This is a genomic window from Acidihalobacter yilgarnensis (assembly GCF_001753245.1).
GTDB lineage: Bacteria > Pseudomonadota > Gammaproteobacteria > DSM-5130 > Acidihalobacteraceae > Acidihalobacter > Acidihalobacter yilgarnensis.
In genome coordinates, this window is record NZ_CP017415.1 from 679747 (window position 1) to 735969 (window position 56223).

At 62.3% G+C, this 56223-nt stretch carries 57 protein-coding genes, 1 pseudogene and 1 riboswitch (2 of these 59 cut by a window edge); of the genes and pseudogenes, 33 read left to right on the forward strand and 25 right to left on the reverse strand.

Annotated elements, in window-relative coordinates; all coding sequences use genetic code 11:
• The 10 genes from BI364_RS03260 to BI364_RS03305 form a co-directional block, all read left to right on the forward strand.
• Window positions 1-1607: the 3' portion of a GGDEF domain-containing protein gene (locus BI364_RS03260; RefSeq protein WP_070077539.1), read on the forward strand. It extends 7 nt beyond the left edge of the window; only the last 1607 of its 1614 coding nucleotides appear in the window; the start codon falls outside the window, past its left edge; it ends in the stop codon at window positions 1605-1607.
• A gap of 100 nt (window positions 1608-1707) precedes the next feature.
• Window positions 1708-4038 carry a serine/threonine protein kinase gene (locus BI364_RS03265; protein ID WP_197495833.1) on the forward strand — a complete coding sequence of 777 codons (2331 nt, stop codon included), beginning with the start codon at window positions 1708-1710 and terminating at the stop codon, window positions 4036-4038.
• 370 nt (window positions 4039-4408) lie between these two features.
• Window positions 4409-5701 carry a S41 family peptidase gene (locus BI364_RS03270; RefSeq protein WP_156782604.1) on the forward strand — a complete coding sequence of 431 codons (1293 nt, stop codon included), beginning with the start codon at window positions 4409-4411 and terminating at the stop codon, window positions 5699-5701.
• Window positions 5702-5763: 62 nt separating this feature from the next.
• Window positions 5764-5854, forward strand: a riboswitch (glycine riboswitch).
• Between the two features lie 148 nt (window positions 5855-6002).
• Window positions 6003-7088, forward strand: a complete 1086-nt coding sequence (gene gcvT / locus BI364_RS03275) for a glycine cleavage system aminomethyltransferase GcvT (RefSeq protein ID WP_070079854.1) — start codon at window positions 6003-6005, stop codon at window positions 7086-7088.
• 62 nt (window positions 7089-7150) lie between these two features.
• Window positions 7151-7543 (forward strand): glycine cleavage system protein GcvH, encoded by a 393-nt coding sequence (gcvH, locus tag BI364_RS03280; RefSeq protein ID WP_070077541.1) that lies wholly within the window; start codon window positions 7151-7153, stop codon window positions 7541-7543.
• A gap of 24 nt (window positions 7544-7567) precedes the next feature.
• Window positions 7568-8929 carry an aminomethyl-transferring glycine dehydrogenase subunit GcvPA gene (gcvPA, locus tag BI364_RS03285; RefSeq protein ID WP_070077542.1) on the forward strand — a complete coding sequence of 454 codons (1362 nt, stop codon included), beginning with the start codon at window positions 7568-7570 and terminating at the stop codon, window positions 8927-8929.
• Window positions 8930-8950: 21 nt separating this feature from the next.
• Window positions 8951-9451, forward strand: a complete 501-nt coding sequence (tpx, locus tag BI364_RS03290; RefSeq protein WP_070077543.1) for a thiol peroxidase — start codon at window positions 8951-8953, stop codon at window positions 9449-9451.
• Between the two features lie 70 nt (window positions 9452-9521).
• A complete protein-coding gene (gene gcvPB, locus BI364_RS03295; RefSeq protein ID WP_070077544.1) occupies window positions 9522-10973 on the forward strand; it encodes an aminomethyl-transferring glycine dehydrogenase subunit GcvPB in 1452 nt (483 codons plus the stop codon).
• Window positions 10974-11059: 86 nt separating this feature from the next.
• Window positions 11060-11419 carry a diacylglycerol kinase gene (locus BI364_RS03300; protein WP_070079855.1) on the forward strand — a complete coding sequence of 120 codons (360 nt, stop codon included), beginning with the start codon at window positions 11060-11062 and terminating at the stop codon, window positions 11417-11419.
• Between the two features lie 97 nt (window positions 11420-11516).
• On the forward strand, window positions 11517-12359 hold the full coding sequence (locus BI364_RS03305; protein ID WP_070077545.1) for a UDP-2,3-diacylglucosamine diphosphatase: 843 nt from the start codon (window positions 11517-11519) through the stop codon (window positions 12357-12359).
• Here BI364_RS03305 and BI364_RS03310 read toward each other — a convergent pair.
• Window positions 12332-13297 (reverse strand): zinc ABC transporter substrate-binding protein, encoded by a 966-nt coding sequence (locus tag BI364_RS03310; protein ID WP_070077546.1) that lies wholly within the window; start codon window positions 13295-13297, stop codon window positions 12332-12334. The two genes, BI364_RS03305 and BI364_RS03310, sit on opposite strands and share 28 nt — an antisense overlap.
• A gap of 71 nt (window positions 13298-13368) precedes the next feature.
• On the opposite strand from BI364_RS03310, the gene BI364_RS03315 reads away from it, so the two are divergent.
• The 7 genes from BI364_RS03315 to BI364_RS19050 all read left to right on the forward strand — a co-directional run bounded on the left by BI364_RS03315 (window position 13369) and on the right by BI364_RS19050 (window position 18627).
• Window positions 13369-13833, forward strand: coding sequence for a Fur family transcriptional regulator (locus BI364_RS03315; RefSeq protein WP_070077547.1), 465 nt, complete (start codon window positions 13369-13371; stop codon window positions 13831-13833).
• Window positions 13830-14606, forward strand: a complete 777-nt coding sequence (locus tag BI364_RS03320; protein WP_070077548.1) for an ATP-binding cassette domain-containing protein — start codon at window positions 13830-13832, stop codon at window positions 14604-14606. Before BI364_RS03315 ends, BI364_RS03320 begins: the two co-directional genes overlap by 4 nt.
• Window positions 14607-14634: 28 nt before the next feature.
• Window positions 14635-15414: a metal ABC transporter permease gene (locus BI364_RS03325; RefSeq protein ID WP_233279606.1), complete on the forward strand. Its 780-nt coding sequence runs from the start codon at window positions 14635-14637 to the stop codon at window positions 15412-15414.
• Window positions 15415-15496: 82 nt separating this feature from the next.
• Window positions 15497-15775, forward strand: coding sequence for a FeoA family protein (locus BI364_RS03330; protein WP_070077550.1), 279 nt, complete (start codon window positions 15497-15499; stop codon window positions 15773-15775).
• A gap of 16 nt (window positions 15776-15791) precedes the next feature.
• On the forward strand, window positions 15792-16019 hold the full coding sequence (locus BI364_RS03335; RefSeq protein ID WP_070077551.1) for a FeoA family protein: 228 nt from the start codon (window positions 15792-15794) through the stop codon (window positions 16017-16019).
• A 65-nt stretch (window positions 16020-16084) separates the two neighbouring features.
• Window positions 16085-18421, forward strand: a complete 2337-nt coding sequence (gene feoB / locus BI364_RS03340) for a Fe(2+) transporter permease subunit FeoB (protein ID WP_070077552.1) — start codon at window positions 16085-16087, stop codon at window positions 18419-18421.
• Window positions 18421-18627: a FeoC-like transcriptional regulator gene (locus tag BI364_RS19050; RefSeq protein ID WP_070077553.1), complete on the forward strand. Its 207-nt coding sequence runs from the start codon at window positions 18421-18423 to the stop codon at window positions 18625-18627. The genes feoB and BI364_RS19050 overlap by 1 nt, the downstream gene beginning before the upstream one ends.
• 89 nt (window positions 18628-18716) lie before the next feature.
• Here BI364_RS19050 and BI364_RS03350 read toward each other — a convergent pair whose 3' ends face one another.
• From BI364_RS03350 to BI364_RS03370, 5 genes are all read right to left on the reverse strand, one after another.
• Window positions 18717-19256, reverse strand: coding sequence for a phosphatase PAP2 family protein (locus tag BI364_RS03350; protein ID WP_156782605.1), 540 nt, complete (start codon window positions 19254-19256; stop codon window positions 18717-18719).
• Window positions 19243-20493 carry a glycosyltransferase family 4 protein gene (locus BI364_RS03355; RefSeq protein WP_083251129.1) on the reverse strand — a complete coding sequence of 417 codons (1251 nt, stop codon included), beginning with the start codon at window positions 20491-20493 and terminating at the stop codon, window positions 19243-19245. The genes BI364_RS03350 and BI364_RS03355 overlap by 14 nt, the downstream gene beginning before the upstream one ends.
• A complete protein-coding gene (locus tag BI364_RS03360; protein ID WP_070077554.1) occupies window positions 20490-21290 on the reverse strand; it encodes a lysophospholipid acyltransferase family protein in 801 nt (266 codons plus the stop codon). Before BI364_RS03360 ends, BI364_RS03355 begins: the two co-directional genes overlap by 4 nt.
• On the reverse strand, window positions 21265-22098 hold the full coding sequence (locus BI364_RS03365; protein WP_070077555.1) for a GNAT family N-acetyltransferase: 834 nt from the start codon (window positions 22096-22098) through the stop codon (window positions 21265-21267). The genes BI364_RS03360 and BI364_RS03365 overlap by 26 nt, the downstream gene beginning before the upstream one ends.
• Before the next feature lie 95 nt (window positions 22099-22193).
• Window positions 22194-22604 carry a rhodanese-like domain-containing protein gene (locus tag BI364_RS03370; protein WP_070077556.1) on the reverse strand — a complete coding sequence of 137 codons (411 nt, stop codon included), beginning with the start codon at window positions 22602-22604 and terminating at the stop codon, window positions 22194-22196.
• 102 nt (window positions 22605-22706) lie between these two features.
• Between BI364_RS03370 and BI364_RS03375 the strand changes: the two genes are divergently transcribed.
• Window positions 22707-23477, forward strand: a complete 771-nt coding sequence (locus BI364_RS03375; protein ID WP_070079858.1) for an oxygen-binding di-iron domain-containing protein — start codon at window positions 22707-22709, stop codon at window positions 23475-23477.
• 117 nt (window positions 23478-23594) lie between these two features.
• Complete coding sequence (locus BI364_RS03380; RefSeq protein ID WP_070077557.1) at window positions 23595-25193, forward strand: phospholipase C; 1599 nt, start codon at window positions 23595-23597, stop codon at window positions 25191-25193.
• A 34-nt stretch (window positions 25194-25227) separates the two neighbouring features.
• Here the strand turns inward: BI364_RS03380 and BI364_RS03385 are convergent, their stop codons facing one another.
• A complete protein-coding gene (locus BI364_RS03385; RefSeq protein WP_070077558.1) occupies window positions 25228-27327 on the reverse strand; it encodes a thioredoxin domain-containing protein in 2100 nt (699 codons plus the stop codon).
• 126 nt (window positions 27328-27453) lie between these two features.
• Here BI364_RS03385 and BI364_RS03390 point away from each other — a divergent pair, with 126 nt between their 5' ends.
• Genes BI364_RS03390 through folA form a run of 5 tightly spaced genes read left to right on the forward strand, consistent with a single transcriptional unit; the run spans window position 27454 to window position 31551 of the window.
• Window positions 27454-28191, forward strand: a complete 738-nt coding sequence (locus tag BI364_RS03390) for a phage protein NinX family protein (RefSeq protein WP_070077559.1) — start codon at window positions 27454-27456, stop codon at window positions 28189-28191.
• Between the two features lie 52 nt (window positions 28192-28243).
• Window positions 28244-29443 carry a class I SAM-dependent rRNA methyltransferase gene (locus BI364_RS03395; protein ID WP_456049110.1) on the forward strand — a complete coding sequence of 400 codons (1200 nt, stop codon included), beginning with the start codon at window positions 28244-28246 and terminating at the stop codon, window positions 29441-29443.
• A 28-nt stretch (window positions 29444-29471) separates the two neighbouring features.
• Complete coding sequence (lgt, locus tag BI364_RS03400; RefSeq protein WP_070077560.1) at window positions 29472-30269, forward strand: prolipoprotein diacylglyceryl transferase; 798 nt, start codon at window positions 29472-29474, stop codon at window positions 30267-30269.
• Window positions 30266-31060: a thymidylate synthase gene (locus tag BI364_RS03405; protein WP_070077561.1), complete on the forward strand. Its 795-nt coding sequence runs from the start codon at window positions 30266-30268 to the stop codon at window positions 31058-31060. The genes lgt and BI364_RS03405 overlap by 4 nt, the downstream gene beginning before the upstream one ends.
• Window positions 31057-31551, forward strand: a complete 495-nt coding sequence (folA, locus tag BI364_RS03410) for a type 3 dihydrofolate reductase (protein WP_070077562.1) — start codon at window positions 31057-31059, stop codon at window positions 31549-31551. Before BI364_RS03405 ends, folA begins: the two co-directional genes overlap by 4 nt.
• Before the next feature lie 337 nt (window positions 31552-31888).
• On the opposite strand, the gene BI364_RS19055 is transcribed toward folA, so the two are convergent.
• The 10 genes and pseudogenes from BI364_RS19055 to BI364_RS03455 form a co-directional block, all read right to left on the reverse strand.
• Window positions 31889-32383 carry a CZB domain-containing protein gene (locus tag BI364_RS19055; protein ID WP_407639344.1) on the reverse strand — a complete coding sequence of 165 codons (495 nt, stop codon included), beginning with the start codon at window positions 32381-32383 and terminating at the stop codon, window positions 31889-31891.
• Window positions 32357-33358: pseudogene (locus BI364_RS19295) on the reverse strand (methyl-accepting chemotaxis protein); the annotation flags it as partial. The pseudogene BI364_RS19295 and the gene BI364_RS19055, both read right to left, overlap by 27 nt.
• Window positions 33333-33851, reverse strand: a complete 519-nt coding sequence (locus BI364_RS03420) for a PAS domain-containing protein (protein ID WP_070077564.1) — start codon at window positions 33849-33851, stop codon at window positions 33333-33335. The gene BI364_RS03420 and the pseudogene BI364_RS19295, both read right to left, overlap by 26 nt.
• Before the next feature lie 539 nt (window positions 33852-34390).
• Entirely contained in the window at window positions 34391-35662 is a 1272-nt protein-coding gene (locus BI364_RS03425; RefSeq protein ID WP_070077565.1) for an EAL and HDOD domain-containing protein, read from the reverse strand.
• Between the two features lie 101 nt (window positions 35663-35763).
• On the reverse strand, window positions 35764-36027 hold the full coding sequence (locus BI364_RS03430; RefSeq protein ID WP_070077566.1) for a glutaredoxin family protein: 264 nt from the start codon (window positions 36025-36027) through the stop codon (window positions 35764-35766).
• Window positions 36028-36031: 4 nt separating this feature from the next.
• A complete protein-coding gene (locus BI364_RS03435; RefSeq protein ID WP_070077567.1) occupies window positions 36032-36235 on the reverse strand; it encodes a CopZ family metallochaperone in 204 nt (67 codons plus the stop codon).
• Between the two features lie 59 nt (window positions 36236-36294).
• A complete protein-coding gene (locus tag BI364_RS03440) occupies window positions 36295-38793 on the reverse strand; it encodes a heavy metal translocating P-type ATPase (protein WP_070077568.1) in 2499 nt (832 codons plus the stop codon).
• A 28-nt stretch (window positions 38794-38821) separates the two neighbouring features.
• Window positions 38822-39232, reverse strand: a complete 411-nt coding sequence (locus tag BI364_RS03445; RefSeq protein ID WP_070077569.1) for a heavy metal-responsive transcriptional regulator — start codon at window positions 39230-39232, stop codon at window positions 38822-38824.
• Between the two features lie 103 nt (window positions 39233-39335).
• On the reverse strand, window positions 39336-39698 hold the full coding sequence (locus tag BI364_RS03450) for a hypothetical protein (RefSeq protein WP_083251130.1): 363 nt from the start codon (window positions 39696-39698) through the stop codon (window positions 39336-39338).
• Window positions 39695-40510: a hypothetical protein gene (locus BI364_RS03455; RefSeq protein ID WP_197495837.1), complete on the reverse strand. Its 816-nt coding sequence runs from the start codon at window positions 40508-40510 to the stop codon at window positions 39695-39697. The genes BI364_RS03450 and BI364_RS03455 overlap by 4 nt, the downstream gene beginning before the upstream one ends.
• On the opposite strand from BI364_RS03455, the gene BI364_RS03460 reads away from it, so the two are divergent.
• From BI364_RS03460 to BI364_RS03480, 5 genes are all read left to right on the forward strand, one after another.
• Window positions 40509-40850 carry a thioredoxin family protein gene (locus BI364_RS03460; protein WP_070077571.1) on the forward strand — a complete coding sequence of 114 codons (342 nt, stop codon included), beginning with the start codon at window positions 40509-40511 and terminating at the stop codon, window positions 40848-40850. The two genes, BI364_RS03455 and BI364_RS03460, sit on opposite strands and share 2 nt — an antisense overlap.
• 11 nt (window positions 40851-40861) lie before the next feature.
• On the forward strand, window positions 40862-41416 hold the full coding sequence (ampD, locus tag BI364_RS03465) for a 1,6-anhydro-N-acetylmuramyl-L-alanine amidase AmpD (RefSeq protein WP_197495996.1): 555 nt from the start codon (window positions 40862-40864) through the stop codon (window positions 41414-41416).
• A 51-nt stretch (window positions 41417-41467) separates the two neighbouring features.
• Window positions 41468-42307, forward strand: a complete 840-nt coding sequence (gene ampE, locus BI364_RS03470) for a regulatory signaling modulator protein AmpE (protein WP_083251131.1) — start codon at window positions 41468-41470, stop codon at window positions 42305-42307.
• Window positions 42308-42392: 85 nt separating this feature from the next.
• On the forward strand, window positions 42393-43133 hold the full coding sequence (locus BI364_RS03475; RefSeq protein WP_070077573.1) for a histidine phosphatase family protein: 741 nt from the start codon (window positions 42393-42395) through the stop codon (window positions 43131-43133).
• Window positions 43070-44434 carry an HD-GYP domain-containing protein gene (locus tag BI364_RS03480; protein WP_070077574.1) on the forward strand — a complete coding sequence of 455 codons (1365 nt, stop codon included), beginning with the start codon at window positions 43070-43072 and terminating at the stop codon, window positions 44432-44434. Before BI364_RS03475 ends, BI364_RS03480 begins: the two co-directional genes overlap by 64 nt.
• An 18-nt stretch (window positions 44435-44452) precedes the next feature.
• Here BI364_RS03480 and BI364_RS03485 read toward each other — a convergent pair whose 3' ends face one another.
• Entirely contained in the window at window positions 44453-45223 is a 771-nt protein-coding gene (locus BI364_RS03485; protein ID WP_070077575.1) for a hypothetical protein, read from the reverse strand.
• 191 nt (window positions 45224-45414) lie between these two features.
• Here BI364_RS03485 and BI364_RS03490 point away from each other — a divergent pair, with 191 nt between their 5' ends.
• Window positions 45415-47664 carry an EAL domain-containing protein gene (locus BI364_RS03490; protein WP_197495839.1) on the forward strand — a complete coding sequence of 750 codons (2250 nt, stop codon included), beginning with the start codon at window positions 45415-45417 and terminating at the stop codon, window positions 47662-47664.
• A 12-nt stretch (window positions 47665-47676) separates the two neighbouring features.
• Here BI364_RS03490 and BI364_RS03495 read toward each other — a convergent pair whose 3' ends face one another.
• The 5 genes from BI364_RS03495 to BI364_RS03515 form a co-directional block, all read right to left on the reverse strand.
• Window positions 47677-48876, reverse strand: a complete 1200-nt coding sequence (locus BI364_RS03495) for an ABC transporter permease (RefSeq protein ID WP_070077577.1) — start codon at window positions 48874-48876, stop codon at window positions 47677-47679.
• A 7-nt stretch (window positions 48877-48883) separates the two neighbouring features.
• Entirely contained in the window at window positions 48884-50110 is a 1227-nt protein-coding gene (locus tag BI364_RS03500) for an ABC transporter permease (protein ID WP_070077578.1), read from the reverse strand.
• Window positions 50107-50853, reverse strand: coding sequence for an ABC transporter ATP-binding protein (locus BI364_RS03505; protein ID WP_083251132.1), 747 nt, complete (start codon window positions 50851-50853; stop codon window positions 50107-50109). Before BI364_RS03505 ends, BI364_RS03500 begins: the two co-directional genes overlap by 4 nt.
• Window positions 50843-52000 carry an efflux RND transporter periplasmic adaptor subunit gene (locus tag BI364_RS03510; protein WP_070077579.1) on the reverse strand — a complete coding sequence of 386 codons (1158 nt, stop codon included), beginning with the start codon at window positions 51998-52000 and terminating at the stop codon, window positions 50843-50845. Before BI364_RS03510 ends, BI364_RS03505 begins: the two co-directional genes overlap by 11 nt.
• A gap of 72 nt (window positions 52001-52072) precedes the next feature.
• A complete protein-coding gene (locus BI364_RS03515) occupies window positions 52073-52402 on the reverse strand; it encodes a DUF2322 family protein (protein WP_070077580.1) in 330 nt (109 codons plus the stop codon).
• 114 nt (window positions 52403-52516) lie between these two features.
• Between BI364_RS03515 and BI364_RS03520 the strand changes: the two genes are divergently transcribed.
• Window positions 52517-53290, forward strand: coding sequence for an inositol monophosphatase family protein (locus BI364_RS03520; RefSeq protein WP_070077581.1), 774 nt, complete (start codon window positions 52517-52519; stop codon window positions 53288-53290).
• Between the two features lie 235 nt (window positions 53291-53525).
• On the opposite strand, the gene BI364_RS03525 is transcribed toward BI364_RS03520, so the two are convergent.
• Together BI364_RS03525 and BI364_RS03530 are read right to left on the reverse strand one after the other, a co-directional pair.
• Window positions 53526-54161 carry a histidine phosphatase family protein gene (locus tag BI364_RS03525; RefSeq protein WP_070077582.1) on the reverse strand — a complete coding sequence of 212 codons (636 nt, stop codon included), beginning with the start codon at window positions 54159-54161 and terminating at the stop codon, window positions 53526-53528.
• A 63-nt stretch (window positions 54162-54224) separates the two neighbouring features.
• On the reverse strand, window positions 54225-54941 hold the full coding sequence (locus BI364_RS03530; protein ID WP_070077583.1) for an arginyltransferase: 717 nt from the start codon (window positions 54939-54941) through the stop codon (window positions 54225-54227).
• 234 nt (window positions 54942-55175) lie between these two features.
• Here BI364_RS03530 and wrbA point away from each other — a divergent pair, with 234 nt between their 5' ends.
• Together wrbA and metH are read left to right on the forward strand one after the other, a co-directional pair.
• Window positions 55176-55796, forward strand: a complete 621-nt coding sequence (gene wrbA, locus BI364_RS03535; protein ID WP_070077584.1) for an NAD(P)H:quinone oxidoreductase — start codon at window positions 55176-55178, stop codon at window positions 55794-55796.
• 88 nt (window positions 55797-55884) lie between these two features.
• Window positions 55885-56223, forward strand: partial view of a methionine synthase gene (metH, locus tag BI364_RS03540; protein ID WP_070077585.1) — the 5' portion only. 3357 nt of this gene lie beyond the right edge of the window; 339 of the gene's 3696 nt are visible here — the first part of the coding sequence; it begins with the start codon at window positions 55885-55887; the stop codon falls past the right edge of the window.

Genomic DNA, 56223 nt, shown 5'->3' on the forward strand with positions numbered 1-56223 from the left:
GGCAGGTCACGGGACATCCACCGGATAGAGATCGCTGTGCATCCGAGGCGAACTCGGTCTATACCCTGATCGGCGGTTTCGCCGATGCCCATCTAGAGGCGGACTTCAGGCGCACCCATCTCGGGTGGTTTAACGGTCGCCTGATCACGGCCGGCTTGCTGGGCGGGATTCTTTACTGCGTCGCGCTGTCCTACGACCACGCGGTGCTGGGCAACTCGCGGGCTTTTCAGTTCTTGCTGGCCGATCGCCTGACAGTGCTGATCTCGGGCCTTTGGCTCGCGCTCCATGCGTACCGGAACGGCAGGCGTCAGCTCAGTTTGCCGGTCTTCAGCATGCTCGTTTTTGAGCTGATCCTGGCATCGGGTTTTCTGGGCGTGGTGTTTCTGCACGGTGGTAGCATCGTCTTCCACACGATGAGCATGTTGGCGATCGTCACCGTGTTCTATATTTTCCTGCCCAACCTATCCACGGGTCAGCTTCTCATCCCTTGGTTGTTTAGCCTGGCCTTCCTGGTCATTTTCCGACTCGTATTCGAAGCAACCTCGATTGAATTGACTATCCCGGCCCTGCTATTGCTGCTGAGCAATCTGTTGGGCACCTTCTTTGTCCGTCTGATCAATCGCGGGCAGCGCAGCGAATATGCAACTGTGCAGGCATTGCAGTTGCTCAATGCGGAATTGCGGCAGGAAATCGCTGATCGCAAGCTCATTGAGGATCGTTTGCGAGCGAGCGAGGACAATCTGCAGCATTTGTTCGATGTCGCGCCGGTGCCGCTGGTGCTGACCCGAGATCGAGACGGTGCGATTCTGCGCCTTAACCGCGCGGCTTCCTTGCTGCTGCGTGTCGAGGCCGGTCAGGCCGCGAATCTACGCACGCCGGATTTTTACGTCGATCTGCGCGAGCGTGAGGACGTTATTACCCGGCTGCGTACACAGGGACTGGTCGAGGGCGCGGACGTGCATCTACGCACGAACGACGGCAAGCCGATTGAAACCTTGTTGACGGCGGTGCGTACCGAATTCGATGGCGAAACTGTGTATTTCGTCGGGTTGGTGGATATCAGCGAGCGCAAGCGTATCGAGCGCGAATTGCAGCGACTCGCCAGTACGGATGCGTTGACGGGTCTGCATAACCGTCGCAGTTTCTTTGAGCTGGCCGAACGTGAAATCAGGCGGGCTCGGCGTAAGCACGCGCCACTGTGTCTGTTGTTGCTGGATGTCGACGAATTCAAACAGATCAACGACCGTTTCGGTCACGCGGTGGGCGATAACGCGCTAAACTCGGTCGTTCGCGCGATCAGCGCTTGCCTGCGCGAATATGATATCCCGGCGCGTATCGGTGGCGAGGAGTTCGCCATCCTGCTGCCTGAAGTGGCGCTCGAGGCTGGGATCGAGGCTGCAGAACGCCTGCGTGAGGCCGTAGCCGCCGCATCGGTAGTAACGCCAGGGGGACCGATTACTCTGACCGTGAGCATCGGCGTAGCAGTCGTTGATGGGGATGCCGGGACCATTGATCGTGCCCTCAGTCAGGCAGACGGGGCGCTTTACGAGGCCAAGCGCGCTGGGCGTAACCGCGTGGCTCAGGCCGGCGACGAGAGGCTGAATTAGGCGCATAACCAAGTGAATGCGTCATCGGATGGGGTAGGCAGCCCCTCGGCTCGAAACAATCCCGATGATGGTGTATCAGGGCAGGAATCGTGTGGGATCGGTGAAGCAACCTTCCAATATTGATCGGTTCGAGGTGCGGGGGATCCTGGGCAAAGGTGCGCAAGGCGCCGTCTACCAGGCTTATGATCCGCGCCTCGAACGGCTGGTCGCCATCAAGACCGTGCTCTCCAATGCACTGGGCGATGCTCGCGCAGGCGAATGGCTGATGCGCGAGGCCCGTATCGTGGGGGGCCTCAAGCACCCGAACATCGTGCCGCTGTTCGAGGCGGGGGTGTACCCGGAAGGTGTATTCCTGATCTTCGAGTATGTCGAGGGTGCTTCTCTCGCCGAGCGTCTGCGCAGCGGCCCGTCGTGTGCCGATGAGGCGCCCGGCTTCATGCTCGATGTGCTTGCCGGGGTGGAAGCGGCCCATGCTGCAGAGATACTTCACCGCGACATCAAGCCTTCCAATGTGCTGATCGGTGGCGATGGTCGGGCACGCGTCACCGATTTTGGTATCGCGATGGCAGCGACTGCGGTCACCGATACCAATCTGCAATGGGGTTCTGTGCCTTATCTCTCGCCGGAGCAGGTTACGGGCGGCACGGTGGATACGCGCTCGGATGTGTTCGCGCTCGGGGTTTTGTTTTACGAGTTGTTGACTGGCAAGCGCGCCTTTACCGGCGATTCGCCCGAGGCGATCCGCCGCAACATCGTACAGCGTCGTCTCGATCCACCCTCTCGGGTTGCCGGTCAGGGGGATCCCAGGCTTGACCAGTTGGTGCTGCGCGCCACCGCACGGACACCCGAGGACCGCTACACGGACGCGGGTGAATTTCGTCTGGCGCTTGCCGCGTTGAGTGACGTGAGCCATGAGGCCGGGCGCGGTAGCGGTCTGGATTTCATGCTCCGACGCATCAAGCGCAAACCCGATTTTCCCGGATTTTCGCGTGCGATCCAGGAAATTAACCGCCTGTCTGCCGAGGCGAGCAACCGCAGCGTGGGACAGCTCGCGAATGTCGTCCTGCAGGATTACGCGACCACACAAAAGCTGCTGCGACTGGCCAATTCGTCCTATTACGGTCAATTTGGCGGCAATATTCGTACAATCAGCCGGGCGATCATGATCCTAGGCTTCGAGCAGGTGCGTATGGCCGCGCTTAGCCTGATCCTGTTCGAGAATCTCAAGGATTCCGGTACTGACAGGCATCTGGTCGAGGGTTTGATCGCAGCCTTGCACAGCGCTGTGATCGCCAAGGCCGTGGCCGAGCAGCACACCAATTTGGAACCGGAGCAGGTCTTCATCTGCGCGCTGATGTACACCGTAGGCCGGTTGCTGGTGATTTATTATTTTCCCGAAGAGTATGCGGATATCCGCCTGACGGCGGAGCGCCGCCGAGTGCCGGAATCGAGTGCTGCACGCGAGGTGTTGGGTGTTGATTACGCGCGTATCGGTAAGGCGGTGCTCAAGGAATGGAATTTCCCCGCCCCGATGATCCAGACGCTCACGCCGGTACCCGAGGGGACGGTCTCCAAGCCTGGCGCCGAGGATGAGCGCCTGCGTGTGGTGTGCGCATTTGCCAACGAACTCAGTGGCGAGGTGTCGACCAAGAGCGCGGATGCCAGTCGTCGGTTGGATCGCCTGGCGACCCGTTTTCAGCCGGCACTGGGCCTCAAGCGTCGTCAGCTCGACGAGTTGATCGAATCCTCGCGCAGCAGCCTTCGCGCCTTCGTGGCCGGCACCGGTATCAGCCTACCCGATTGGGCGCTCTCGAAGATGCATGTGCCATCGACCGGCAGCGCTGGAGCTGCCGATGCAGGAGAGGCGGGCGCGATGACCGATTTCGACGCGCCTACGGCGTTGCAGATGAGCGATGAGCAACGTTTGGGCATGCTGATGGCTGGGGTCAATGACGTGACCGCCAGCCTGATGGATAAATTCAATCTGGCCGAGTTGCTCCAGGGCGTGCTGGAGATCATGTATCGCGGGGCGGGCGCCGAGCATGCGGTGTTGTTCCTGCTCGATGCGGCAGGTGGGCACGTGACCGCGCGCCTCGTGCTGGGAGATCGTGCCGAGGCTTTGTTTGGTCTGCGCCTACCGAGCGGTGCCGAACGGCGTGACGTGATAGCCCTTGGATTGTCGGTGGACAAGGATATCGTGGTGCAGGAGGTCGCAGCGGTGGAGCGGCCTGCACAGCGTTATCTGCCGAGCGAACTCGATGGCTTGTTGCGTGGCGAGCGCTTCCTCGTGTTGCCGCTGGTTGCGGCTGGTCGCCGGCTCGGTTTGTTCTATCTGGATCTTCCGCCGGGATTGATACTGGGAGACACGGTGCTGGCAGCCATCAAGACCTTGCGCAATCAGGCGGTCATGGCCTTGCGCCAAGGCAGGTAGGACGCGCCGGCGCGGCTGGGCCCAGTCAGCACCGTGAACAATCGATATGTAGCCGCTGACGGAACCTTGAGGCACCCTTGCGGGCGCCGTTCGCGTATTGATTTCCCGTTTGCTCTTTCCGTATTTGATCGAGATTATTATCAGCCGGGATCGTGAATCGATGAGCGATATCGAGGCAACGCATCGTGCAACCGAGTGCCTGAACGAGGTCGTTGAGGATTGGCATTGTACGGTCTGACGTTTTGACTGGAGCCGCTCGGTACGCCGCTAACGGTGGCGCGGTCTGGCGTCCGCTGAGGCGCGCGCGATCTGTTAAGCTGCGCCTTTGCGGTCGCCCGGCCGCAGTATCCAAGGCATCAAGAGGACTGCCGTGAAGCCAGCATCTTCCCCTCGTCGATTACGACTGTCGACCGTCGTCCTTGTGTTCGTTTTCGGGCTGGTGGCCGGTATCGCGCTTGACCGCCAGTATCTCGCCGGCATCATTCCGGCAGCGGTCGTGCCCTGGAAGGCGGTTCCAGATTTTCTGCTGATGTCGCGGGCCTGGAATCTGATCGATGCGCATTACGTTGATCGCGCCTCGATCAAGCCGACCGACATGACCTATGCGGCCATCAGTGGCATGGTCGATTCACTGGGTGACACCGGACACAGCACCTTCCTGACGCCTGATATGGTCAAGATGGCCGACTCGGTCATCAGCGGGCACTTTGCCGGCATCGGCGCAGAGGTCCAGCTCAAGGGGCGACAGGTCATGATCGTCACGCCGCTTGACGGCACGCCCGCACAACGCGCGCACCTACGGCCTGGTGACATTATTCTCAAGGTTGATGGCAAGGATGTCACCGGCGAGCCCCTGGGCGAAGTGGTTGACCACATTCGTGGCCCAGTGGGTACGCGCGTGGTGCTCGATCTGATGGATCCGGCTACCGGCAAGAAGCGCATGGTCACACTGGTGCGCGCAAAGATACCGATCCACACCGTGAGCTGGCACATGCTACCGGGCACCGTGGTAGCCGATGTGCGTATCTCCAGCTTCAGCAATGGCACGGCAGAGCAGCTTGCCAAGGCGCTGGGTGCAGCACGCAATGCCGGCGCGCGCGGGATTATTCTGGATTTACGCAACGATCCGGGGGGGCTGCTCACCGAGGCGATCGACGTGGCCAGCCAGTTCGTGCCGAGTGGCAACGTAATGCTGGAACGCAACGTGCGGGGGCGTGTGCGCCCGATCAAGGTCAATCCCGATGTACCCAAGACCGGATTGCCGGTCGTGGTGTTGATCAATGGCGGCACAGCGAGTGCCGCCGAGATTGTCGCCGGCGCGCTCAAGGACGACCTGAATGCGCCACTGATCGGGGAGAAGACCTTCGGTACGGGTACGGTGTTGCAGCAGTTCATGTTGCCCGATGGCGCTGCGCTGTTGCTCGCGGTTGAGGAGTGGCTGACACCCAATGGTCATTCCTTCTGGCACAAGGGTCTGCAGCCGACGCAGAAGGTCGTGTTGCCGGCTGACGCGATGCTATTGCGACCCGACGCGATGTCCGATCTAACCGCAGCAGCCTTGCGCAAGTCGCAGGACGTGCAATTGCTCGCCGGTTTGCATGCGGTCGAGGGGCGTATGAAAAAAGCGGCACAGGAAACCGTGGCGGTGTTGGGCAATCATTGAGTGAGTCCCGCCGGGCGGCTTCTCTCCCGGCGGGCTCTCGTTTATAGTTGGCCGCTCGATAGACAAGCCCGCTTGGAGAGACCCCGCCGTACGCGGGGCGCCGAAGGCGCAAACCGCCCGGAAACGCTCAGGCAAAAGGACACGCGGGCCGATATCGACTCTGGAGAGCGGCGGGTTGTACCCGCCCACCGAAGGGGAGGGCCCGCATCACGGGGTCTGATCTCTCAGGTCCGTGGACAGAGGGGCGGCGACCGACATCCGGTGGATGTCGCCTGCCGCCTTTTTGATGGGAACCCGAGTGATGACCCAACGTACCGCCTTGCACACCGAACACCTCGCCGCTGGCGCCAAGATGGTCGATTTTGCCGGCTGGGACATGCCGTTGCATTATGGCTCTCAGTTGGAAGAGCATCACCGGGTCCGCCGCGGTGCCGGCGTCTTTGATGTTTCCCATATGACCGTGCTGGATCTCGCCGGTCCCGGCGCGCGCGATTTTCTGCGACACCTGCTCGCCAACGATGTCGATCGACTCAAGCAGCCAGGCAAGGCGCTGTACAGCTGTATGTTGCAGGCCGATGGCGGCGTGATCGATGATCTAATTACCTACTACCTGGGCGAAGGCCGCTACCGCACGGTGGTGAATGCCGCCACCCGCGACAAAGATCTTGCGTGGATACGCCACCAGGCCGAGGCCTTCGAGGTTGTCGTCACCGTGCGCGACGATCTGTCGATGCTCGCCGTGCAGGGACCAAACGCGCGCACCCTCGCTGCCACGGTATTGGGTGGCGAGGCGGGTATGCGGGCCCTCGAACTCAGCATCTTCCAGGCCGTCGAGCTGGGCGAACGATTCGTGGCACGTACCGGCTATACCGGTGAGGACGGCTTCGAGATCATGTTGCCGAACGAGGAAGCTGCAGAATTCTGGCGCGCGCTACTGGCGGCCGGTGTGCACCCCATTGGCCTCGGCGCGCGCGATACCCTGCGTTTAGAGGCCGGCATGAATTTGTATGGTACCGACATGGACGAAACCATCACGCCGCTCGAATGCGGGCTTGCATGGACCCTCGCCTGGGAACCTCTGTCGCGTGACTTCATTGGGCGCAAGGCGCTGGAGCATCAACGCGCCGAGGGTCGCCTGCGTCGCTTCGTGGGCTTGGTGCTGGAGGATCGCGGCGTGCTGCGCGGTCATCAGCGCGTGATCGTCGAGGGATCTGGCGAGGGCGAAACCACCAGTGGCACTTTTTCACCTACCTTGGGTATGGCGATCGCGCTGGCGCGGGTGCCCGCGGGGACGGAGGAGACCTGCGAGGTCGAAATTCGCGGCAAGCGCCTGAAGGCACGTGTAGTTAAACCGCCTTTCGTGCGCAATGGGCAGAGCTGTCTCTAGCCGAAATGCGGCTGGAATAGACATTAACAATTCATGCAAAACAGTCTCGGGAGACAATCGCAATGAGTCAGCAGATGGCGGAACTGAAATTCACTCGGAGTCATGAATGGGTGCGCGACAATGGTGATGGCAGCTGCACCGTCGGCATCACCGATCATGCGCAGGAACTACTGGGCGATCTGGTCTTCGTCGAGCCACCCGAGGCTGGCCGACAGGTCCATGCGGGCGATGCCTGTGCCGTGGTGGAATCGGTCAAGGCCGCTTCCGATGTGTATGCACCGTTGGCCGGCGAGGTACTGGAAGGTAACGAAGCGCTCGCGGATAGTCCTGAGCTGATCAACCAGGATGCCTACGGTGATGGTTGGATTTTTCGTCTGCGCCTGAATGCGGTAGGCGATCTGGCCGAACTGATGGATGCGGATGCCTATACCGCTTTTGTGGAAGCCGAGGGCTAAGGCCCCGTCGAGGACAACACACTAATGCCGTTTATTCCACATACCGACGCCGATGTCCGCGACATGCTCGCAGCCATTGGCGTGGCCGATATCGAAGATCTGTTCGACGAAATTCCCACAGCGTTGCGCGCCAAGGGCTTGGATGGTGTGCCGCCGGCACTGTCCGAGATGGAAACCCTGCGGCTGATGCGCGAGCGAGCGAGTCAGGACCGCGCGATGCTCAATTTCATCGGCGCGGGTGCCTATGAGCACCACATCCCGGCGGCGGTCTGGGAAATCGCCACCCGCGGCGAGTTCTACAGCGCCTACACACCCTATCAGGCCGAGGCCTCGCAGGGCACGCTGCAACTGATTTACGAATACCAGACCATGATGACCGGGCTGACCGGCATGGCGGTGTCTAACGCGTCGCTGTACGACGGTGCCTCCGCGTTGGCCGAGGCAGTGCTCATGGCGGTGCGTCTCAACCGACGCGCAACTACGCGTCGCGTGCTGGTCCCCACCAGCCTCAATCCCGCATGGCGCGCCACGACGCATAATATCGTGCACAACCAGGGTATCCAGCTGGTCGATCTGCCCTGCGATCCGGTCAGCGGCCGTATAGACGTCTCGACGCTCGCAGCCTATGAAGGACAGGGCGCGGTGACCGCCCTGGTCGTGCCGCAGCCGAATTTCTTCGGCGTGCTCGAGGAGGTCGATGCACTGACCGACTGGGCCGCGCAGCACGATGTGATCCTGATCGCGGCCGTCAATCCGCTCACCTTGGCGCTGCTCAAACCGCCGGGCGAGTGGGGCGCGGCCGGTGTCGACATCGTCGTCGGTGATGGTCAGCCTCTCGGTGCCCCATTGTCCTACGGTGGTCCGTACTATGGTTTTATGTGTGCCCGTAAACAGCACGTGCGGCAGATGCCTGGGCGTATTGTCGGTCGCGCGGTAGATGCCGACGGCAAGCCCGGTTTCGTGCTCACGCTGCAGGCACGCGAGCAGCACATCCGCCGCTCCAAGGCGACCTCCAATATTTGCACCAATCAAGGTCTGGTGGTGACGGCCTCGACCATTCACATGGCGATTCTCGGTCCAGAAGGGCTGGCGCGCGCGGCCGGGAGCAGCTACGCGAACACCCATGCGCTGGTTGATCGCGCGGATGCTTTGGGGGTCCGCCCCGTGTTTACCGGCGATTATTTCCACGAAGTTGCCCTGCGCCTGCCGCGCCCAGCGGCCGACGTACTGGCGGCTATGGCCGCAGATGGGATTCAGGCGGGTTACGATCTCGGTAAAATCGATTCCTCACTGGACAACGCGCTATTGGTCTGTGCTACCGAAACCAAAATACCGGAAGATATTGACCGTTATATCGACAGTCTCAAGCGTGCCCTCAAGGGCTGACCACAACCGAAGGAGAAGCAGATGGCCACGATCACCCTGCAAGGCAATCCGATCCATACTCACGGCGAGCTACCCAAGATCGGTGCGTCAGCGCCGGATTTCCATCTCGTGGACGGCGATCTGAACGACGTCAATCTGGCCAGCTATGCCGGCAAGAAAAAACTGCTCAATATCGTGCCGAGTCTGGATACACCGACCTGCGCACTGTCTACACGCAAATTCAACGAGTTCGCCAAGGGGCGTGACGGTGTGGTGATGCTGATGGTCTCCGCCGACCTGCCGTTCGCGCAAAAGCGCTTCTGTGATGACGCAGGCTTGTCCAATGTGATCTCGCTGTCGCTGATGCGTACTCGCGCCTTCGCCAAGGACTACGGTGTGTTGATCGAGGACGGTCCGCTGGCAGGCATCACCGCGCGCGCAGTGGTCGTACTTGATGAGAACGACCAGGTGGTTTACACCCAAATGGTATCCGAGATCGCCGACGAACCCGATTACGAAGCTGCCCTGGCGGCCCTGGCTTGAAGCTGCGCCGCCGGCGTGCGTCCAGCCGTACCGGCGGCGTTATTCCATTCATTTTGAGAGTGTGTCACCCATGCTGATCTTCGAACACGCCCGTCCGGGCCGTCGTGCCGCTGCTCAGGCACCGTTGCAGGCCGCCGTTACGGCAAGTCTGCCAGAACGTTTCCGGCGCGGCAGCGCCACGGGGTTGCCCGAAGTGTCCGAGTTGCAGGCGGTGCGTCATTACACCCGGTTGTCGCAGAAGAACTTCTCCATCGACACGCACTTCTATCCGTTGGGGTCGTGCACCATGAAGTACAACCCGCGGGGCTCGAACGCCGCGGCGATGCTCGACGGTTTTCTCGGCCTGCATCCGCATACTCCTGACGCCTACGCGCAAGGCATGCTGAGCTGTCTCCACGAACTGCAGGAGATGCTCAAGGGCGTGACCGGCATGCGCGGCGTCTCGTTGACGCCGATGGCGGGTGCGCAGGGCGAATTCGCCGGCGTGGCGATGATCCGTGCGTATCACGAGGCTCGCGGTGACAGCGCGCGGACCGAGATCCTGGTGCCTGACGCCGCGCACGGCACCAACCCGGCGACTGCGACCATGTGCGGTTACGGCGTGCGTGAAATTCCGACCGACGCCGAGGGCGACGTCGACATGGCGGCTCTGCGCGCCGCCGTCGGTCCACAGACTGCGGGCATCATGTTGACCAATCCTTCGACGCTGGGCGTGTTTGAGCGCCGCATCCACGAGATTGCTGCGATCGTGCACGAGGCGGGCGGTCTGCTGTACTACGACGGCGCCAATCTCAACGCCATTCTCGGCAAGGTGCGCCCCGGCGACATGGGCTTTGATGTCATCCACATGAATCTGCACAAGACCTTTTCCACCCCACATGGCGGCGGCGGTCCAGGCGCTGGCGCGGTCGGCGTCGGCGAACGTTTGCTGCCTTTCATGCCGGTGCCTGTGGTGGCGCGTGAGGAGGCGGGATACAGATTGCTGACCGAACACGATATGCCGCAGAGCATCGGCCGGCTGTCTGCCTTCATGGGCAATGTCGGCGTTCTGCTGCGCGCTTATGCTTACATGCGCATGCTGGGACACGAGGGCATGCAGCGCGTGGCCGAGTACGCCACCCTGAATGCCAACTACCTCGCCGTCCGGTTACGCGACGCGGGCTTCACACTGGCCTATCCGCGACGCCGGGCAACGCATGAATTCGTGGTCACGCTCAAGCGTGAGGCCAAGGAAACTGGCGTGACGGCGATGGATTACGCCAAGCGTCTGCTCGATTACGGCTTCCATGCGCCGACTACCTATTTCCCTTTGCTGGTACCCGAGTGCCTGCTGATCGAGCCGACGGAGACCGAGGCGCGCGAGGATTTGGATGGTTTTATCGAGGCGATGGCGACGATCCGTCGCGAATCAATGAGCGAAGCCGATATGGTCAAGGGCGCGCCCTACCGATTGCCCAACCGTCGTTTCGACGAGGTGCGCGCGGCGCGCGAGCTGGACCTGCGCTGGCAGCCGGGACAGTGAAGCCTATGAAGCCCTGAGGCCAATTCATCGCCCTGAAACCTTTCCCCGTTAGCGTGTTGTCTTCGCGCAACGGGGTATGGGGTTTCATGGCGTCGAGCGGTTACACGGGCTTCAAGCGTATCGTCAAGGCGGCCGGCTACTCCTGGCACGGCTTGTGTTCCACCTTTCGCCACGAGTCCGCCTTTCGACAGGAGCTGGCGCTCAGTGCCGTGCTCGTGCCGCTGGCGTTCTGGTTGGGCCAGGACGCCGTTGCACGGGCACTGATGATTGGCTGCGTCTTTCTGGTGCTCGTCGTCGAGTTGCTCAATTCCGCAATCGAGGCGGCCATCGACCGCTTCGGAGGCGAGCACCACCTGTTGTCCGCACGAGCGAAGGACATGGGCTCGGCGGCAGTGCTGGTCGCGATCCTCAATGCGCTAATCGTGTGGGCACTGTTGTTAATCTGAGTGCTGAAGGCGTCTTCATCGCATCGTCAAACCGATGAGATCGGGTTGTCATCTTGTCCACCCATAGTGCCTCCATCCGGGCGGCTGGGGATGGGGCATGGAACCACTCGATTACCGAGCGATCTTCATTTCCGACATACATCTGGGGACGGCCGACTGCCGTGCCGATTACCTGCTGGATTTTTTACGCCATACGCGCTGCGATACGCTTTATCTGGTCGGTGACGTCGTCGATCTGTGGGCGATGCGGCGACAAGTGCACTGGCCACAGAGCCACAGCGAGGTTGTGAGAACCTTCTTCGAGCTTGCCGCCAGCGGTACCCGGGTGGTGTACATCCCAGGTAATCACGATGAGGCGCTACGCGCACTGAGCGGTTGCCACTTCAACGGTATTGAGATACTTCGGGATACGGTGCATGTGACGCGCGACGGTCTCGGGCTGCGGGTGAGTCATGGAGACGAGTTCGATGCAGCCGTACGTTGTGGGCGCTTGGTACAGGCCATTGGCGATGTGGCCTACAACGTTCTGCTCTGGCTCAATCGGCACACCGCGCGGTTGCGTGGTCGCTACGGCCGTCCCTATTGGTCGTTGTCCGCCTGGCTTAAGGAACGCGTAGGCGGCGCCAGACGTTATGTCCGTCGTTTCATGCTGGCAGCAGTGCACGAAGCCCGGCAGGGTGATTTTGACGGCTATGTGTGCGGCCACATTCACGTGGCCGGGATCGAGCAGGTCGATGGCATGCTGTATTGCAACGATGGCGACTGGGTGGAGCATTGCACCGCGCTGGTCGAAAATCGCGACGGTCGCCTGCAGCTGATCCATTGGGCGGACCATAAGCGGGTGGAACGCGAGCATACCGGGGATGAGGTGCTTGATGCCGTCAGTCCCTTGCCGGTGCCCGAGTTGGTGGCTCAGTGGGCCAGGCAGTTATCCAGGTGAGTCCCGAGAGCGTCCATCAGCTCGAAATACAGGTCCGGGCCGGGTTTTAGATCGGCGCCGAGAGGGTCGAGTACACCAATGCGTACGTCGCTACCGGCGGTAACCGTGCGAACGAGCGGCGAGGCGAATTCGGGTTCGCGAAACATACAGCGTACCCCGTAGTGCGTGATTGCCTGACGCGCTGCTTCCACTCGCCGTGCGCCTGGCGGCAGCGATGGCTCCACGGTCAACGCACCGACCGCGCGCAGGCCGTAGCGGGTGTCGAGATAGGCGTAGGCATCGTGAAACACCATGAACGGGACGGTCTTGACTGGTGCAAGTATGTGCGCCAGGTGCTGATCCAGACGCGAGAGCCTCGCTTCCAGCGCTGTTGCGTTGGTTTGGTAGCGCGCTGCGTGCGCCGGATCGATGGTGCTGAGTACACGGGTGATTTCATGCACCATGGCCTCTGCATTGCGAGGGTCCAGCCAGATATGTGGATTGATTTCGGCATCGTGCGGCAACGAGCGGTGTGCGTGATCCGCGATGTCTTCGTCTGGGGCAATGCCGAAACCGGCGCGCACCGGCAATAGCTTGATTCCAGGTGCCTGCGACAGCGCCACCACGCGTACGTCCGCAGGCAAGTTTTTCAGTGGGCGATTGAGAAATGTTTCGAGCATGGGGCCGACCCAAAAGACCACGCGGGCTTGGCTGAGCGCGCGCATATCGCTAGGACGCAAGCTGTAGGTATGCGGTGAGGCTGCGCCGGGTACGAGCAAGTACGGCTCATCGCCAGTACCGGCCATCACGCCGGCAACCAGTGACTCGATGGGTTTGATACTGGCGACCACGAGCGGTGTACTGGCTTGTGCGGCAGCGGAACAGGCGAGCAGGAACGCACACAGGGCAGTGAACAAGCCGGAGGTGTGGCGTAGCAACGGCGAAGGGCGTGCATGCATGGTCAGTCCCGTCAGTGGCGCATAATTATGAAAGGTTATAATATAACAAAAACTCACCCAGGCAAGCGATTATGGACCCGCGTACCAGTACAGAGGATGCCGGCTGGCGTCATCGTCTCGACCAGGCAGAGAGATTATGTCGTGAGCGTGGCGCACGTTTCACGCCTTTGAGGCGCCGTGTATTCGAATGTCTGCTGACACGTGGGGCGCCTGTGGGTGCGTACGAGTTACTGGCGGAATTGCGCGAGGAGGGTTTTGCGGACGGGCCGCCGACCGTGTACCGAGCGCTCGATTTTCTGCGTGCGCAAGGTCTGGCGCATCGGGTGCGTAGCACGAACGCCTTCGTGGCCTGCGATCACCCTGGTGACGCACATGGAGGGTTGCTGCTGATTTGCCGCGAGTGTGGCGGTAGCGTGGAGGTCGAGCCGGATGTTGTGGGTGCGGTTGTGCGCGAACAGGCTGCGCTCCACGACTTCGAAGCGGCTACTCAGTTGATCGAGATCAGCGGGTGGTGTCAGCGGTGCCGGCCGTTATGACGCTGTCATCCGCAGTCTTGATCGAGGCCACGGGGCTGGCCGTCACGTTCGGGGAAAGGCAAGTATTGGAAAATGTCGACCTGAGCCTGAGCGAGCGGGAGATCGTGACGCTGATCGGGCCCAACGGCGCAGGTAAGACCACGCTGGTGAGGACATTGTTGGGTTTGCAGCGTCCGAGCACTGGTAAGCTGACACGTCGCCCCGGCCTTCGTATCGGCTATATGCCCCAGCGCGTGACGGTGGACGCAATACTGCCGATGAATGTAGAGCGCTTCCTGCGTTTGGGTGCGCGCCGCCGCTCGGCGGTTGCACATACGGCGGCGCGTTTGGGTGTTAGCGATTTGTTGCACAGTCCGATACAGGGCCTCTCCGGTGGAGAGATGCAACGTGTATTGCTCGCGCGTGCGCTGCTGCGTGATCCACAACTGCTGGTCTTGGATGAGCCGGCGCAGGGTGTGGATGTCGGCTTGCAAAGCGCTTTCTATCGGCTGATCCGGCAGATACGTGACGAGCAGGCCTGTGGCGTGCTGATGGTATCGCATGACCTGCATCTGGTGATGGCCGCAACGGATCGTGTCATTTGTCTCAACGGGCATGTCTGCTGTACAGGGCGGCCGGAAGCGGTCAGCCGCGACCCGGCCTATCAACGGTTGTTCGGCGGTGCCGACACGCGCGGGCTGGCTGTATATGCGCATGACCATGACCATACGCACGATGCCATGCCGCTTGCACCGGACGAAGTGATTTCGGAAGAGGAGAAGGGCAGTGCCTGATTTCGTCTGGCATGCGTTGCTTGGGGGCATGGGGGTGGCGTGTGTTGCCGGTCCGCTGGGTTGCTTCGTGGTCTGGCGACGCATGGCCTATTTCGGCGATACCTTGTCGCATTCCGCCTTGCTCGGGGTCGCCTTGGGTTTCCTATTGGGGATCGATCTGCGCATCGGTATTCTGGTGGTATGCCTGCTCGCCGGCTTGCTGTTGGTGGCTATGCATGGTCGCCAGCGCCTAGCGAGCGATACCCTGCTCGGCATTATTGCGCACACGGCGCTCTCGCTGGGTATGGTGACTATCGCCTTCCTGCCGTCCCTGCGCATCGACCTGATGGGTTATCTATTCGGCGACATCCTCGCAATCAGTCAGCGTGATTTGCTGACTATTGCACTTGGCGGTTTGATGGTGCTGATAGCGCTTGCGAATATTTGGCGCGGCCTGCTTTCGGCGACGGTACATGAGGATTTGGCACGCGTGGAAGGCGTGCCGACAGCGCGCAACAATTTGATTTTCGTCCTGCTGCTGGCGCTGGTCGTGGCTGTGGCGATGAAGGTGGTGGGGATGCTGCTGATCACGGCCCTGCTGATTATCCCGGCAGCCACGGCGCGGCGCTTCGCGGGTTCGCCAGAGCGCATGGCTTTGCTGGCTGCCCTCGTGGGCATATTGGCCGTAGCGGGTGGAGTCTTTGGGTCCTTACGCTGGGACACGCCGGCCGGCCCATCGATCGTGGTGGCGGCAACCATTTTGTTCATGTTGGCGTTTTTGCTGCCTGTAATGCGCCGTGAGTCGGTATTGCCACCTCGCCGTTTATGAGATTGGTAACAATAATGGTTCTCATTACATGTAAATTCAGGTATACTCTCCTCAAGTTCAACGCAGTATCCGGAGTTTATCGATGATCGCTTCCGCAACCGGGCTTGCCGCTAACCATCAAGGTGCCGTTCAAGGTGGTTTTCCGCTCGCGATGGCCTCAACAGGAGAGCAGGTTCGGGTCGTGGCCCTGAGTGGCGGCGATGCGCTGGAAAAGCGTTTGGCGGCCATGGGTTTGGGACTGGGCAGCGAATTTGCACTTGCACAACGCGAGGGCGCAGCCGGGGCCGTGATCAGCCTAGCCTCCACGCGACTGGCGCTAAGCCTTGGCATGTTACATCGGATACGGGTTGTGAAGGTTTGATGGGGGGAGTAAGGCGATGGTCCTAGCGGACCTTAAAGTCGGGGAGTCAGGACGGGTGCGCGGATTCGCACAATCCGAGGCAATTTATCGCCGCAAGCTGATGGCGATGGGGCTGACCTTGGGGGCGGAATTCACGATCACTCGCCTGGCTCCGCTCGGCGACCCGGTGGAAATCCGGGTGCGGGGTTCGGCACTGACCCTGCGGAAGGATGAGGCCGCCGCGCTGCGAATCGAAAAAATTTGATTTGATGCAGCTCGGCGGTTTTTTTATCCACATGTGGTAATGATTCTCAATCAATAGAGGTTGCTATGACCCACGGTGTCATCGGCCTAATCGGCAATCCCAATTGTGGCAAAACAACGCTGTTCAATGCCTTGACCGGTTCCCGACAAAAGGTCGGCAACTGGCCGGGCGTGACCGTGGAGCGCAAGGAAGGTCGCTTCGAATGGGATGGTGGGTCGATCGTAGTGGTTGATCTTCCGGGGACCTATTCGCTGGATGCTGGATCAAGCGCGTCCCTGGATGAGGCCATCGCGCGGGATTATGCCCTTGCCGGCGAGGCGAATCTGATTGTCAACATCGTCGATGCCTCTAATCTGGAACGCAACCTCTATTTGACCACCCAGTTGCTGGAAATGCGATTGCCGTTGGTGCTGGCGGTGAATATGCTCGACGCCGCACAGGAAGCGGGCGTGCGGTTGGATATGGAACGCCTGGCTGAAGGGCTCGGCTGTCACGTCGTGCCGATGGTAGCCACGCGCGGAGAGGGCGTCGAGGTACTCAAGCGTGTGGTGGTGACTCAGGTACGGTCATCCCCACGGCGCGGGGTGGAGATAATATACGCGCCGATGATCGAGGAGGCGTTGAGCGAGCTCGTCGGTCTGCTGGAGGCCCCGGCGAGGGCGCACGGTATGGATGCGCGCTGGTTAGGAGTCAAGTTGCTGGAGGGCGATATACAAGCGGAGTCGCTTGCGCCGGAAGCGGCGCTGGCGTTGGCAAGACACCACCAGACACGTATTGAGGGGCACCTGGGCGAGCCCGCCGATGTGTTCATTGCCGAGGCGCGCTACAACTTCGTGCACGAGCTGTTGCAGGAATCGATGCGTCGCGAAGGACAGGTGCGACGCAGTACCTCAGATCGGATCGATCGGGTGGTACTCAACCGATATCTCGGTATCCCGGTATTCCTGCTGGTGATGTACTTACTGTTCGTGATCAGCTTCAACGGTGGCAACATCTTCCTGGATTTTTTCGACCAGACGAGTCACGCAATCTTCGTCGAAGGTTTTGCCCGTTTGCTGGCGTCTGTGGGAAGCCCTGATTGGATGATCAGTCTGCTCGCGTATTCGCTGGGTGGGTCGATCCAGCTGGTTTCAACCTTCATCGCCCCCATCGGTATGACCTTCCTGTTCTTGTCCGTACTGGAAGATTCGGGTTACATGGCGCGTGCAGCCTTCGTGATGGATCGATTCATGCGCCGGATCGGTTTGCCTGGCAAAGCCTTCGTGCCGATGATTGTCGGTTTCGGTTGCAACGTACCGGCGGTCATGGCGACCCGCACGCTAGAGGATCCGCGTGAGCGTTTGGTGGCTGCGCTGATGCAACCGTTCATGTCGTGCAGCGCGCGCCTGACGGTGTATATGGCCTTCGTGGCCGTCTTTTTTCGCGAATATGGCGGCCAGCTTGTTTTCGGGCTGTATGTACTCGGCATCGTGGTCGCAATCCTGACCGCGTTCATTCTCAAGCGTACGGCTTTGCGTGGTGAGGCGAGTCCCTTCGTCATGGAATTACCGTCATATCACTTCCCGACGTTGCGGGGCACGCTGCGTAGTACCTGGGAGCGGCTTTCGGTGTTTTTATTGCGCGTGGGCAAGGTGATTATCATCGCCTCCATGGTCGTGACCGCACTGGCGAGCATCAGCCCCACCGGGCGCGGCCTTGGGGATCACGAGGTAGGTGAGTCGATCCTGGCCGAGGTGGGCAAGGGCCTGACGCCGGTCTTTGCCCCCATGGGCATCACCCAGGAGAATTGGCCGGCCACGGTGGGTCTGCTCTCCGGGGTGGTGGTCAAGGAAATCGTGATGGGCACGCTCAATGGCGTCTACAGCAAGTTGGGCGCGCCGGACGGTGGCAGCATGGGCGGTGCTTCAAATAAGTCCGGGCTGTTAGAGCAGCTCGGCGCCGCTGTCGCGACCATCCCGACCAACGCGGCCGCTTTTGCGCATGGCTTCCTTGACCCTCTGGGTTTCGGTGGCCTGCAGCGTGCGTCTGGCGACCTCAAGACCTCGGCTGAGGCCCAGGGTCTCCAGGTCAATACGCTGACGCGCCTGGGTAGCCTGTTCACTGTGCCGGCGGCCATCGCCTATCTGATTTTCATCCTGCTTTACATGCCCTGCGTCAATACCATTGCGGCGATCCGGCGGGAGACCGGCAGCCGAGGCTGGACGGCCTTTGCCGTACTGTGGGGGCTGTTGTGGGCTTATGGTCTGGCGGTGCTCTACTACCAGATGGCAACCTTCGGCGAGCATCCTGCTAGTGCACTACTCTGGCTGGTTGGGGTCCTGGCGACACTGGCATCGGTTGTTGTGGGTCTGCGCCGCTATGGTTTGCGCCGTGAGCTCACGGCTCAGTTGCGGCGGATATGATGGGTCCGGCCGCCGTCAAGGCCTATCTGGCGGAGCGCGGCAGAGCGCCAATGTCGGATTTGGTCCATCGCTTTGACAGCGATCCTCGAGCGCTTTTAGGCGTTCTCGAATTCTGGATGCGTCGAGGCAAGGTGCGACGACTTGCCGGCGATGCATGTTCGGGGGGTGTGGTGGAGGTTGCGGGATTGCCCGTGAGCCGGAATTGACGGCGATCTACGAGTGGGTCAAGGCGGATCAACCTTTGCGGTTCGTGTCGCCGGAGGCTTGGCGGCGTAAGCCCGCTGAGAGGCCTAGCCTAGCTGATCATGCCGCCGGAAAAGGCATACAGGCTGGCGGCTGCGGTGAGACTGCCGATCAACGCCCCAGCGATGACGTCGCTGGGGTAATGCAGCCCGAGCACTAGACGCGATAGCGCGACTAGAAGCGTGAACGGGATCACTATGATGGACCACATCGGGTAATAGGCGATGAGGATAATGCTGAAGCCGACGGCGTGCATGGTGTGGCCGGAAGGGAAGCTGAACTCGTCCAGCGGCGCTACGCTTTGCAGAATACCGACCTCGGCTTGGCAGGGTCGTGGACGACTGGTGGTGTGTTTGAGCCAGCGGTAGAGGAATAGCGAGATCAAGCCGACCGCGACCATCTGCAGACTGACTCGTGCGGCTGCGGCGCCGTGTATCAGGGGCAAGGTCAGGATAATGGCATACCAGAAGACGCCGTCGCCCAGGCGGCTGACCGCAGCGAATAGGCGTGCGGGCATCCGCCGGCGATTGGCGCGATTGAACAGGCGGCAGACATGCTGGTCCACCTCAGTCAGACGTTCAAGCAGTCGCATGGCAATCCTCCTCCGGAGACGGGGATCCATCAGGTAGAGCATACTCGTAGAGTAGCGCTTCCAGTTGGTCGGTGATATGTGACCAGTCCAAGGTTTCAGCGGTATGACGTGCTGCGGGCCGTATGCGTTCCAACAATGCGGAGTCGCTTGCGATGTGGGCTGCTTGTGCGTAAAAGGCGGTTTCCTCGCCGAGCGGTGCGAGCAGGCCATTGATGCCGGACTCGATATGTTCACGGCCGGCGGCATAGTCGAAGCCGACGACCGCGAGTCCGCTGGCCATGGCTTCGAGCACGACGTTGCCGAAGGTTTCGCTGATGCTCGGGAAGAGGAAAATATCCGAGCTGGCGTAGTGTCGCGCGAGATCCTCTCCGACACGTGGTCCGGCAAAGATCAAATCCGGGTGATCGCGTCGCAGCGCCATCTCATGCGGCCCGTGGCCGACCAGTACGAAGCGCAGCGACGGCGCATGCGTCTGCATGTGGCGGTAGGTGCTGACCGCTAGGGCGATGTTTTTTTCCGGCGCGAGTCTGCCAACGTACAACACCACGGGGGTTTCGGCGTCGACGCCCCATTCGCGCCGTAATTCCAAGTCACGCCGATGCGGACCGAAGAGTTGGGTGTTGACCCCTCGGGAAATGACCTTCGCGTTGTTGAAGCCCTGCTGGCCAAGTTTTAGCGCCAGCTCGCGAGTAGGCACCAGGGTACTGGATGAGCGGTTATGGAATCGTCGCAACACGGCTCGGATGACGGGCTCCAACCAGCCAAGTCGATAGTGTCGGCTATAGAAATCGAAGCGTGTATGAAAACCGGTAATTGCCGGGATGCCGAGCCGACGGGCGACGCGCAATGCGGCCGCGCCCAGTGGCCCTTCCGTCGCGATATACACGATGGTCGGGCGGAAACGGGCCCATTGACGGTGCAGCGCACGGGCAACCGGCAATCCGAAGCGTAGCCCCCGGTAGCCGGGTATTGGCAGTCCGGGTACGAGACATTCCTCCAGGCCGCCAGCCTCGGGCCGGCTGCGGTCTTGTCCACCCTGACTAGGACGTGTCAGCTGGATGCGATGTCCGCGCTCCAGCAGCCCGCCCGCCCAGTGTCGCAAGGTGTTCGCGACACCATTGATTTCCGGTGGCCAAGTTTCCGTGATCAGGGCGATTCGCAGACGGGGGGGCGAAGCGTCACCTTCCCCGTGAGCCGGGGCGGGGGAGATCGGCAGGTGGTCGGCTAATGCGTTCATGCGCAGTCACCCAAACGACCCATTTGGATGGCGTCGCTGGTCGTGCCGGTGACCTGTGCGTTGACGATATCGTGCGTGGCTCTGGCCAGTACCTTGCGTTCAAGGTCGTCATGCACCGCCAAGGGCTTCAGGAAGGCCAGTTCAACGTGAATAAGAGGCTCTCCGAGCACGCGCCACGCGTGCGCCAGCAGGGTGTCGTCATCGACGAAGGGCGCAATCGGGTGGGGTTCACCATAAGGCGCCCCGATGCGCGGGAGGTAGCGTAAGGCGATTGGCTGTACCGGAACGCCCGCCCGGATGGCAGCGGCGAACAGGCGTGGATGGAATGTACGTACTCGGTCACCTCGCGTGGTGGTCGCCTCGGCAAACAGGACCACACGTCGCCCCCGAATGAGGTGCCAGGTAATCTCTTCGGCTGCCGCATCGGCGCCACCTCGCGCACCTCGGCGGATGAACAAGGTGCCGCCGCGCGTGGCCAGCCAGCCAATGATGGGCCAGCCTCGAACCTCGGATTTGGATAGGAAGCTCACGGGCATCTGCCCGCCGAGCACTGCAATATCGATCCAGGAAATGTGGTTGGCCACCCAGAGTGCGCCGCCTGGCGTCGGCTTTCCCTTGGTCTCGATGCGCAGCCCGAGGATGCGACCGATGCGAGCCCGCCACCAACAGGCGATCGCATCGAACAGGGGGCTAGGAGCTGTCTGTCGCGCGCGGGTGAAGGCGAGCGTAAGCCCCACGCCGAGTGCGGCATGGACGATTAGGCTCAGCAGTTTATAGATACGTCTCAGGTTGCGCATCGACGTGTTGACCGGGGCGGCTCAGGTAGGTCGCGGGCAGGCGCCGCGGCGTGCCGGAGTGGAGGAAGTGCCGGCCATAGCGCGGGTTGAGGCGATCAACCTCAAGCAAAATGAGTAGATCGGCGACATTGAATGCCTTGTCCTCACAGGGTTCTCCGCAAATCCAAGCGCCCAGCCGGAGATAGGCCTTGAGCAACGGCGGAATGCTCAGGGGTGATAGCGTACCACGCCCGGGCATGGTCTCCAGCGGATGGCGGGGTGCAACGCGCAGTTCGGCAGGCGATAGATAGCCCTGTTTGCGGATGCGAGCCATGATCGCATGCGCCTCTTGTCCGCCGTCGCGCAGTCCGATGCTGGCGCAGCCGATCATGTAGTCCACGCGATGGATGCTCATGAAGCGGCCGAGTGCGGACCACAATACGCTAATCGCGACACCGTTGCGGTAGTCCGGGTGGATGCAGGTACGGCCTATCTCGATGATTCGCCCAGGCAGGCCAAGTATCGGACCCAGGTCGAACTCGGATTCCGAGTAAAAACCGCCTGACAGCCGGGATTGTGTATCCGTCAAAATACGCGTGCTACCGATCACCTCGCCACTACGCGTGTCGCGCACCAGCAGGTGGTGGCAATAGTGATCGAAGCCGTCGGTTTCGAGCCCAGGAGATGTCGAGTGGACCAGCGCGCCCATCTCCTCGGCAAAGATGCGATAGCGTAGTTGCTGCGATTCGCTGACCTGCGAGTCGGTGGTTGCGAGCTCGGCTACCAGGTGCATTTGCACCAGGCTATTGCGGGCCAAATTGTCACCCATGTTCCATCTCCTGTCCGACATTTTCGCCATGCTAGGTGGGCTTGTTGTCAACGCCGTGACCAGGATGTGATGCTTCGATTACACCTTTGGTCCGCTCAGGGCAGGGGGTGCGCATAGTCACCGGATTCCGTCGCATAGTCCTCCGCATCCCATAACTTGAGACCACCTGAGAGGTTTAGAACATGAGAGAAGCCCATTAGTTGCAGATTGTCTGCAGCCAGTGCGCTACGACCTCCGGTATCGCAATAAAGCACGACGGTCTTGTCTCGCGCTTCGTGCAGTGCCGCCACTCGACGGGCATTGTGTGGGTCCGCGGCGCTCTCGATTAACCCGCGTGGAATCAACAGCGCGTCGGGGATGTGGGCCTTCGCATATTCATACGGCTCGCGCGTATCGATGAGTACGAGGTCTTCCCCCGCTTCTAGTCGTTCCGCCAGTTCGTCGGCGCTGATGTCGGTGACGCGCGCGCGCGCGTCGGCAATGAAGTCTGCGAGGGTCTTGTTCATGGGGCTCCGTGTCGATTTTGTTGGCAATTACCGCTTTAAAATAATGGTAATGTACCCGGTTGGGCATGGGGTAAATGTGAATAGCTTATGGAGGTTGGGTCGATGTCGGTAGTGTTGTATGAGCATGGGGACCATCGTTGTCTGGCATTCGGCGACTTGGTGGCAGGCGGTAGCGGCGTGCAGGCTAACCAGTTCGTGATCATAGACGACGGGCAGAGCGCGATCCTCGATCCAGGTGGCGAGCTGACCTTTACCGCATTGACGGTCGAGCTTGGCAGGCATCTGAGTTTGGACAAGCTGACGTATCTGATCGCTTCGCATCAGGATCCGGACATCATCTCCTCGCTGCAAAGCTGGGTGACGCGTACACGGGCAACCGTCGTTTGTTCGAAGCTGTGGTCGCGCTTCCTGCCCCATCTCGTGCCTTCGTATCTTGGTGATCGCGTTGGAGGTAACTGCCTGGCATTGCCGGACGAGGGCATGGACATTCCGCTGGGCCGACATGTACTCAAGGCCATTCCAGCGCACTTTCTGCATTCGGTGGGCAACTTCCATTTTTACGATCCAGTCAGCCGAATCCTGTTTTCTGGCGACATGGGGGCTTCGATGGGTGCAGGCGGCGTTGAGACACCAGTGACGGACTTCGACGCCCATGTCCCGCGTATGCTCGGTTTCCACCAACGCTATATGACCGGTAATCGGGCCTGTCGTCTGTGGGCCGACATGATTCGCAAGCTGGATGTCGAGATGATCGTGCCACAGCACGGGCAGCCGTTCGCCGGTGCGGAGATGATCGGACGCTTTCTGGACTGGATTTCGAAGCTGCAATGCGGTGTTGACCTGATGACGGAACGCGACTACGCCATCCCATAGACTTCGGCGCCCAGCGCCGCATGACACCGAATGTTCACGAACTCGACCCGGCCTTGCCGGGTCTTTCTTGCAGAATGGGCGTGTGCCCGCCAATCGGTGTATTCATTGAGGTGCTGCATGGCTGAATCGCAAGAGCGTATCGATAATGGGCGCCGGCGTCTGCTTAAAACGGCAGGCGCGGCCGCTGCGGGTGTGGTGGCCGCGCCGTGGTTGGCGCCGCTGGCCAAGGCGGCGGGCACGGAGCCACTGAGCGGTCTGCGCGACCGCATCGATCACATCATCGTGATCTACCAGGAAAACCGCAGCTTCGACCATTATTTCGGTACCTACCGCAACCCTAACGGGTATCCGGTCGCCAACCTGCTCGACACGGCGGGGAAAATCGATCGCCGCTTCGACGGTCTGCAGAAGGACCCCGCCGGCGTGGCCTACGGGGTGCTGCCGGTGCCGCTCGACATCCCCGCCTTCGACAGCGCGAGCCTGCCCAACAAGCCGTTCCATCTCGCGCCTTACATCCCTGCCGGCGACAACGTGCCCTGGGACCCAGCGCACCACTTTTTCCGCATGTACGAACAGGTCAACAGCGGCAAGATGGACCGCTTCGTCGGACTCGCGCAGACACGGCACGTCGCCGACATCGAGGCGCAGATCCGGCGCATGCCCAAGGCGGGTACGGCCGCCCATCACGAGGCCGTGGTCAAACTGTTGATGGCGGCATCCAAGCCCTCGGGCGCCGTACTGGGCCATTATCGTCGCGAAGATATCCCCGAATATCACGCGTTGGCCGATGAATACACGCTCTTCGACCACTTCTTCCAGGCCATGTCCGGCGGTTCCACGGGTAACGCGCTGTATTTGGCCGCTGCGCGTTCATGCCAGTGGTCTCAGGCGCCGGCCAAGCTGGAGGGCCAGCTCGATCCACCGATTCTAGACAAGCCCTACGACCGCCACGGTATCCTGATCAACGATCTGCCGCCGCTGCTCGGCCCGACCGAGGCCTGGTACGGTGCGCTCAAGATATCACCGCCGCCGGACGAGCAGCGCTTCGCCAATATCGGCGATCTGCTCAGCCATGCCGGCCAGGACTGGGCTTGGTACGCCGAGGGCTGGGACAAGGTCAAGCCCTGGGCGCTCAAAACCGCCTTCGGTCCGGACGACGGCTCGGCGGTGGTGCAGTCGGATCTCATCTATAACCCGCACCACAATCCCTTCCAGTATTTCCCGCGTTGGCCGGGCTACGTGCGCGGTGGGCATATGCGAGATGTGGCGGATTTTCGCGCCGATACGCGCGACGGCAAACTGCCGCCGGTGAGCTTCATCAAGGCCAGCGCAGCGCATGATGAGCACCCGGAGAATTCCGCGCCGGCCATCGGTATGCATTGGGTAATGGATCGCCTCAAAGAGTTGGCGGCGAGCCCAGCCTGGCATCGTTCGCTGGTGCTGATCACCTATGACGAGGGTGGTGGCTTCTGGGATCACGTTGCCCCGCCGCGCCCGGACGCTTACGGCTGCGGGACGCGCATTCCAGCGTTGATGGTTGGTCCCTACGTGCGCCGTGGGTACGTGGATTCGCACGTGGCTGACACCACCTCCGTGCTGCGCTTGATCGAGCGCCGCTTCGGCTTGCCGAGCCTGACCGCGCGCGACGCTCATGCCTACGATCTGCTGGGGGCGCTCGACTTCGCCCAGCGTCCGCGCGAAGCGATGTTTCTCTAGCGCGAAATCGGTCGCAGCCGTCCGCCGTGCGGCCTCACGTGGGCTTCGCCGCGTCGTCAGCGGCTGGTTCGTCCTCGCGTAGCGCCGCGTTCAGCGATTCCAGGCGGTCGATCACCGGCGCACAATGTGCGCCGTGGCAGTAGTACGCACGTGGCGTGGTGCCGGATGGCTTGTCGGCGAGTGCGGCCGGCAAATCATCCGCGTCGGCTGGGATGGCGAAGGCAAGACGCGAGGGGGCGAAGGGCGTCAGGCTGCGTGCCAGCCATGGCGCGAGCGCTTCGGAGGGGCCGCGCAGGATTACCAGGCTGGTCGGATTGAGCTGTTCCTCAAGCGCATCGAGCAGACTGCAGTGAGCCGAGGGCGCTTGATCGATGGCGCCCGAGGCTGCCGCCAGCGCGCGGTCTGCCGCCTCTAGATAGCGTGGCTCTCCCAGTAGATGTCCGAGTCGGATCAGGGCGCGCGTGGCGACGCCGTAGCCCGAAGGCATGGCTTCATCCGCCATCGGCTTGGGGCGCTGGATCAGGTTTTCATGGTCGTCGGCAGTGAAATAGAAACCACCGTGTTCACCGTCCTCGAAGTGCGCGAGCAGGGTGTCGGCCAGGGTGCGCGCGAAATCGGCCTCGTCGGAACGCCAGCGCAGTTGCAGCAGTTCCAGCAGAGCGTCGATCAGAAAGGCGTAGTCGTCCAGATAAGCGGGCAGGTGCGCGTGTCCATCCTTGCAGGTCGCCAGCAGCCGCCCGTCGCGCCAGAGTACCTCGCGAATGAAGCTGAGGGCACGTTCGGCGCTTTGCGCATAGCCCGGGCGGTTTAGATGACGCGCAGCGATGGCCATGCCGCGGATCATCAAGGCGTTCCAGGCGGTCAGAATTTTGTCGTCAAGGCCGGGCCTGATGCGGGTTTCGCGCAGTGCGAAGAGGTGTTCGCGGGCCGCTGTGAGACGTGCTGTCGCGGCCGCCTCGTCGAATCCGGCCGCGGCGGCTGCTTCAGCCAGTGGGCGCGCGCCGACCAAGTGCCAGCGGCCCTCGAAATTGGCTGGGCCGTCCAGACCGTAGCGTGCCGCGAACAGCGGATAGCCTGCCTCGCCCACGGTATCGCGTACGGTCTCTCGGGTCCAAGCGTAGAAGCGTCCTTCTTCGCCTTCGGAGTCTGCATCCAGCGAGGAGTAGTAGCCGCCCTCCGGCGCTTGCATCTCGCGCATCACCCAAGCCGCGGTTTCTTCCGCCACCGTGCGGAAGTCGGTTCGACCCGTCGCAGCGTGAGCTTGTGCGTAGAGGGCGAGCAGGGGGCCGTTATCGTAGAGCATTTTCTCGAAGTGCGGGATCATCCAGCGCTCGTCGACGGAGTAGCGGGCGAAGCCGCCGCCGAGATGGTCGAATATGCCCCCCTCGGCCATACGTTCCAGTGTGTGTAGCGCCATGCCCAGTGCCTGTTCGTCATCGCGGCCGTCGAGGCGTGCGGATGACCAATGCCGCAGCAAGCGGGTGAGGCTGGCGGTGTGCGGAAACTTGGGCGCAGCCTCGAAGCCTCCCCAGGTGGGATCGTAATGACGGGACAGCTCGGCACGGGCACGGTCGATAGCCATGGCGTTGAGCGGCGTTTCCGCCAGGGCGCGGTTGCCGAGTTGAGCGAGCATGCCGAGCAGCTCGGCGTTCTGCTGATCGATGTCATCGCGGCGTTCGCGGTAAATCTCGGCGAGGCGCTGCAGCAGCTCGGGGAAACCGGGCAGGCCATAGTGGGCGCTCTTCGGGAAGTAGGTGCCGGCGAAGAAGGGCACCTGATCCGGGGTCAGGAAGAGGGTTAGCGGCCAGCCGCCGCCGCGCTGGGTCAGCAGGTGGTGTGCCGTCTGGTAAATACGGTCGATATCGGGCCGCTCCTCGCGGTCGACCTTCACGTTGACGAAGTGCGCGTTCATGATCGCCGCGATAGCGGGATCTTCGAAGGACTCGTGGGCCATGACGTGGCACCAGTGGCAGGCCGAATAACCGATGGACAGTAAGATCGGCTTGTCTTCCGAGCGCGACCGGCACAGCGCCGCCTCGCCCCAGGGATACCAGTCGACCGGGTTGTCCGCGTGCTGCAGCAGATAAGGGCTGGTTTCCTCGGCAAGGCGGTTGGGTGTTGCGCTCGACATCATGGAGATCCGTGTGTGTAGGGTGTTGCATGCACTTTAGCCCAGCGAGACCGGGGCTGTCGCGATGATGGGTATCTCCCGGTTGCGGATGATGTTGCTTAGAGGGCCGCCGACTGATATGAAGTCCATATGGAAACAGACAGACCGGAAACGGCCACGCTGGACGGCTTTGCCCTCGATCTCGCGGTTGCTCAGGCGCTGCGGCTGTCCCCGGAGTTGACCGATGGTGTTGTATCTGTCGATGGCGTGCGTTTTGCGCCCTCGCGAGACTGGGCCGACGGCGGACCACTGATCGAGCGCTTTCGGATGCGTATCCATGTGCTGGAGCTGACCTGGGGACGGGGCGAGACTCTGTGGGCCGCCGAATTTCCAGGTTTCGGTTTCGAGGCTGAGGGTTTCGCGCACGGCTGGAGTACGGGGCCAAATCCGCTGCTGGCGGCGATGCGGGCACTGGCGGCTGCACGCGCACTCCATCGCACGACATCCGTCGCTGAAGGTGACTGGGCCGAGGGTGGGCATCAGGAATCCATAGCCCTGCTGGTCGAGTTGGTGCGTCGAGCCGGTGTGCGGTGCCCAGCCACCCCGATGCGTCTGCAGCGACTGGTGGCGCGATTGCAGCAGGATGGCGTCGACTTGGGCTATCGCTTCGCCGAGCGTCCCTATGGACAGTATTGCGAGGCATTGGCCAGTGACTTGGCGCGGCTTGCAGCACTGGGTGTCCTGAGATTGAGACGAGAGACGGCGGGTGTGTCCAGTTATATGCCTGGCAGCGAGGCGACGGGCTTCGTCGCTGACGCCCGTCGCTACATCGATCGCCACCGGCTTGCGCTAGACCGGCTGCTGCACGATGGCGAGGATACCCCCTGACGCGGGGGCGTTTGCCGTACAATGACCGACCCCTCTTCGGGCTGGAGCTGTTGTGTCTGATATCCCGTTACCCCCGCTTCGGCTCAAGCCGAGGGAAGAACGCCGTCTGCGCGCTGGTCACCTCTGGGTGTTCAGCAATGAGGTCGATGTCGCGCGCACGCCGCTGACGGCCTTTTCACCTGGTGACCCGGTGACCATCGAGGATGCTCAGGGGCATTATCTGGGCACCGGCTACGTCAATCCGCATTCGCTCATCTGCGCGCGGCTGGTCTCGCGCGACCGACGCCATCCTTGGGGCGAGTCGCTGATCGTGCACCGGCTCAAGGTCGCCCTCGCCCTGCGCGAGCGGCTCATCGGTACGCCCTATTACCGCTTGGTTCACGGCGAGGGAGATGCCCTGCCGGGGCTGGTGGTGGATCGCTACGGCGACGTGCTGGTGGTGCAGGTCACGACCGCCGGCATGGAGCGCCAGCTCGACGGCTTGCTCGCGGCGCTGGATAAGGTGGTGCGCCCGACGGCCATCCTGTTGCGCAACGATACTGCGGTGCGCGAGTTGGAAGGCTTGGAGCGCTACGTGCGCCCGGCATTGGGCGAGCCGCCGGAGGAGATTGAAATCGAGGAGGGCGGGCATCGCTTTCGCGCGCCGCTGGGTGCGGGACAGAAGACCGGCTGGTTCTACGATCAACGCGACAACCGCGACCGTCTGGCCCCTTATGTGGCGGGTGCGCGCGTGCTCGACGTGTTCAGTTACGTCGGTGCTTGGGGCGTGCGCGCGGCGCTCGGCGGTGCGAACGAGGTGCTGTGCGTGGACGAATCGCAGACGGCACTGGACTTCGTCGCGCGCAATGCGGCCGACAATGGTGTTGGCGACCGCGTGACCACGCGTCGCGGCGATGCCTTTGAGGTTTTGCGCGCACTGCGCGAGGCCGAGGAGCACTTCGACGTGGTGATTCTCGATCCGCCGGCCTTCATCAAGCGGCGCAAGGATCAGCGTGCCGGCGAGGATGCCTATCGGCGCCTGAACCAATTGGGGATGCAATTGATCGGCCGCGACGGCTTCCTGGTGTCTTGTTCCTGTTCCTATCATCTGCCGCGCGACATCCTGGTTGCCCAGATGTTGCAGAGCGCGCGGCACATCGAGCGTGACCTACAGGTGCTGGCACATGGGCAGCAGTCGGTCGACCACCCCGTGCATCCGGCGATTCAGGAAACGGCCTATCTGAAGGTCGTGTTTTCGCGTGTGCATCGCTGAGCCGACGAGTTTGGTAGCATAAACGGCCATGATTCCCTATCCGCATATCGACCCGATCGCATTTGCCATCGGCCCGGTCAAAATCCACTGGTACGGCATCATGTACCTGGCCGGCTTCGCCGCCTATCTGGCGCTCGGTACCTACCGCGCGCGCAAGCCTGAATCTCCCCTCAAGCCTGAGCAGGTCGGTGACGCGCTGTTCTACGGTGCGCTCGGGGTGGTGCTCGGCGGGCGCATCGGCTACGTACTGTTCTATAACCTGCCGTTCTATCTCGCGCACCCCGCACAGGTGTTCGCGGTATGGGACGGCGGCATGAGCTTCCACGGCGGTATGGTCGGCGTGATCCTCGCGATGGCCTGGTACGCGCGTCGTATCGGCCTGAGGTTATTCCAGGTGACCGATTTCATCGCACCGATGGTGCCAATTGGACTCGCCTGCGGACGGATCGGTAACTTCATCAACGGCGAGTTGTGGGGCAAGGTCACCACGCTGCCCTGGGGCATGGTCTTCCCCAATGCTGGCCCGTTGCCACGTCAGCCGAGCCAGCTCTACGAGTTTTTCTTCGAGGGCGTGGTGCTGTTCACGACGCTGTGGGTGTTCTCGAAAAAACCACGGCCGCTCGGCGCCGTGTCAGGGCTGTTCTTGCTGTTCTACGGCATCTTCCGCTTCCTGGTCGAATTCGTGCGCGAGCCTGACCCGCAGCTCGGTTATCTCGCCTTCGGCTGGGTGACCATGGGGCAGATACTCAGCCTGCCAATGATCCTGGGTGGTGCCGGCCTGTTGATGTGGGCCTACCGCGCACAGCAGAGAGGCAAACCGGCATGAAGCAGTATCTCGATCTGATGCGTCATGTGCTCGAACACGGCACACGCAAGGAAGACCGCACCGGCACCGGCACGTTGTCGGTATTCGGCCACCAGATGCGTTTCGATCTGGCGCAGGGTTTTCCGATGGTTACCACCAAGAAGCTGCACCTGCGTTCGATCATCCACGAACTGCTGTGGTTCCTGCGTGGCGACACCAACATCGGCTATCTGCACGAAAATAAGGTCACCATCTGGGATGAGTGGGCCGACGCGCACGGCGATCTCGGCCCGGTCTACGGCAAGCAATGGCGTTCCTGGGCCACGGCCGATGGCAGTGCGATCGACCAGATCGCGGAGGTCGTCGAGGCGATTCGCCGGACCCCCGACTCGCGGCGACTGATCGTCAGCGCCTGGAACGTCGGCGAGCTGAACCAGATGGCGCTGCCGCCTTGTCATCTGCTGTTCCAGTTCTATGTCGCCGACGGCAAGCTTTCCTGCCAGCTTTACCAGCGCAGTGCCGACATTTTTCTCGGTGTGCCCTTCAACATCGCCTCCTACGCGCTGCTCACGCAGATGATTGCGCAGGTCGTCGGCCTTGCGCCCGGCGACTTCGTGCACACCTTGGGCGACGCGCACCTGTACCTCAATCATCTCGAACAGGCCCGCACGCAGCTTGCGCGCGAACCCCTGCCGCTGCCGCGACTGAGTCTCACTCCAGACGTGAAATCGGTGTTCGACTTCCGCTTCGATGATATCGCCGTCGAGGGTTATCAGAGCCACGCCGCGATCCGCGCGCCGGTGGCAGTGTGAGCCAGCCCATCGTCTCACTGGTATTCGCGGTCGCGCGCAACGGCGTGATCGGCCGTGATAACGATTTGCCCTGGCGCCTGCCCGACGACCTCAAACGCTTCAAGGCCATCACCCTGGGCAAGCCGGTGGTGATGGGACGCAAGACCTTTGAATCCATCGGCCGGCCGCTGCCGGGGCGGGAAAACCGCGTGATCACGCGTCAGCCGGGGTTCGAGGCGCCAGGCTGCCGCGTCTTCGCTAACCTAGAAGAGGCGCTAACCGGTCCAGAGGATGAAGTCATGGTGATCGGCGGCGGGCAGATCTATGCCGAGGCGCTGCCGTTGGCGGGCCGCCTGTACCTCACTGAGGTCGAAGTCGAAGTCGAGGGCGATGCGCATTTTCCCGAGATCGATCCTACCGAATGGCGCGAAGTGAGCCGGGAGGCGCATGCACCCGACGAGCGACATGCGTATGCGTTCGTATTTCGCGTACTGGAGCGGATACGCGACTAACATCTTCGTGCCGGGTTCATCATGGGACTGGCCACGATCCCCGCAAGCGCTGTCTGCGAATATGCCCTGCAGCCCAATCGTATCGGGCTTGAACCTTGATGCCTAGCTGCTCGCTGTCCTCGACGGCCTGCGGCTCACGATGGCGAAAAGTCGGATCGATGACCGTGATGCGGTTGGTGTGGATGGTCCATCTCCATGGGCCGGTCTTTGAGGTGATGAGCGAGTCGTCGAAGGCGCACGATTTCGCGCTGAGCGGGTACTGGACGTGCCGCCATCTTGGATTTTACCCCGATTCGGTCGGGCCGGGTGGCGCTTCGCCCGTCCGGCCCGGCTACGTTCAGGCCGCTGATCGTTGCTGCTCTCCGCGACGTTCCTCGACCATGGCTTCGAGCGTTTCGCCGAGGCGTTCGCTGGCCTGCTCGGTAGCCCGGAAGCTCTTGAGGATGTCGTTCTGCAGTTCTGGATCGTGTTCCCAATCCTGTCCCAGAAGCTCTAGTACACGGGCCAGGTTGCTGTGGATGAAGGTATGTGGCTGTTCCAGCGCGCGGTACTGGCCCAGATTCGAGAAACGTGCGTCGCCCTCGTCGTACCAGCGTCCGAAGCGGCAGTCGTGATGATCCGAGCGAATGGCCGTGGCCTCTCGTGATTCGGTGCCGTTGTAGATCACGAGATAGCCATTTTGCTTATAGATCATATGGTCGACACGGGCGAGTGAGGTGAAGCAAAGATCGCTGGCGTACTGCATCGAATGCGTGGTGGCCTGGGCGGTTTCGGTGAATTGAGTAAACAGCGTTTCGATGCCTGAGACTTGCGAGCCCAACTGTTGCGACATGGTGAGCATGTCTTTGGAGTTGGTCTGCATGGTGGCGGATTCGCGGCGGAAAGTGTCGACGACGCTGCGGGTTTCCTCGGTGGCGCGCTTGGTATTCGCCGCGAGTGCGCGTACCTCGTCGGCGACCACGGCGAAGCCGCGACCGTGCTCGCCGGCACGCGCGGCCTCGATGCTGGCATTGAGTGCAAGCAGATTGGTGTTATCCGCGATCTGGTTGATGAGCTGCATGACCTTGGCGATTTCGTCGCTCATGCGAGTCATCGCCTTCATGGACTCGCGCGATTGTTCGAGCATCTGCTCGGTGCGTTTGAGCGATCCGACCATGTCGCGCACGTTGCTTACGCTGTCCGCTGCCTGCTTGGCATTGGTGCTGGCGATGGCGCTGATGCGGTCGACCTCGTCGTTGATGCGACCGAGGTCGTTTTGGCTCTGCTGCAGGTTGCCCATGGTGTTCTCGGCGTTGAGCTGCTGGAGTTGTGAGAGCAGGGCGTTACGCTGTACGTAGCGCGCATTTTCCTCGATCGCGCTCATGGATTGGTTGATGTTGTTCAATGTGGTGGCGGCGGTGCCGGAAAGACCCACGGCCAGTGCGCGGCGGTAGTATTTACCCTGGCTGACCAAGGTGAAGGTGGTGTTGACCTCGCGAAAAAAAGTCTCGACCTGATCGAGGAACTCGTTGAGTTCCCAAGCGATTTGGCCAACCTCGCCCATCCAGCGGACGTTGGTGATGCGGTTGCTCAGGTTGCCGGCGTGTGCCTCACGGATCACGTGGCGGATGCGGTGCATGGCTTCGACCACCGGCAGGATGGCACGCCATAGATACACGCCGAACAAAAGGCTGATGAAGAGCATCGCCAGCAGCCAGGGGTTGAATCCATCGTGGGTGAGGGCGTCTACGGTAATCGTGATCGCGACGAAGGCCACGAAGCCGGTGATGATGAGCCGGAACTTAGAGACTAAGAATAAACGTTTCATAGGTCATTCCCCGATCCGCAATTATTCGGTTGAGGTGGTCGAGCGAGGCCGATGGGGCCTGGTTGGCGGTCGCAGTGGCTTCGATGGCGCACATCTCGCGGTACAAGCCGGAAACGAATTGCACAGCACCCGCCGTGGGCTTGCGGCGCACCGAGTAGTAGCCCGTGATCTCGGCGTTCGGTCCGCGATCCGCCGTGACGTTGGCGAGCACCCAGTAGTAGTCGCCGCTCTTGCACTGGTTTTTGATGTAGGCGAAGCACTCTTCACCGCTACGGATGGTGTCCCATAGCAGCTTGAATACGCCGCGTGGCATGTCCGGGTGACGCACGATGCTCTGTGGCTGGCCCAATAGTTCGGGTTCGAGATATCCCGAGATGGACATGAATACGCGGTTCGCGTAGGTGATTCGCCCCCGCGGATCGGTCTTCGACACGATGAACGAGTCGGCGGGGAGTATGATCTCCCGCTGAGTTGGAATGGGACGCGATGACATGGCGTCGATCTCTCCTGATAATTGTATGGTTATGGCCCAGGGTATCTTTTAGCAGCTTCACGTTATCCTGCGGCGGATATTGTACTGTCGTTTGTCAGGTTTTATCGGTCGGTCACAGGCAAACATGAACCGGTGACGACCAACGGAAAATCGAAGATGGCGTGCTGGCGCACCCGAGGGGAGTCGTGACGGGTGTGTGGTGCTCGGTTGCGCGTCTGATCGGAGATGGGTGCGATGTGGTGGATACGCGCAGCCCCTTGTGAATGGCGGCGCGGCATCAAGGCGAGGAATGAGGAATGTGTTATTTAGAGTTTAATTTTTTTTAAATCAAATGGATATTCATTGTTCTGTCGGGATTTTCGTTATCGCGATGGATGTCGTCGGGTGCGTTTGCACTCCGATATCTACGGCATAGAATGTTCCGGGGGGAGGCGTCGTGTACCTGATTGATTGGAGGTGTATTGACCATCCAGGGTCGCTGGGGGGCGTCGTGAACTTGGTTCGGCTTATCGATTCAAGCGTCGTGGCCCGCCTTTCGGTTACTGGGACGCTACCCGAGACAGATCTTCGGCCATTTGAATCTGGTTTCTCAGTGCCTTGGCTTGAAGCTTTGGCAGATCGCTGGGATGTAGGCCGAGTTGCAGACTGAACTCGGCAACGGCGGGGTGGTCGGCTTGTTCGAGTGCCTGCGTGAGCGCGAGCATTTGCCCCAAGGTGCCTTCCTGCGCCAGCAGCGCACCGCTCATTTCATCCGGTAGTGTGAGGCTTTCGACGAGTTGGGCCATGGAATGGTGCAGCAGCGTGTCGAGCAGCGAAAGACATCCGACGGCACTGGCTTCATCCACGTGCTCGCGTGAGTAGTGTCTCGATTCGGCGAGTACGCCCATCAGCTCGGCGCGGTGGTTGGCGAGTTCGAGCAGGGATTCGGCGGCGGCATGTGTATCTCGGGCGCTGGCATAGAGTTCGAGCGTGAGCCAGCGCTGGAGGTTGCGCCGGCCCAGGCGCGTAATGGCGGCACTCAAGTTCTGCGGCGTGGTGGTGGCGCCGAAGGTCACCGAGCCGGCATATCGGAGCAATCGATAGAGCAGGGCTGTGTCACGACTCAGGACGCGTTCGAGCTCCTGGGTGTCGGCATCCTCGCGGACGCGCCGCAGGGCATCGAGCAGTGTTGCGGCAGCCGCTGGTAGCTTGGTCTCGGTGAAAATTTCCGGACGAGCGAAAAAATAACCCTGGAAGGCGTCGCAGCCAAGTCCTCGGCAATATTCAAATTCAGCCCGGTTTTCCACCTTTTCGGCAATGATCCAAAGCCCCCGGGCTTTTGCCTGGTGTACGTGTGCCTTCAGGGCTGCCTCGTTGAGTGCACGAACATCGAGTTTGACGATGTCGACGATATCGAGGAAGGGATCCCAGGCGGGCTGATAGACGAAGTCGTCCAGTGCAAGGCGGTAACCCAGGGCCTTCCACTCGCGACAACGGGCCAGGAGGTTGGCATTGGGCGTGGCGGTTTCCAGGATTTCAAGCACCACTTGTTCGGGTGTCAGCAGTTCGGGCGTGTCTTCGAACAGGTTGGCATCGTCGAAGTTGATGTAGACCGGTCGACCGGCGGCGAGCGTCGAAAGGCCGATAATGCCTAATGCATGTAGCATCACGCTGGCGGTTGCCTCGCGCGCGAGCGCATCGGGGGCGTGGTTTCGAGGGCCGTTGCGATACAGCAGTTCATAGGCAACGACCTGCTCGCGCGCGTTCAGGATGGGTTGGCGTGCCAGGAATGCGGCGTGGGGGTTCGTTGGGAGGACGGAATGTGCCGGCATGGTCCTATGGATCGTTTCGGTTACTGTTACTGCCAGTGTAGGTGGTGTTTTACGGTTTATCCGAGTCGGGAGACAGGCGGCGGGCGCGGCCTACGAGCCGGTTACGCACGTCCCGGCGAGCTATCCGCGTGCAGCAGCCTGTCTAGCTCAGGTTTTTGCGTGGCGAATGTGCCGTAGAGGGCGGTGCCGTCGATCACGGTGATCGGCGCTATGCGCACGCCATAGCGACTTTTGGCCTCGTCGGCGACTTCCGGTACGGTGACGTCGTATTCCTCGAATGCGACGTCACGCGCCTCAAGATATCGTCGAACGGCGGCGCAGTCCGGGCAGCCCGGACTGGTATAGAGCAGCACGCTGTGCGCCATGAGGTCAGAGCCTCTCGGCGGTGTAGCCTTCTTCGGCGATGGCCGCGATCAAGGCCTCAAGCGGGGCGTCGCCGTGAACCACGGCTTGCCCCGGCTCCAGGGTGACTTCGACCCGGGTCACGCCAGGTACACCTTCGAGTGCCTGGGTGGCGGCGCGTACGCAATGACTGCAGGTCATGCCGGTGATTTTGAGTGTGGTGTCGTTCATCGATGTCTCCAGTGTGGTTTGAGTGAACAGGGGAATCGTCCCGCTGAAGGGCTAAGGTTTCATGGGTGGGCCGGCGTGGTCGTTGGGCGTGTGTCTGCCACCGCTGGCAGCGGTGACGGCGTGACCTGGAAGCCCTGCATGCGCTTGAGTCGAAGGCTATTGCCGAGTACGAATACGGACGACAGCCCCATGGCTACGCCGGCGAGCATGGGGTTGAGATGGACGCCCAGCGGTGCGGCCACGCCGGCGGCGATGGGGATCAGCAGGATGTTGTAGATAAAGGCCCAAAACAAGTTGCTGCGGATGGTCGACAGCGTGCGCCGTGCGGCAAGCGTGGCCGTGACCACGCCACCGAGGTGTCCGTGGGTCAGGGTGACGTCTGCGGCTTCCATCGCGATGTCGGTGCCGGAGGCCAGCGCGATGCCGACATCGGCCTGGGCGAGGGCTGGCGCATCGTTGATGCCGTCACCGACGAAGGCGACGCGGTGCCCGGCTTTTTGCAAGCGTTCCACCACCTCGGCCTTGCCCTGCGGCAGGATCTCGGCATGCACCTCGTCGATGCCCAGTTGCTCGGCGATCGCCTGTGCGCTGCGCTGCGCGTCGCCGGTGACCATGGCGATATGTAGCCCATACCCGCGTAGCGCAGCAATCACGGCTCCGGACTCCGCCTTGATCGGGTCTGCGATGGCGATCAGGCCGATGATCTGGTGATCCTGCGCGACGTAGACCACGCTGCGACCGGTGGTTTCCAGTGTGCGTGCCTGCGTGCTCCAGCTAGCATCAACCGGAATGTCGGAAGTGCGCATGAAGCGCTCCGCACCGACGCGTATCGTGCGCGCCTCGATTTGTCCGACGATGCCGTGGCCGGCAACGGCATTGAAGTCTTCCACTGCGGGCAAATCGAGACTGCGGGCGCGTGCGGCCTCGACGATGGCGCGCCCTAATGGGTGTTCGGAAGCGATTTCCAGAGCGGCCGCGAGGCGCAGCACATCACCTTCCGCATCCGCGACGATCTCGGTCACGCTGGGCCGCCCGGCGGTGAGTGTGCCTGTTTTGTCGAACAGAATCGTGTCGATACCAGACAGTGCTTCCAGTGCTTCCCCCTTGCGGAACAACACGCCCATTTCGGCGGCTCGACCCGTGCCGACGACAATGGCGGCGGGCGTTGCCAGCCCCATGGCGCAGGGACAGGCGACCACGAGCACGGCAACGGCGGCCACCAGCGCGAGACTGATATTGCCGTCGAGTAGCATCCAGGCCGTAAAGGCGATGATGGCGATCACGATCACGGCGGGACTGAATACCCGGATGACGCGGTCAGCGATACCCTGAATCGGTAGTTTGCCGGTCTGCGCGCGTTCGACCAGGCCGATGATCTGCGCGAGTACGGTATCGCGGCCGACCGAGGTGGCTTCCATCATCAGCCGGCCATCGAGATTCACGGTGCCGCCGACCACATCGTCACCCACATCCTTGGCCACCGGCAGCGGTTCACCGGTCAGCATGGATTGGTCAACGTGCGCACGGCCCTCATCGACCCGGCCGTCGGTGGGAATGCGTTCGCCGGGGCGTACGACCAAGCGGTCGCCGACGCGCAGCAGGGCGATCGGGACATCGGACTCGTGGCCGTCAGCGTCGAGACGGTGCACGGTCTTGACTTGCAGGCCGGCGAGCTTGCGAATGGCGGCGGAGCTGCGGCCTTTGGCCAGAGCTTCCAGATACTTGCCGAGCAACACGGCGGCGATGACCACGGCGGCGGAATCGAAATAGACATGCCGTGCCTCGGGCGGGAATAGCCCAGGCAGCAACAAGACCAGCAGGCTATACAGCCACGCGGCGCCGGTGCCGGTCGCCACTAGCGAATTCATGTCCGGTGACCAGTGGCGGTAGGCGATCAGGCCGGGGCGGAAGAAGCGTCTGCCGGGGCCGAACAGCACCGCAGTGGCCAACGCCGCCTGCACCCAGGCCCAGAATCCGACAAACGGGCTGCTCGTTTGTAGTGCGTGCTCGAAGGCCGGTATGAAGTCGGCGCCCATGGCCAGCAGCATCACGATGAATCCAAGCACGGCGGCGAGGATCACATCGCGCTTTAGGGCACGCAAGGCCCGGTGATGGCTGTCTTCGTCCGGTGCGGCATCGGCTTCCAGGGTGTGTGCGGCATAGCCGGCCGCATTTACCGCTGCGGCCAAGGTAGACGCGTCGGTCATCGCCGGTAGAAAGCGGAGGTGGGCGCGTTCGGTGGCGAGGTTGACGCTTGCATCGATCACGCCTGGTGCACGTCGCAGCGCACGTTCGACGCGGCCGACGCAGGAGGCGCAGGTCATGCCTTCTACCGCGAGCTCCGCTTCCTCGATCACCGGCGTGTACCCGATGTCGGTGACCGCTTGCGCGATGCGCTCGGGCGTCACTTGTTGCGGGTCGTAATCGACTTCCGCCCGTTCGGTGGCGAGATTGACGGTGGCACTGCCTACGCCCGTCACCTTACGCAGGCCGCGTTCCACCCGTGCGCTGCAGGAGGCGCAGGTCATGCCTTGTATGTCGATTTCGAGTGCGTTCATATCGGATATCCTCTGCGGCGCCCGAGGCTCAGTCCTCTTGCTTGATCAAGGCGCCCAAGATCGGACAGTCCGCGGTGGTGCCGTGCCCCGGACATTGTTGAGTCAATGCCTCCAGCCCTTGTTTCATGCGTTGGAGATCATCGATTTTGCCCTGAATTTCATCGATTTTGCCTTGTGCAAGGGTATTCACTTCGACCATGTCCGCTTCGGGATAGGCATGTAGCGACAGTAGTTGGGCGATTTCTCCCAGCGAAAACCCCAGTGTTTGGGCGCGGCGGATGAAGCGTAACCGCTGTTCCGCCTCCACGCCGTATAGGCGGTAGTTGGCGGCAGTGCGGCGGCTGGGCTCGATCAGTCCGAGCCGTTCGTAGTAGCGCAGCGTTTCAGCCGTAAGGCCGGCGCGTCCTGCGAGGGTGCCGATGGTGATGTCTTCGCGCATGTCGCGCCTCTCTCACTGGACTGATGGCGACAACTCTACACCTTAAAGTAGACTGCAAGGTCAAGTCAGTGCGTATCGCGACAGGCATGATTACCGGGCCGGGTTAGGCCTGGGACTTGTGTGCGGCAATCTCCGCAGCGAGATGGTCGAGCAGGGTGCGGTTGCCGCGTCGCGCGCCGCGGCGTGCATCCTCCATGCCCCAGATCCAGAATGGTATCCAGAGCAGTACCGGGTAGCCGTAACGCACGGCAGCGGTGGCTCCAGCCACGTAGAGCGCGGCGAGTACCAGGCCGCGCAGATATGCACCGTTGTAGAGCTGGCCTGCGCCAGTGAGGAGAAAGCTCAGAGCCATGGCGAGGGCCGGGCTTCGCTGATGTGCGAGGAACCGCTGATGCGCTTCGCGGTACAGCGCGTCCCGCGCTTCGTCCTTCGGTTGGGAGGGCTGTTGATTCATGATGACGGTCATTGTAGTACTCCGGCGCGGTTGACGAGACGACGATTGCGTGCCGTTTCGCTGACGCGTATCCAGCGGAACAGATATAGCACCACGGCCTTGACGGTACCGCCGGATAGGGCCAGTACCAAGAGAGGCCAGCCGGTGCCGAGCCCCATGGTGAACGCGAACAACAAGGTCGACAGATGCATGGCGAGTACCCACTGGTTCATGCGCAGATTGACCGCGCCGGTGTCGCCCGCGAGCAGGATTACGCGGATTTGATGCATCCCGCCCTGCGCCAGGATGATGGAGTTGGCCAGTATCAGCGCGGTGGAGAAGTGGCGTCCCTCATCACTCAGGTGTCCACCCCAGGCCAGACCGGCGATGCCGGTGGCCAGGGCTGCCAGGGCAACGCTGAGCACGGCGGTGGCCGGACGACTGCGCCGGTCACGCCAAATCTCGTGGAGAATGGCCAGTACAAGCAGCGCGGCGATGAGGCGCGACCAGACGAGATAGGGGTTGAAGGGCTGGATCGAGTAGCCGTAGACGAATACCGCGTAATAGGAAAGGAAGCTCGATGCGAACTGATTGAGGGACAGCTGCGCGGTGGGCCTGCCCGCGGCGGGTGTGGCTTTGCGTCGCCAGATGGTGCGGATTTGCGCGCCGATGCCGAATAGGCTGAACAGGACGATCGTGGCGTTCAGCAGGCCGGCGAGATTGTAGAACATGTGTACGCGTCCAATAGGCGGGGTTTGAGCAAAGCGCGATTCTCGGTCCGTGGTCGATGCGAGGCAAGTCGACGGTGCGCGTCCGGGTGCGTAGAGCTTATATACTAGGTGCATGCGTTTCACGCCTCTGACCCAATTCGATTTCCACCATCGCCTAGCCGAGGTGCCGGGTACGGCGCTGGTATTGTTCACCGCGCCCGGTTGTGGCGCCTGCCGGCGGATGCACACGGTATTGGCGGCATTGGCGCCGCATCATCCGGACTGGCGGGTGTTCGAGGTCGACGCTGGCCAGGATCTGGCGCTGACTCGTGAATTCGAAGTGTTCCACCTGCCCGGCCTGTTCCTGTATCGGAATGGGCATTACCACGCGGCGCTGGAGACAGAGGCCGTACCGGCACGCGTGGAAGCTGCGGTGCGGTTGTCGTCCGCCAGGCCTTCGGAGGAGATGCCGTGAAGGTGGATACGATGACAGGTCTGACCGAGGGTGCGACCTGGCGCACCTCGCCAAATGCCGACGAGCGGCCTGCGGGGGCGGTGCCGGAGCTGGTGGTGATACACAATATCAGCCTGCCACCCGGAGAATTCGGTGGGCCGTGGATCGATGCCCTGTTCACCAACCGCCTGCCGGCCCGACATCATCCCTATTTTGCAGCCATTGCCGATCTGCAGGTCTCGGCGCATGCCATGATCAGACGCGATGGTGAGCTGATACAGTATGTCCCTTGGCACCGGCGTGCCTGGCACGCCGGTCTGTCCTGTTGGAACGGCCGCGAGCGCTGTAACGATTTTTCCGTCGGCATCGAGCTGGAAGGTACGGACGACCAACCCTACGAACCGGCGCAGTACAGGCGATTGATCGAGCTGCTGGTCGCGTTGTTCGAGGCTTATCCCACACTCGTGCCGGAACGCGTGGTTGGACATGCGGACATTTCTCCAGGGCGCAAAACGGACCCTGGCGAGAGTTTCGATTGGCGGCGCCTGCGCGCCGAGCTGGGCAAGCAGCTTGCAAGCGCCGAGTAATCCCGTAAAACTGCCGGTGCCCACGGCGCATCACTTCGAAAAGGGGAACCCATGACGCTGATTACCTTGCTCCTTGCGTTGGCATTGGAGCGTTTCCTCGGCTACATGAGCGATTTCCGCGATCCGCGGCGTCTTAACGCCTATGCCGAACGCTTATCCACACTGCTCGATTCCATCGCGCTCAAGCATCCTGGCCTCAAGCTGCTGTTGATCGTATTGCCGCCGATATTGCTGGTGGGTTGGTTGCAGTCCTGGCTGTCGGGTGTCCTGCTGGGTTTGCCGGGACTTATCTTCGGCGTCGCGGTATTGCTTTACTGCCTTGGTCCGGAAGATCTGGAGGAGGAGATCAACAACTACGTCGAGGCCGTGGCGGTGGGAGACGAGGCGCGTCAGCGCCGAGTGGCCGCACGTCTGCTCGGTGAGGTGCCACCGGATGAGCCCGTCGCGCGGGCGCGGCGGGTGGCGCTCGCGGGATTTTCCGAATCCAACGATCGCCTGTTCACCGTGATCTTCTGGTTCGTGCTCCTCGGGCCGGCTGCTGCGGTGTTGTACCGCCTGATACACGGCCTCGCACGGTTGGATCCGCTTGCAACCGAGGAGACCGACGCTCAGGCCTCGGAGGAGGAGGGCGGTTCGGAACCGATGCGCGAACAATTGGCTCGCGTGGCCTCCGGCCTGGCCGCGCTGATGGAGTGGGCCCCAGCCCGACTCGCCGCACTGGGCTATGCCGTGACCGGTAGCTTCGATCACGCCCTGGTCGGTTTGCGCGAGCGTTTCTGGGGGGGCTTGCCAACCTGCGCGAGGGCAATCGTGTCCTGCTCAGCGAGAGCGGTGCGGGTGCTGTGCGCCTTGATGAACTGCTCGACGAGGAGGCGGACGCGGCGACGCTGAGTGGGGTCTTCGCCACCGTGACCAATCATATTCAGCGGAATCTGATTGTCTGGATGGCCGCGCTGGCGTTGCTGACACTGGGTGGATGGGCGAGCTGAACGCTGGCGATGTCACTGCAGTGGGCGATACTGCCGCCGCCGTGACGCGGCCGCTCGAAGTGACACTCCTGCGACACGGCGAGCCGATGGGCGGGCGCCGTTATCGGGGTGATGGGGTAGACGATCCGCTAAGCGAATTGGGCTGGCGTCAAATGTGGTCGGCGTTGGAGTTTAAGGGGCCGTGGGCCAGCGTGGTGACTTCGCCGATGCGGCGCGCGCGCGAGTTTGCTGAGGCCTATGCCGGGCGTAATAATCTTCCGTTGCGCGTGGAGGCCGGTCTGCGTGAAATCGGCATGGGCGAATGGGAGGGCCGCAGTCCTAGTGAGGTGGCGGCAAGCGATCCGGCAGGTTATGCCGCCTATTATGCCGATCCCGCCCGCGGACTGCCTGTGGGTGCCGAGCCGCTCGATGCATTTTATGCCCGCGTCGGTAGCGCGCTCGATGCACTCGACGGGCCGACGCCGATCCTGGTGGTCGCACACGCTGGCGTGGTGCGAGTGGCCCTTGCCCACGCACTAGAGGGTTCGCTAGCCGCGATGATGCGAGTCAAGGTGCCTTACGCCGGGCTGAGTCGTTTAACGCGGGATGCCAGAGGTTGGACTTGCACTCGCACGCCGGAGCCTGATGGACGATCCGAATCATGGACGCGCGGGAGGGTGAGCGCATGGATATCAAGAGGAGTGACGAGAGCGGCGACCTGCGTTTGTCCGAAGTCATCGGCGCCTTGAGCCATGCCTTGGATATGACCGAGGGGCAGCCTCCTGGCCATTGCCTGCGCTGCTGTTGGATAGGCATGCACATCGGTGCCGAGATGGCGCTCTCCGGTACCGAGCGCGCAGATCTGTATTACACCCTGTTGCTCAAAGATGCTGGATGCAGCAGTAATGCCGCCCGCCTGTGGGAGCTATACGGAGGCGATGATCGTCTGATCAAGGAGGATTTCAAGCGGATCGATTCGCAGAGCATATTGCAACTCGGGCGCTTCGTGCTGAACCACGCGGCACCTAGCGCTGCGCTGCGCGAGCGTTTCCATCGCGTGTTGAATTTGGTACGGCATGGCAACGATCTGGCGACCGAGTTGGTGGCTACGCGCTGCGAACGCGGTGCCGATATCGCCTTGCAACTCGGTTTCTCGGCGGCCGTAGCCGATGGTATTCGGTCGCTTGACGAACATTGGAATGGTCAGGGACGTCCACGCGGTTTGATCGGTGAAGCCATTCCCCTGCAAGCGCGGATTGCGCTGATCGCTCAGGTTATCGATGTTTTCCATTTAAGCGGCGGACCAGATGCGGCGCTGGCAGAAGTGCGTGGTCGGGCCGGACAGTGGTTCGACCCGGCGCTGACGGCTGCGCTGGAGCGGGTTTCGCGACAGCCAGGATTCTGGATGGGGTTGGCGGATGCGGGGATACCCCAGCGCGTGGCCGATCTCGAACCGGCTGAATCGGTGATGTTGGTTGACGAGGATCGCCTGGATGGGATCGCCGCGGCCTTCGGGCAGGTGGTGGATGCCAAGAGTCCTTACACCTACGGGCACAGTGCACGCGTGGCGCGCTTTGCCGAGGCGATTGCCAGCCGTTTCGAGCTACCACCGGCGCGACGTCGCTGGCTGCGCCGCGGAGCTCTGCTCCATGACATCGGCAAGCTCGGAGTGAGTAATGGTGTTTTGGATAAACCGGGAGCGCTGGATGCCAATGAGTGGGAACAGATGCGTGCGCATGCGCGTTATACCGAGGAGATTCTCGCGCGCATCGGGCTATTCGGCGAGCTGGCGAAGGTGGCCGGGGCGCACCACGAACGGTTGGACGGCAAGGGTTATCCTCATGGGTTGATGGCCGAGGAGATCAGCCTGGAGACGCGTATCATTACCACCGCCGACATCTTCGACGCAATCACGGCCGAGCGTCCTTACCGGGGGGCGATTCCGGTTCCTGAGGCACTGCGTATCATGCGTAGCCAGATCGGCAATGCCCTCGACGGATGTTGCCTCGATGCATTGGAATCGGTCTTGCCGGCGCTCGATCTGGCTTGAGGCCCGACGAGGCGGGTACTACGACAGGTGTCGTGCCCCAAGCGCGCGCAGTGCCGGCACGGCAAGCTTGGCTTGGTCGGCCTGATTGAGGGCGCGGCGTAGGCGCGCGACGGCACTGCGGCCCTGGCAGCGATGCGTCGGATCTCCTTCGAAGGCGGTCTGCATGGCGGTCATCAACGCGGGACGGTCAAAGGGTTGACCAGCCAGGACCTGCTGCAGGTCAAGCACTTCGTGCGCAATTTCGGTCATCAATGTTGTATGCGTGCTCGCCAGTGTGGCCACGTCGCCGCCGACTTCGAGCCCGCAGAGATTGGTCGTCAGAATGTAGAGGTTCTTGCGCACCAGCTCGAACAGCAATGACTCGGCGCTGGCCAAGCGTACGCCATCGATCCCAACAGCGGACAGCGCATTGAGCACGAGCCCAGCCTGCGGGCCGTACACTGGCGTCGCCACCACCTGCTTCACATCCTGCCCCGGCTTTTTCTCGAACCACACGGACATGACCGTAGGTTCGGGGAGGTCATGACGCGCCCAGTCCTCGGGCAGTAGCTCATTCTGCAGCAACAGGCAGCGCTCGCGCCAGGGTGGCGGCAGGGCGTCAAGCACCGGGTGCAGCGCCTGTTCGCCGACGGCGATCACGACGAGTGCCGGCTCCGGCGTGTACCGCGTCTCGCGGGTGATGTCCATGCCGCGCGTGATTGGATAGACCGGGTGGCCGGCACGTAGAAAGCCACGCGCCAAGATACCGCCTACTTCCCCGATTCCGATGAGGGTTATTGGGTCGTTCATATCGTCATTCCGGTTACGAGCAGGTATCTTAGGGGGCCGGCCATGAGCCGGGCAAGTCACCGATGCCCGGGCTATGGCATCGGGCAAGAGCAGCGAAACGCCAGGGGAGGCGGTAGTATGAGACACCAGACGGGTGCGGTAGACGGCCGCATTCGAGGGCCTCGGCCGTCATGAGCACACGGAAGCCAGCCTTGAAAAAACCGCCCCGAGACAAGGCAATCTATACCTTGCTGCGACGTATGCTGCGCGTCGCCCGTGCCTTGCCGTTGCCGATTTTTCTGAAGGACGCCTCTCTGCGCTGGCGATACGCGAACCCCGCCGCGCAGATGTTGTTCGGCCTGCGTCGTAAGGATTACCACGGAATGAGTGATGCCGCGCTGATGGACGATGTCAGTGCCGTTACCTGCCAGCTAAGCGATCGTGCGGCTTTGGAAGGGCGGGGCTTGATTCAGCGCAAAGAGAATGTTCTCGATCGCAGCTTCAGGGTTTACAAATACGCGCCACGGTCGGAAGACGGGGCGCCGCTGGGCATCATTGCCCTGGCGATCGAGACCACCGAGCTGGAGGCGGCTCGTACCGAAGGCGAGCGTCTGCGTGATTTCTACGATGCCCTGTCGGAGATCAATCAGGGCATCGTGCGCGAGCGATACGGCGATACCGCGGAGCTGTTTGCGCACATCTGTCGCATTGTGGTCGGTCACACACCGGTATTGATGGCCGGTATCGCCATGATCGACCGCGAGGCGGGCGTGTTGCACTACACACAGCAGGCTTGCCGTGTGGCGGATTTTCCAGATCTTGGCCGCGTGCGCCTGGATTTGGATCCGGACAGCGAATATGGCCGTGGCCCAGTGGCACGGGCGGCGCGCGGGCTGGAAACCGTGGTCGTCAACGACGTACTCGGCACCCCAGAGATGGCCCCCTGGCATGAACTTTATCGCCGCTATAATGGCCGCTCGACCGCAGCGGTGCCGGTGATGGTGGGCGACCGCATAGAAGCCGTATTGTCGGTGTTCGCCAAGGAAATCGACTTCTTCACCCCGGAGTTGGTCAGGCTGCTACGAGAGCTGGCGGATGATGTCGGATTTGCCATTCGCACCACGGAGCAGCGTGCACGCGTGCGCTATCTTGCCCTGATCGATCCACTGACGGACCTGCCCAACCGAGTGCATTTCCTGGAACTGGCTGAGCAGGCACTGGCCACGTCCGGTGGACAGGCACGTCGGGCCCAGTTGTTGCTGATCGATATTGCCGATTTCAAATTCCACAACGATCTACTCGGCCATGAGGTCGGCGATACGCTGCTGCGAGCCTTGGGTCGCCGTCTGGTGGCGGTGGTCGGCGAAACGGGTTTGGTCGGCCGCCTTGGTTCCGATGAATTTGCTGTGCTACTGGTCGAACCTGGCGATGGTAGCGAGACCGGCTTCGCCCGTTCCTTACGGGCCATCGATATGGAACTCGATCAGCCCTACGACGTGGGCTTGAGCGAATCCTTGTTGCTCAAGACGGAGCAGAGCACGGCGTTGTTTCCGGACGACGGGCATCAGCCGGAATCGCTGTTACGGCGCGCAAGCATGGCCCTGCGGGCCGCCAAGCTGGCCGGACCTGGCTCGCGCGTGCCGTATTCAATGGCACTGGAGCGCCGACTCGAATACCGTCATCTGATCCGCCACCAGATCGAACGTGCCCTGGAGGCAGGCGAGGTCATTCCTTATTACCAACCGCAGATCGACCTCGGCAGCGGTCGTGTCTGTGGATTGGAGGCGCTCGCCAGACTGGTTGGCCGTGATGGGACTATCCTCGAACCGATCGAGTTCATCGAAGAGGTGGAGGGCGATCGTGGGCTGGTTCGACGCCTGGGGCTGGCGATGATCGGAGCCGTGGCGGCGGATCTGACAGCGTTGTCGCATGCGGGCCTGGATGTGCCGATCGCGGTGAATATCGGCGCGCGCCATTTGCTCGCGCCGGGTTTCAAGCGTGACATCATCGATCAGCTTGGTCGTTACCCTGATATGCGCAGTGTGCTCGAGTTCGAAATCACGGAAACCACGCACTTGGGCGATCTCAGCCGCGCCACTGAGGCGGTACGTTGGCTGCGCGAGCAGGGATTATCTGTGGCGCTGGACGATTTTGGCAGCGGTTTTACCTCGATGAACCACCTGCAACGTTTGGCCATTCGCAAGCTCAAGCTGGATCAGGGCTTCGTGCTCGATTTGATCGACAATCCACGCGATCAGGCGATCGTGCGTGCAGTGGTGCAACTGGCCGAAGGGCTGAATATCGACCTCGTCGCCGAAGGCGTCGCCAGCGAGCCGCTCGGGGTCCTGTTGCGCGAGCTGGGTGTGACGAGATTGCAGGGACATGCGATCTCTCCGCCGCTGCCGTTGGATGCCCTGATCAGGTGGACGCACGATTGGCATTTGCCCTTGGACTGGTGCTAGACGACGTCCGATCTATTCCTCGCGCAACGCGGTCAGGGGATCGAGTCTCGCGGCATGCCGCGCCGGCAGCCCGCCCGCCAGCAAACCGATGAGCGCCGCGGATAACTCAGCACCGAACAGATAGGCCCAGGGCGTGTGTACCGGCAAGGCGGGAAGCAGCAGGTGTAGCAGCCAGGCGCCGCCCAGGCCGATGGCCAGCCCGGCGAGTCCCCCCAGTGTCGAGAGCAATACGGCTTCGCCCAGAAACAGGCTCAGTACCTGACTTCGGCGGGCACCGATGGCACGTAGCAGGCCGATTTCCGCAGTACGTTCGTTGACCGCGATAGTCATGATGGTGAAGATGCCGACCGCGCCGACCAGCAGCGAAATACCGCCGAGCGCGCCTACCGCCAGGGTGACGACGCCCAGGATGTTGTTCAGGGTGGCGAGCATGTCTTCCTGGGTCGTGAGAGTGAAGTCCTCGCGGCCGTGACGTTGCTTGAGCAGCGCCGTGATACGCCGGGCGAGCGTGCCCGATGAGGTGCCTGCGCGATAGGTCACGTCGATCTCCATCAGGCTGTCGCGATTGAACAAGGCAAGAGCGCGTCCGGCGGGGATGTAGATTGCGTCGTCCAGGTCGATGCCAAGGATCTGACCCTTGGGCGCCAGTACGCCGATGATTCGAAAGGTTTCGCCACCGACGCGAATGCGCTGGCCCAGCGGATTGGCATCACCGAACAGTTCGTTGCGCAGGCGGGCGCCGAGCACAGCGAAGGCGCGTGCGCTACGCGCGTCGTCATGCGGCAGGAAGCGTCCGCTGGCGATCCGGGCCTGCCATACGGCAGGCAGCGCCGGACCCGTGCCGAAGACGGTGGTTCGTCGCGTCCGTCCGTCCGCTGCTGCAAGCGCGTTGCCCTGCACGACCGGGACCATTGCATCGACCTGCGGCAGGCGCCCGATGGCCTCGGCATCTCCAAGCGTCATCGGGCGCACGTTGGCGATGACTCCGCCGGGTACGCCATGAGTGGTCGTGCGGCCTGGATTGATGGCGATCAAGTGGGTGCCGAACTGGGTGAACTCGTGGATCATGAAGCGGTGCACACCTTCGCCGATCGAGGTGAGCAGTACCACGGCCGCGATGCCTACCGCGATGCCGAGCGCGGTCAACAGGCTGCGCATGCGTTGGCCGAAAACGGCATTCAGGGTCAAGCGGATGTAGTCGGCGGTTTGCATCCGTCCCTCAGTGTTTCGCTAACGCCTGGACGGGGTCCAGGCGTGCGGCGCGGCGCGCGGGGAGCACGCCGAAGATCAATCCACTGAGCAAGGCAACGGCGATGCCGGCGAATGCGGCCCAAGCAGGCGCGGAGAGTGGAAACCGGGGAAAGAGCTGGCCCAGCACGAAAATTCCGCCATAGCCGACCACGATACCGACGGCGCAACCGAACAGCGAGAGCAGCACGGCTTCGACTAGAAACAGCCGCGCGATGAGATGCGATGGGGCGCCTAGTGCCTTGAGCAAACCGATTTCGGCGGTGCGCTGGGAAACCGCCACGAGCATCACGTTCATGATCAGGATGCCCGCTACAATCAGGCTGATGCCGGCGATGCCGGCGACCGTCAGGGTCAGCGCGGTGAAGATGCGGTCGAAGGTCGCGAGGATCGCGTCGAGACTGATCAGCGTGACGTCGTTTTCGCCCTCGTGGCGCGCCGTGATGATCGCCTCGATCCGCCGCTTGGCCGCCGGCAGCGCCTCACGGCCGCGTACCTCGACCAGCACGCGGAACATCGAGCGGGTGTCGAACAGTGCTTGTGCGGCGGCCACCGGAATGATGATCACGTCGCTCATGTCCAACCCCATCGACTGCCCCTTGGGTGCGAGCACGCCGATCACGCGAAAGCGGCGGTCACCGATGCGCAGGACCTCGCCGAGTGCCTGTGTGTGTCCGAACAGCTCGTCACGTAGTCGGCTGCCAATCACGCAGACTGCGCTGGCCGCGAAGGGATCGCCCGCCGGCAGGAAGCGCCCGCGTTCGAGTTCGAGATGCCGGATCGGCCCGAGTTCGGCGGTCGAGCCAATGACGTTGACCTCGCGCGAACGCGCGCCGAAGGCTACCGGCGCCCCGCCGATCACGATGGGTGCGACCGCCGCCACCAGGCTGCTGCGTCGTAGGGCCAGCGCGTCGTCCAGGGTCAGGTCGCGCGGCGTGATGCCGAGCAGTAACGGTATGCCTCCGGTGGTTTCCGCGCGCCCGGGCATCACCGTCAGTACGTTGCTGCCGAGGCTGGCGAACTCGCCCAGCACGTAGTTCCGCGCGCCCTCGCCAAGGGCGGTCAGGAGCACAACGGCGGCCACGCCGATGGCCATCGCCAAGGTCATCATCGCAGTGCGCAGTCGAGCGGCGGCGACCGCACGAAAGGCGAAACGCAGTGCCTCGACGAGCGGTAGCCGGCCGGTTGCCGTGCTCATCCGGCACGGATCTCGTCGTCCACGATGTGGCCGTCGACGAAGCGTACGAGCCGCTTTGCGCGCGCGCCGACGTTTGCGTCGTGGGTGACCACAATCAGGGTGATGCCGCGTGCGTTGAGAGCTTCCAGAATATCGATCACGTCACTGCCGGAGGCGCTGTCAAGGTTGCCGGTGGGTTCGTCGGCCAGGATCACCTCGGGCTCCATGATGGTGGCACGGGCGATGGCCACGCGTTGGCGCTGCCCGCCGGAGAGCTGCTCAGGGCGGTGTCTAGCGCGATCACTGAGACCCAGATTATCGAGTGCCTGCTGCACACGAGGGCGGCGTACGACCGCTGGTATACCGCCTAGGATCAGTGGTAGCTCGATATTTTCGTAGGCAGTCAGGCGCGGGATCAGGTGAAAGAATTGGAACACGAAGCCGATCTTGCGGTGGCGCACGGCCGACTGGCTGGCGTCGCCGAGCGTGGTCGTTTCCACGCCGTCGAGCAGGTATTGACCCGTGCTGGGGCGGTCGAGCAGGCCCAGGATGTTTAACAGCGTCGATTTGCCGGAACCGGAAGGCCCCATGATGGCGATGTATTCGCCGCGGACGATGCGCAAACTGACATCCTGCAAGGCATGCACGGTTTCGTCGCCCAGGCGGAAGCTACGGCAGAGGCCGTTAAGCGCGATGACCGGCGTGTCTACATCCGCCTCGGTTGCTTGGGCCAGTCCGGGGGATTGCGGGGCGCTAAAGGCCATCGGTAGGCTCGATCCGCGCAAGGGCGCCGTCGATGATGCCCTTTCGATCGACGTTGGTGACGACTTGTTCGCCCGCTTTCAACCCGGAGAGGACTTCGGTCCAGGCCCAGTTGGCGATGCCGGGCTTGAAGCGGGTCAGGTGCAGGATGTGTTCGTCGGGGTCGTAGACGTACACCTGATCACCGTTGATCACGGCCTCGGTGGGTATGCGCAGCACGTCTTTACGCGACTGCAGGATGATTTCCACGTCGGCGCTGTAGCCGGCCAGTAACTGCTTAGGGTCGCTTCCGTGGGCGAAGCGCACGTCCACGTCGACCGTGCGCGCCTGTTTCTCAAGATCGACCACGTAGGCGCCGATACGCGATACCGAGCCCTCGAAGTGTCGTTTACCGAAGGCGTCGAGGGTGATGCGCACGGGCAGGCCAACGCGCACCTTGGTGGCATCCACCTCGTCGATCGGTGCCGCGACGTAGAAACAGCTGTTGTCGATCAGGTCGATGACCGGCGGGGTGGGTATGCCGGGTGGCGAGGGCGTGACATATTCGTTGACCTCGCCGTTGATCTCGGCGACGACACCGGCAAACGGGGCGGTTAGCACGGTACGCGCGAGGTTGGCCTGAGCCAGGTCGATGCGCGCCACGGCGGCCTGGCTGCTGGCCGTGGCTGCCTCGCAGTCAGCGGCGCGGGCCTGTGCGGCACTCTCTGCCTTGTCCGTCTGTTCGGCGGAGACCATGCCACGTCGGCGCAGCGTGGTCTGGCGGCCAGCCTCGCGGGCGGCGACTGCGGCCTGTAGGCAGACCGAGCGCGCCTGCGCCGCGGCGACCTGCGCGTCGTCGCGGGCTAGGGCGAGCTGCGCCTTGAGGTCGGCGTTCCAGAGGCTGAGCAGTTTTTGACCACGGTCCACGTGCTCGCCCTTGTGCACGTCGAGTTGTTCGATTTGTCCGCCGGTGCCAGGCGAGAGCTTGGCGCGCCGGCAGGCCTTGACGGTGCCGGCGCGGGTATTGCTGACGGTCGCCTCGACCAGACCTGCCTTGACCGGTTGGACGGTGACGGTAACGGGGTTGGGACGAGACAGCCAGATGGCCAGGGCGGCGACTACGACCAGGATCAGGAGCAGGATCAGATAACGGGGGCGAAATAGGCGCATGGCGTCTCCCTGGGGGGGCTGCCAGTTCAAGCCTAGTCCCCCAGGGCGCCTCACGCCATGATTTGGATCAGCCTAGCCCTCGGCCTTGGGCACGGCCTTGATTGAGTAGTAGAGGTCCTGTTCGACGATGGTGAACAGGCGGTCGATGTTCGGATGTGCGCCGGGATTCGTACGGGCGTCGTCGGTATGCTCGGCGAACAGGGCGAGCGCCTCTTCGGCGGCCTTGGGCGTCAGTCCACCGTGCTTGACGGCGACCTCGTAGTAGACGGCCAGCGCACCCTGGCTACCGGGACGGTTCTCGATCACGAAGGCGGGCTCGTAGCCATCGGCATAGCCTTCCAGCGCGGCAAGGCGGTCATGCGGCTGCTTGAGTGCCTTGAGGTTTTCATCGAAGCGGGACATGGCGGGAGGCTTCTCCGTCCGTGGGTTGGATGCGCAGTGTAGTGAGGCCGGCGCGACGGCTCAAGCGCGGCGCGGCTGTTACAATGCGCCGAACCGTTCATGCAAGGATCCCCCATGGAACAAAGCCTCCATCTGCAGACCGCACTGGCTGCCGCGCGTGCCGCCGAGGACGTGATCCGTCGATATTGGGACGAGGGTGTCGAAGTACGCCTCAAGGCCGATCAAAGCCCCGTGACCGAGGCGGATGTGGCGGCCGAACAGGTGATTCGGCAGGTGATTTTGGAGGCCTTTCCGACGCATGGCTTCTATGGTGAGGAGACCGGCCGTACCCGTGAGGGTGCGGAATACACCTGGCTGATCGACCCTATCGATGGCACCAAGAGCTTCATCCGCCGGACACCGTTCTTCTCGACCCAAATTGCGCTGATGCGCGGCGACAGCCTACTACTCGGGGTATCCAATGCGCCGCTGTATGGCGAGATGGCCTGGGCCGAGCGCGGCGGTGGCGCGTTCGTCAATGGCCAGTCGATGCGTACCGGCGAGGTAACGACGCTGGCGGACGCGGCGATTTCGCTCGGTAACATCAAGACCTTGGCGCAAGGCGAGGGCTGGGCACGCCTGGGTGGCATCGTCGCGGGCGTCAACCGCACGCGCGGCTATGGCGATTTCTGCCATTACCACATGCTCGCCGCCGGCCAGCTCGACCTTGTGATCGAATCCGATCTCAATATCCTCGACGTCGCCGCGCTTTCGGTGATCGTGGAGGAAGCCGGCGGTGTATTCACCACGCTGGACGGTCTATCGCTCGATCTTGAAACCAGCAGCGTGCTGGCCGCGGGCACGCCGGCGCTACATGCGCTGGCACTTGAGCGTCTGAGCGCGGGTTGAATACGCCGCGTCGGTCGTCTCGGCCATCCGTTGAGCACGGCAGACTGCGGCAATATGCCATCTGGCAAGAGGCGTCCTTAAGGCCTAATCTGAACGGGTATCACCAGTCGAGCTAACGAAGCGAGGGGGCGGAATACCGCGAGGCGGTGTACTGGCCCGTCGGGCGGCCCGGCAGGCGGACTCGGATGGATGGGTGGCGGTGCCTTGGTCCTCCTCCCAGAGGGTGCCGGCCTTTTCAGGCCTCCCGTCCGAGGTCGCCTGCCAGGCCGCCCGGCGCTGGCGGACGTAGATTCCAGGCCAGCAGCGCCGATTCGCCGTGCAGTCGGCCGAGCAGGCCAAGGGCGCCGGAATCCAGCCCGAGGCGAGCACCGAGGCGAATGTCCTCTCCCAACCAACGTGCCGCCATGGCGCGCAGCAGATGCCCGTGCGCGAAGGCCAGCACTGGGCCGCCACGCCGTGCTCTGATGCGTGCGATCAATCCATCCACGCGAGCAGATACCGCCATGGGGCTCTCGCCTTCGGCCCCGGCGCCGCCCGCCACGAAAACCGTCCAGCCCGGTGATTCGCTATGGATCTCGGGAGTTGTCATGCCCTCATAGTCGCCATAATCCCACTCGCGCAGCTCGGACACCACGCGTGCCCCAACATAGCCACAGGCATCCGCAGTTTCGCGCGCTCGGCGCAGCGGGCTGGTCCAGACCGCGACGGGCGACCAGCGCGCTAACCAGGGGCGCAGGCGTTCGGCCTCCGCTCGGCCTGCCGGCGTCAGGCCGAGATCGGTATGCGAGGTGTGTCGACCGGTGACGCTCCAGGGCGTTGCACCGTGCCGCACGACGATCAGATCGAGTTGTTCCGTGAGCTCGCTGGGCATGGTCGTTCCCGCCAATGATGTGAACCTTGGACTGTGGGATGGTCACGGGGTTCGCGCCCGGATTCAGTCCGTTGAGAAGGGGCGGTCGCAGCGCTGCCAGTATTCGTTGCTGTAGAACTCCAGGGGGCGGAAGCGGTTTTTGTAGCGCATCTTCGGTGATTCGTCGATCCAGTAGCCGAGATAGACGTAATCGAGCCCGCGGCGACGCGCCTCGGCTACCTGAGTCAGGATGGCGTAGGTGCCGAGCGAGCGCTCGGATTCGTCCGGCGAAAAGAAGGTGTAGTTGGCCGACAGTCCGTCATTGAGCTGATCGGTGACCGCTACCGCAAGCAGCCGGTCGTTGGTGCGAAACAGCATGAATTCGGTTTCCACGCCTGGGGTGCAGAGGAATTCACGGAAGGAATCCGGCGTGGGTTTGTCCATGCCGCCGCCGGTATGGCGGTGCTTGAGGTAGGCGCGATAGAGCCGGAACAGCTCTTCGCTGTAATGAGGCGGGTGACATTCGAGCACGAGGTCTTCATTGCGGGCCTGACAGCGCCGCTGAGCCCGATTGAGGCGGAAGTCGTCCACCGGAATGCGCACCGCGATGCAGGACTGACAGCCAGGGCATTCAGGTCGGTAGACGAATACGCCGCTGCGCCGAAAGCCCAGGCGAAACAGGTCGCTGAGGGTGGGCTGATCGATGGACATGCCGGGATCGGTCACCACATCCACCGCGCTGCGCTCGGGCAGGTAGGGACAGGGGTGCGGAATGGTTGCGTAGAACCTCAGGCGCTTCATGTCGATCGCGCCGGGTTCACATCTTCTTCGCTGGGGGTTGTCCGCATAATCTCCCTCCTTCGATCAGAGCATAGTTCCGGCAATCCGGTTCCGTGTGCATGAGGTGCGGACCCTTGGCGGTTGATCAGAATATTTGAGCGAGTTGTTGCGAAAACGTCATGCTTGTCCCCTTTTCGCCGTTTTATCCTGGCCGGGTACTTGTCATCGTACTATCCCATTCTGGAGGAGATCGCCATGTCCGTGAAGGTTCAAGTCGTTTTCTACAGCATGTACGGCCACATTTATCAAATGGCGGAGGCGATTGCCCAGGGCGCGCGCGAGGCCGGGGCGGAGGTCGAACTGTACCGGGTGCCCGAGCTGGTCCCCGATGCGGTGCTGGAGCAGTACGGCGCCAAACAGGCGCAGACTGCGTATGCCCATATACCGGTCATTCAGCCGGATCAGCTGGCCGAGGCGGATGCCGTGATTTTCGGTACACCGACACGCTTCGGCATGATGTGCGCGCAGATGCGAAATTTTCTCGATCAGACCGGTGGCTTGTGGATGCAGGGCAAGTTGATTGGCAAAATCGGCAGCGTCTTTACCTCCACGGGTACGCAGCATGGTGGTCACGAGACTACCATCACCAGCTTCCATACCACCTTATTGCACCAGGGCATGATCATTGTCGGCGTGCCCTATAGCGAGCAGGGGCTGACCAACATGAACGAGATTACCGGCGGCTCGCCTTATGGTGCCGGTACGCTTGCCGGTGCGGATGGCTCTCGGCTGCCGAGCGAGAACGAGCTGAACATCGCCCGCTTCCAGGGCAATCACGTCGCGGGCATTGCCGCGCGGCTCAAGGCCGGTTGCTAAACGACGTTGGACTGGCCGGCCCGACCAGGGCCGACCAGTGGACGCATGCTAGAATCCAGCGTCTTTTCTTGCCAATGCAGCCGTGCCAATGACCGATCGCCAATCCCAGCTCCAAGCCGCCGTCCAACAACGTATCCTGATCCTCGATGGTGCCATGGGTACCATGATCCAGTCCTACCGGCTGGAGGAATCCGACTATCGCGGTGAGCGCTTTGCGGATTGGGAAAGTGACCTCAAGGGCAACAACGACCTGCTGGCGATCACCCGGCCGGACGTGATCCGCGCTATCCACGAGGCCTACCTGGAGGCCGGCGCGGACATCCTCGAAACCAACACTTTCAACGCCAACGCGATCTCCATGGCCGACTATCACATGGAGCCGTTGGCCGCCGAGATCAATCGCGCCGCGGCGCGATTGGCGCGCGAG

Coding starts and splice junctions, on each gene's coding strand:
- BI364_RS03370 (WP_070077556.1), bottom strand. CDS start 22,604: ATGAACAAGACCCTCGCAGACTTCATTGCCGACGCGCGCGCGCGCGTC.
- BI364_RS03335 (WP_070077551.1), top strand. CDS start 15,792: ATGGTCCTAGCGGACCTTAAAGTCGGGGAGTCAGGACGGGTGCGCGGA.
- BI364_RS03485 (WP_070077575.1), bottom strand. CDS start 45,223: ATGAACGACCCAATAACCCTCATCGGAATCGGGGAAGTAGGCGGTATC.
- BI364_RS03310 (WP_070077546.1), bottom strand. CDS start 13,297: ATGCATGCACGCCCTTCGCCGTTGCTACGCCACACCTCCGGCTTGTTC.
- BI364_RS19055 (WP_407639344.1), bottom strand. CDS start 32,383: ATGTCGCAACAGTTGGGCTCGCAAGTCTCAGGCATCGAAACGCTGTTT.
- BI364_RS03385 (WP_070077558.1), bottom strand. CDS start 27,327: ATGATGTCGAGCGCAACACCCAACCGCCTTGCCGAGGAAACCAGCCCT.
- BI364_RS03365 (WP_070077555.1), bottom strand. CDS start 22,098: ATGGGTGACAATTTGGCCCGCAATAGCCTGGTGCAAATGCACCTGGTA.
- BI364_RS03530 (WP_070077583.1), bottom strand. CDS start 54,941: ATGAAGCGCCTGAGGTTCTACGCAACCATTCCGCACCCCTGTCCCTAC.
- BI364_RS03300 (WP_070079855.1), top strand. CDS start 11,060: ATGGCGTCGAGCGGTTACACGGGCTTCAAGCGTATCGTCAAGGCGGCC.
- BI364_RS03500 (WP_070077578.1), bottom strand. CDS start 50,110: ATGAGCACGGCAACCGGCCGGCTACCGCTCGTCGAGGCACTGCGTTTC.
- BI364_RS03325 (WP_233279606.1), top strand. CDS start 14,635: ATGGGGGTGGCGTGTGTTGCCGGTCCGCTGGGTTGCTTCGTGGTCTGG.
- BI364_RS03405 (WP_070077561.1), top strand. CDS start 30,266: ATGAAGCAGTATCTCGATCTGATGCGTCATGTGCTCGAACACGGCACA.
- BI364_RS03520 (WP_070077581.1), top strand. CDS start 52,517: ATGGAACAAAGCCTCCATCTGCAGACCGCACTGGCTGCCGCGCGTGCC.
- BI364_RS03480 (WP_070077574.1), top strand. CDS start 43,070: ATGGATATCAAGAGGAGTGACGAGAGCGGCGACCTGCGTTTGTCCGAA.
- ampD (WP_197495996.1), top strand. CDS start 40,862: ATGACAGGTCTGACCGAGGGTGCGACCTGGCGCACCTCGCCAAATGCC.
- BI364_RS03305 (WP_070077545.1), top strand. CDS start 11,517: ATGGAACCACTCGATTACCGAGCGATCTTCATTTCCGACATACATCTG.
- ampE (WP_083251131.1), top strand. CDS start 41,468: ATGACGCTGATTACCTTGCTCCTTGCGTTGGCATTGGAGCGTTTCCTC.
- gcvPB (WP_070077544.1), top strand. CDS start 9,522: ATGCTGATCTTCGAACACGCCCGTCCGGGCCGTCGTGCCGCTGCTCAG.
- BI364_RS03425 (WP_070077565.1), bottom strand. CDS start 35,662: ATGCCGGCACATTCCGTCCTCCCAACGAACCCCCACGCCGCATTCCTG.
- BI364_RS03450 (WP_083251130.1), bottom strand. CDS start 39,698: ATGACCGTCATCATGAATCAACAGCCCTCCCAACCGAAGGACGAAGCG.
- feoB (WP_070077552.1), top strand. CDS start 16,085: ATGACCCACGGTGTCATCGGCCTAATCGGCAATCCCAATTGTGGCAAA.
- BI364_RS03350 (WP_156782605.1), bottom strand. CDS start 19,256: ATGCGACTGCTTGAACGTCTGACTGAGGTGGACCAGCATGTCTGCCGC.
- BI364_RS03440 (WP_070077568.1), bottom strand. CDS start 38,793: ATGAACGCACTCGAAATCGACATACAAGGCATGACCTGCGCCTCCTGC.
- gcvT (WP_070079854.1), top strand. CDS start 6,003: ATGACCCAACGTACCGCCTTGCACACCGAACACCTCGCCGCTGGCGCC.
- BI364_RS03330 (WP_070077550.1), top strand. CDS start 15,497: ATGATCGCTTCCGCAACCGGGCTTGCCGCTAACCATCAAGGTGCCGTT.
- BI364_RS03505 (WP_083251132.1), bottom strand. CDS start 50,853: ATGGCCTTTAGCGCCCCGCAATCCCCCGGACTGGCCCAAGCAACCGAG.
- BI364_RS03510 (WP_070077579.1), bottom strand. CDS start 52,000: ATGCGCCTATTTCGCCCCCGTTATCTGATCCTGCTCCTGATCCTGGTC.
- BI364_RS03455 (WP_197495837.1), bottom strand. CDS start 40,510: ATGCACCTAGTATATAAGCTCTACGCACCCGGACGCGCACCGTCGACT.
- BI364_RS03320 (WP_070077548.1), top strand. CDS start 13,830: ATGACGCTGTCATCCGCAGTCTTGATCGAGGCCACGGGGCTGGCCGTC.
- BI364_RS19050 (WP_070077553.1), top strand. CDS start 18,421: ATGGGTCCGGCCGCCGTCAAGGCCTATCTGGCGGAGCGCGGCAGAGCG.
- BI364_RS03315 (WP_070077547.1), top strand. CDS start 13,369: ATGGACCCGCGTACCAGTACAGAGGATGCCGGCTGGCGTCATCGTCTC.
- lgt (WP_070077560.1), top strand. CDS start 29,472: ATGATTCCCTATCCGCATATCGACCCGATCGCATTTGCCATCGGCCCG.
- tpx (WP_070077543.1), top strand. CDS start 8,951: ATGGCCACGATCACCCTGCAAGGCAATCCGATCCATACTCACGGCGAG.
- BI364_RS03355 (WP_083251129.1), bottom strand. CDS start 20,493: ATGAACGCATTAGCCGACCACCTGCCGATCTCCCCCGCCCCGGCTCAC.
- BI364_RS03495 (WP_070077577.1), bottom strand. CDS start 48,876: ATGCAAACCGCCGACTACATCCGCTTGACCCTGAATGCCGTTTTCGGC.
- BI364_RS03435 (WP_070077567.1), bottom strand. CDS start 36,235: ATGAACGACACCACACTCAAAATCACCGGCATGACCTGCAGTCATTGC.
- BI364_RS03445 (WP_070077569.1), bottom strand. CDS start 39,232: ATGCGCGAAGACATCACCATCGGCACCCTCGCAGGACGCGCCGGCCTT.
- BI364_RS03430 (WP_070077566.1), bottom strand. CDS start 36,027: ATGGCGCACAGCGTGCTGCTCTATACCAGTCCGGGCTGCCCGGACTGC.
- BI364_RS03390 (WP_070077559.1), top strand. CDS start 27,454: ATGGAAACAGACAGACCGGAAACGGCCACGCTGGACGGCTTTGCCCTC.
- BI364_RS03475 (WP_070077573.1), top strand. CDS start 42,393: ATGGGCGAGCTGAACGCTGGCGATGTCACTGCAGTGGGCGATACTGCC.
- BI364_RS03420 (WP_070077564.1), bottom strand. CDS start 33,851: ATGTCATCGCGTCCCATTCCAACTCAGCGGGAGATCATACTCCCCGCC.
- BI364_RS03375 (WP_070079858.1), top strand. CDS start 22,707: ATGTCGGTAGTGTTGTATGAGCATGGGGACCATCGTTGTCTGGCATTC.
- gcvPA (WP_070077542.1), top strand. CDS start 7,568: ATGCCGTTTATTCCACATACCGACGCCGATGTCCGCGACATGCTCGCA.
- BI364_RS03460 (WP_070077571.1), top strand. CDS start 40,509: ATGCGTTTCACGCCTCTGACCCAATTCGATTTCCACCATCGCCTAGCC.
- BI364_RS03360 (WP_070077554.1), bottom strand. CDS start 21,290: ATGCGCAACCTGAGACGTATCTATAAACTGCTGAGCCTAATCGTCCAT.
- BI364_RS03380 (WP_070077557.1), top strand. CDS start 23,595: ATGGCTGAATCGCAAGAGCGTATCGATAATGGGCGCCGGCGTCTGCTT.
- BI364_RS03515 (WP_070077580.1), bottom strand. CDS start 52,402: ATGTCCCGCTTCGATGAAAACCTCAAGGCACTCAAGCAGCCGCATGAC.
- BI364_RS03525 (WP_070077582.1), bottom strand. CDS start 54,161: ATGCCCAGCGAGCTCACGGAACAACTCGATCTGATCGTCGTGCGGCAC.
- gcvH (WP_070077541.1), top strand. CDS start 7,151: ATGAGTCAGCAGATGGCGGAACTGAAATTCACTCGGAGTCATGAATGG.
- wrbA (WP_070077584.1), top strand. CDS start 55,176: ATGTCCGTGAAGGTTCAAGTCGTTTTCTACAGCATGTACGGCCACATT.